This window comes from Bacteroides sp., assembly GCA_036351255.1.
Taxonomy (GTDB): Bacteria; Bacteroidota; Bacteroidia; order Bacteroidales; family UBA7960; genus UBA7960.
Genome location: JAZBOS010000048.1, coordinates 1 through 57,671, shown reverse-complemented (window position 1 = coordinate 57,671; position 57,671 = coordinate 1). Strand labels below are relative to the sequence as shown.

Annotated in this window: 42 protein-coding genes and 1 other RNA gene (1 of these 43 running past the window's edge); 13 read left to right on the top strand and 30 right to left on the bottom strand. The window is 46.4% G+C overall.

The window, feature by feature from the left end; all coding sequences use genetic code 11:
- Both V2I46_04275 and mnmA read left to right on the top strand, forming a co-directional pair.
- Positions 1–1,640: the 3' portion of a TonB-dependent receptor gene (locus V2I46_04275; GenBank protein MEE4176705.1), read on the top strand. Its footprint begins 298 nt before the window's first position; the window shows 1,640 of its 1,938 coding nt (coding positions 299–1,938); its start codon lies off the left edge, out of view; its stop codon occupies positions 1,638–1,640.
- Positions 1,641–1,721: 81 nt separating this feature from the next.
- Positions 1,722–3,017 (top strand): tRNA 2-thiouridine(34) synthase MnmA, encoded by a 1,296-nt coding sequence (gene mnmA, locus V2I46_04270; GenBank protein ID MEE4176704.1) that lies wholly within the window; start codon positions 1,722–1,724, stop codon positions 3,015–3,017.
- A 17-nt stretch (positions 3,018–3,034) separates the two neighbouring features.
- On the opposite strand, the gene V2I46_04265 is transcribed toward mnmA, so the two are convergent.
- The 3 genes from V2I46_04265 to V2I46_04255 form a co-directional block, all read right to left on the bottom strand.
- Positions 3,035–3,457 (bottom strand): DUF6146 family protein, encoded by a 423-nt coding sequence (locus V2I46_04265; protein MEE4176703.1) that lies wholly within the window; start codon positions 3,455–3,457, stop codon positions 3,035–3,037.
- 155 nt (positions 3,458–3,612) lie between these two features.
- Positions 3,613–4,776 (bottom strand): M28 family metallopeptidase, encoded by a 1,164-nt coding sequence (locus V2I46_04260; GenBank protein MEE4176702.1) that lies wholly within the window; start codon positions 4,774–4,776, stop codon positions 3,613–3,615.
- Between the two features lie 107 nt (positions 4,777–4,883).
- Positions 4,884–7,073, bottom strand: coding sequence for a sodium-translocating pyrophosphatase (locus V2I46_04255; protein MEE4176701.1), 2,190 nt, complete (start codon positions 7,071–7,073; stop codon positions 4,884–4,886).
- Positions 7,074–7,298: 225 nt separating this feature from the next.
- Between V2I46_04255 and V2I46_04250 the strand changes: the two genes are divergently transcribed.
- Together V2I46_04250 and V2I46_04245 are read left to right on the top strand one after the other, a co-directional pair.
- Positions 7,299–8,423 (top strand): DNA replication/repair protein RecF, encoded by a 1,125-nt coding sequence (locus tag V2I46_04250; protein ID MEE4176700.1) that lies wholly within the window; start codon positions 7,299–7,301, stop codon positions 8,421–8,423.
- Between the two features lie 3 nt (positions 8,424–8,426).
- Positions 8,427–8,717, top strand: coding sequence for a DUF721 domain-containing protein (locus V2I46_04245; GenBank protein ID MEE4176699.1), 291 nt, complete (start codon positions 8,427–8,429; stop codon positions 8,715–8,717).
- Positions 8,718–8,723: 6 nt separating this feature from the next.
- Here V2I46_04245 and V2I46_04240 read toward each other — a convergent pair whose 3' ends face one another.
- The 16 genes from V2I46_04240 to V2I46_04165 all read right to left on the bottom strand — a co-directional run bounded on the left by V2I46_04240 (position 8,724) and on the right by V2I46_04165 (position 35,280).
- Positions 8,724–11,144: a hypothetical protein gene (locus V2I46_04240; GenBank protein ID MEE4176698.1), complete on the bottom strand. Its 2,421-nt coding sequence runs from the start codon at positions 11,142–11,144 to the stop codon at positions 8,724–8,726.
- Positions 11,141–12,889: a glycoside hydrolase family 38 C-terminal domain-containing protein gene (locus V2I46_04235; protein MEE4176697.1), complete on the bottom strand. Its 1,749-nt coding sequence runs from the start codon at positions 12,887–12,889 to the stop codon at positions 11,141–11,143. The genes V2I46_04240 and V2I46_04235 overlap by 4 nt, the downstream gene beginning before the upstream one ends.
- 1,076 nt (positions 12,890–13,965) lie before the next feature.
- Positions 13,966–15,291 carry a hypothetical protein gene (locus V2I46_04230; GenBank protein ID MEE4176696.1) on the bottom strand — a complete coding sequence of 442 codons (1,326 nt, stop codon included), beginning with the start codon at positions 15,289–15,291 and terminating at the stop codon, positions 13,966–13,968.
- A 26-nt stretch (positions 15,292–15,317) separates the two neighbouring features.
- Positions 15,318–16,733, bottom strand: a complete 1,416-nt coding sequence (locus tag V2I46_04225; GenBank protein MEE4176695.1) for a phosphoglucomutase — start codon at positions 16,731–16,733, stop codon at positions 15,318–15,320.
- Positions 16,733–18,040 carry an FAD-dependent oxidoreductase gene (locus V2I46_04220; GenBank protein ID MEE4176694.1) on the bottom strand — a complete coding sequence of 436 codons (1,308 nt, stop codon included), beginning with the start codon at positions 18,038–18,040 and terminating at the stop codon, positions 16,733–16,735. Before V2I46_04220 ends, V2I46_04225 begins: the two co-directional genes overlap by 1 nt.
- Positions 18,024–18,725 (bottom strand): N-acetylmannosamine-6-phosphate 2-epimerase, encoded by a 702-nt coding sequence (locus tag V2I46_04215; GenBank protein ID MEE4176693.1) that lies wholly within the window; start codon positions 18,723–18,725, stop codon positions 18,024–18,026. The genes V2I46_04220 and V2I46_04215 overlap by 17 nt, the downstream gene beginning before the upstream one ends.
- Complete coding sequence (locus V2I46_04210) at positions 18,715–19,443, bottom strand: FAD-dependent oxidoreductase (GenBank protein MEE4176692.1); 729 nt, start codon at positions 19,441–19,443, stop codon at positions 18,715–18,717. The genes V2I46_04215 and V2I46_04210 overlap by 11 nt, the downstream gene beginning before the upstream one ends.
- Before the next feature lies 1 nt (position 19,444).
- Positions 19,445–21,589, bottom strand: a complete 2,145-nt coding sequence (locus tag V2I46_04205; protein ID MEE4176691.1) for a hydantoinase/oxoprolinase family protein — start codon at positions 21,587–21,589, stop codon at positions 19,445–19,447.
- 18 nt (positions 21,590–21,607) lie between these two features.
- The gene (locus V2I46_04200; GenBank protein ID MEE4176690.1) at positions 21,608–23,101 is read right to left on the bottom strand and encodes a hypothetical protein; all 1,494 of its coding nucleotides are present in this window, start codon (positions 23,099–23,101) and stop codon (positions 21,608–21,610) included.
- Positions 23,102–23,112: 11 nt separating this feature from the next.
- Positions 23,113–24,162 carry a family 10 glycosylhydrolase gene (locus tag V2I46_04195; protein MEE4176689.1) on the bottom strand — a complete coding sequence of 350 codons (1,050 nt, stop codon included), beginning with the start codon at positions 24,160–24,162 and terminating at the stop codon, positions 23,113–23,115.
- Positions 24,163–24,283: 121 nt separating this feature from the next.
- Complete coding sequence (locus V2I46_04190; protein MEE4176688.1) at positions 24,284–25,738, bottom strand: DUF5009 domain-containing protein; 1,455 nt, start codon at positions 25,736–25,738, stop codon at positions 24,284–24,286.
- Positions 25,739–25,762: 24 nt separating this feature from the next.
- A complete protein-coding gene (locus V2I46_04185) occupies positions 25,763–27,505 on the bottom strand; it encodes a family 10 glycosylhydrolase (protein ID MEE4176687.1) in 1,743 nt (580 codons plus the stop codon).
- Positions 27,506–27,573: 68 nt separating this feature from the next.
- On the bottom strand, positions 27,574–29,247 hold the full coding sequence (locus V2I46_04180; GenBank protein MEE4176686.1) for a DUF4623 domain-containing protein: 1,674 nt from the start codon (positions 29,245–29,247) through the stop codon (positions 27,574–27,576).
- 36 nt (positions 29,248–29,283) lie between these two features.
- Positions 29,284–30,765 carry a SusD/RagB family nutrient-binding outer membrane lipoprotein gene (locus V2I46_04175; GenBank protein ID MEE4176685.1) on the bottom strand — a complete coding sequence of 494 codons (1,482 nt, stop codon included), beginning with the start codon at positions 30,763–30,765 and terminating at the stop codon, positions 29,284–29,286.
- A 19-nt stretch (positions 30,766–30,784) separates the two neighbouring features.
- A complete protein-coding gene (locus V2I46_04170) occupies positions 30,785–34,000 on the bottom strand; it encodes a SusC/RagA family TonB-linked outer membrane protein (protein MEE4176684.1) in 3,216 nt (1,071 codons plus the stop codon).
- Between the two features lie 53 nt (positions 34,001–34,053).
- Positions 34,054–35,280 (bottom strand): ROK family transcriptional regulator, encoded by a 1,227-nt coding sequence (locus V2I46_04165; GenBank protein ID MEE4176683.1) that lies wholly within the window; start codon positions 35,278–35,280, stop codon positions 34,054–34,056.
- A gap of 265 nt (positions 35,281–35,545) precedes the next feature.
- Here V2I46_04165 and V2I46_04160 point away from each other — a divergent pair, with 265 nt between their 5' ends.
- On the top strand, positions 35,546–36,490 hold the full coding sequence (locus V2I46_04160) for an ROK family protein (protein MEE4176682.1): 945 nt from the start codon (positions 35,546–35,548) through the stop codon (positions 36,488–36,490).
- Here the strand turns inward: V2I46_04160 and V2I46_04155 are convergent.
- The 5 genes from V2I46_04155 to V2I46_04135 all read right to left on the bottom strand — a co-directional run bounded on the left by V2I46_04155 (position 36,487) and on the right by V2I46_04135 (position 41,643).
- On the bottom strand, positions 36,487–37,437 hold the full coding sequence (locus V2I46_04155) for a hypothetical protein (protein MEE4176681.1): 951 nt from the start codon (positions 37,435–37,437) through the stop codon (positions 36,487–36,489). The genes V2I46_04160 and V2I46_04155 overlap by 4 nt on opposite strands.
- Entirely contained in the window at positions 37,438–38,058 is a 621-nt protein-coding gene (gene pncA, locus V2I46_04150; protein MEE4176680.1) for a bifunctional nicotinamidase/pyrazinamidase, read from the bottom strand. It abuts the gene before it with no gap.
- A 39-nt stretch (positions 38,059–38,097) separates the two neighbouring features.
- Entirely contained in the window at positions 38,098–39,513 is a 1,416-nt protein-coding gene (locus tag V2I46_04145) for a nicotinate phosphoribosyltransferase (GenBank protein MEE4176679.1), read from the bottom strand.
- A 12-nt stretch (positions 39,514–39,525) separates the two neighbouring features.
- Complete coding sequence (locus V2I46_04140; GenBank protein ID MEE4176678.1) at positions 39,526–40,059, bottom strand: macro domain-containing protein; 534 nt, start codon at positions 40,057–40,059, stop codon at positions 39,526–39,528.
- Positions 40,060–40,257: 198 nt separating this feature from the next.
- Positions 40,258–41,643: an NfeD family protein gene (locus V2I46_04135; protein MEE4176677.1), complete on the bottom strand. Its 1,386-nt coding sequence runs from the start codon at positions 41,641–41,643 to the stop codon at positions 40,258–40,260.
- 250 nt (positions 41,644–41,893) lie between these two features.
- Here V2I46_04135 and V2I46_04130 point away from each other — a divergent pair, with 250 nt between their 5' ends.
- A complete protein-coding gene (locus V2I46_04130) occupies positions 41,894–42,949 on the top strand; it encodes a GNAT family N-acetyltransferase (GenBank protein MEE4176676.1) in 1,056 nt (351 codons plus the stop codon).
- A 142-nt stretch (positions 42,950–43,091) separates the two neighbouring features.
- On the opposite strand, the gene fsa is transcribed toward V2I46_04130, so the two are convergent.
- Both fsa and ffs read right to left on the bottom strand, forming a co-directional pair.
- Complete coding sequence (gene fsa / locus V2I46_04125) at positions 43,092–43,745, bottom strand: fructose-6-phosphate aldolase (protein MEE4176675.1); 654 nt, start codon at positions 43,743–43,745, stop codon at positions 43,092–43,094.
- 50 nt (positions 43,746–43,795) lie between these two features.
- Positions 43,796–43,893: signal recognition particle sRNA small type (gene ffs, locus V2I46_04120), an RNA gene on the bottom strand.
- A gap of 193 nt (positions 43,894–44,086) precedes the next feature.
- On the opposite strand from ffs, the gene V2I46_04115 reads away from it, so the two are divergent.
- The 6 genes from V2I46_04115 (at position 44,087) to V2I46_04090 (ending at position 52,939) form a co-directional block, all read left to right on the top strand.
- Entirely contained in the window at positions 44,087–44,629 is a 543-nt protein-coding gene (locus tag V2I46_04115; protein ID MEE4176674.1) for a DUF4199 domain-containing protein, read from the top strand.
- Positions 44,630–45,135: 506 nt separating this feature from the next.
- On the top strand, positions 45,136–46,941 hold the full coding sequence (gene typA / locus V2I46_04110) for a translational GTPase TypA (protein ID MEE4176673.1): 1,806 nt from the start codon (positions 45,136–45,138) through the stop codon (positions 46,939–46,941).
- 11 nt (positions 46,942–46,952) lie between these two features.
- Positions 46,953–48,173 carry a glycosyltransferase gene (locus V2I46_04105; protein MEE4176672.1) on the top strand — a complete coding sequence of 407 codons (1,221 nt, stop codon included), beginning with the start codon at positions 46,953–46,955 and terminating at the stop codon, positions 48,171–48,173.
- 2 nt (positions 48,174–48,175) lie between these two features.
- Positions 48,176–49,111 (top strand): tRNA (adenosine(37)-N6)-dimethylallyltransferase MiaA, encoded by a 936-nt coding sequence (gene miaA / locus V2I46_04100; GenBank protein ID MEE4176671.1) that lies wholly within the window; start codon positions 48,176–48,178, stop codon positions 49,109–49,111.
- Between the two features lie 37 nt (positions 49,112–49,148).
- Positions 49,149–50,642 carry a M14 family zinc carboxypeptidase gene (locus tag V2I46_04095; protein ID MEE4176670.1) on the top strand — a complete coding sequence of 498 codons (1,494 nt, stop codon included), beginning with the start codon at positions 49,149–49,151 and terminating at the stop codon, positions 50,640–50,642.
- 110 nt (positions 50,643–50,752) lie between these two features.
- The gene (locus V2I46_04090) at positions 50,753–52,939 is read left to right on the top strand and encodes a glutamine synthetase III (GenBank protein ID MEE4176669.1); all 2,187 of its coding nucleotides are present in this window, start codon (positions 50,753–50,755) and stop codon (positions 52,937–52,939) included.
- A gap of 223 nt (positions 52,940–53,162) precedes the next feature.
- On the opposite strand, the gene V2I46_04085 is transcribed toward V2I46_04090, so the two are convergent.
- Complete coding sequence (locus tag V2I46_04085) at positions 53,163–54,077, bottom strand: DUF3078 domain-containing protein (protein ID MEE4176668.1); 915 nt, start codon at positions 54,075–54,077, stop codon at positions 53,163–53,165.
- 138 nt (positions 54,078–54,215) lie between these two features.
- Here V2I46_04085 and V2I46_04080 point away from each other — a divergent pair, with 138 nt between their 5' ends.
- Positions 54,216–54,998, top strand: a complete 783-nt coding sequence (locus V2I46_04080; GenBank protein ID MEE4176667.1) for an SDR family oxidoreductase — start codon at positions 54,216–54,218, stop codon at positions 54,996–54,998.
- 479 nt (positions 54,999–55,477) lie between these two features.
- On the opposite strand, the gene V2I46_04075 is transcribed toward V2I46_04080, so the two are convergent.
- The 3 genes from V2I46_04075 to V2I46_04065 form a co-directional block, all read right to left on the bottom strand.
- Positions 55,478–55,645 carry a hypothetical protein gene (locus tag V2I46_04075; protein MEE4176666.1) on the bottom strand — a complete coding sequence of 56 codons (168 nt, stop codon included), beginning with the start codon at positions 55,643–55,645 and terminating at the stop codon, positions 55,478–55,480.
- Between the two features lie 170 nt (positions 55,646–55,815).
- Entirely contained in the window at positions 55,816–56,205 is a 390-nt protein-coding gene (locus tag V2I46_04070; protein ID MEE4176665.1) for a response regulator, read from the bottom strand.
- Between the two features lie 3 nt (positions 56,206–56,208).
- Positions 56,209–57,671 (bottom strand): ATP-binding protein (locus tag V2I46_04065; GenBank protein ID MEE4176664.1); only part of this gene is annotated, 1,463 nt, incomplete at its 5' end.

Genomic DNA, 57,671 nt, shown 5'->3' with positions numbered 1-57,671 from the left:
AAATTGAGGTTATTAAAGGGGCATCTTCCGTCCTTTACGGATCCTCCGCGCTGAACGGGATCATCAATTTCAGGACGGCGGAAGCTACAGTGGCAGGCAGTACCAGCTTCTTTGCCGAAGCAGGATTGTATGGCCAGCCCAGACAACAAAATTGGGTCTGGTGGGATGAGCCAAGGGTCTTCAGCAACCTCTCGTTTTCACACTTGAAAAAATACGGGCATACCGACCTGGGCATCGGAACCTTTTGGCAGAACGACCCGGGCTACCGCAAGCGCAATGATGAGGCCATGGGCAGGATGAGCCTTCAACTGAAACATCATAACCAGAAAATTCAGGGCCTGAGTTACGGAATAAATTCGAGCTTGCTGCTAAACAACAAGACAGATTTCGTGTTATGGGAAAATGCGGCCACAGGGGCGTTGGTGCAGGACAGCAGCACCGCCAACCGGCTAAACGCCAGGATATTGATCCTGGACCCCTTTGTTAGCCTGAAACGCGAAGGGCGCTTTTCGCATGACCTGCGCCTCCGTTACCAGTTCCTGGAAAATGAATTCCCCCAGGGCACTCAAACCAACAGCCAGGCACAGTCGCTTTATTCAGAATATCTTTTGTGGTATCCCATCAACCGCTGGATGAATGTAAACGCGGGACTGGTGCAGCAAAGCAACCAGATCCGGTCGAATTTTTACGGCGATCACGAATATCAGAACTTGGCGGCATACGGGCAGGCCGACATCAGCCCTAGCCCCCGTCTGAAGCTGGTGGGAGGCTTCAGGATGGAGTTCAACCGGCTGAACGGCACCAATGGCGAGTTGGTGCCCTTATTCCGAACAGGGATTAATTACCGCCTGACGGATTATGCCTTCTTAAGGGGTTCCTTCGGGCAGGGATACCGCTACCCCTCCATTGCCGAGAAATTTGCTGCCACCACCTTGGGGGCAGTGAAGATTTACCCAAGTCCCGGGCTAAAAGCCGAATCGGGCTGGAACGCAGAACTGGGAATCAAACAAGGCATCCTCACAGAGCATTGGGACGGCCTTGTGGATGTTGCCCTGTTTTACACCCAGAACAAGGACCTGATCGAATTCCTGTTCGGGGTATATCCCGATCCCGTCACGGGGGAATACGGCTTTGGTTTCCAGGCGAACAACACAGAATATTCAAGGGTGTATGGCAGCGAACTGGAATTTATGTTCAATACCCGGCTAAGAAGGGTCGATTACAGCATTCAGGGGGGCTATGTTTTTATGTTTCCCACGGAATTCAATCCCTATACCCTCGAGGATTCAGGTGTTTATCTGAAATACCGCCGCAAGCATTCGGCCAAATTAGGCCTGTCGGCCAGCTATCTGCGTTACGAGTTTGGCTTTAATTTACAGGTTCGGTCAAAGATGCTGAACATTGATGACGTTTTTGTCAATGAACTGACGCGCGAATCCATTCTTCCGGGCTTTTACGATTACTGGCTCGAAAACAATACCGGCCATTTCCTTGCCGACCTGAACCTGGGCTTCAGGGTCACCGATCGCTATACCCTCTCGATGGTGATAAAAAACCTGACCAACACCGAATATATGGGGCGGCCCGGCGACATACAGCCCCAGCGGAGTTTCAGCCTGCGCTTCAGCGGAAAGTTATAGTGGTTTACTTGGAAGTGCTTTATGATCCCCCTCAGCGTCCCTTATGAATGTATCCGTTGACCTTCAGGGGCTCAGGTAGAAATTTATGCTTATCTTTGCAGACCTTTTCCGGCCTTAATTCAGGCATGGAAAAAGGTTTGCGTACAGCTTAAAATGGAAAATCAGGAAAACAAAAATATCAGGGTAGTCGTCGGGCTGTCGGGAGGTGTTGACAGCTCGGTAGCGGCTTATTTGCTTAAAGAGCAGGGTTATGACGTGATCGGGGTGTTCATGCGCAACTGGCACGACGAATCGGTGCTGATCAGCAAGGAATGCCCCTGGGTGGAAGACAGCACCGATGCGCTGATGGTGGCCGAGAAACTGGGCATTCCCTTTTACACCCTTGATTTCAGTGAGGAATACCGTAAGCGGATCGTGGACTATATGTTTGCCGAATACCAGGCCGGGCGCACACCCAATCCCGACGTGCTGTGCAACCGTGAGGTGAAGTTTGACTTGTTCCTGAAAGCCGCCGAGAAACTTGGCGGAGATATGGTGGCTACGGGACATTATTGCCAGATAGACCAGTTTGAAGAAAATGGCAAGACCATTTACCGCTTGCTGGCAGGCGCCGACAAAAACAAAGACCAGAGCTATTTCCTCTGCCAGCTGAAACAGGAACAGCTGGCCAAGGCTGTGTTTCCTATCGGGCATTTGCAAAAACAGCAGGCCAGGGAAATTGCCCGTGAGCAGGAATTGGTCACCGCCGGAAAAAAGGACAGCCAGGGACTTTGTTTTATTGGAAAGGTTCGCCTTCCTGAGTTTCTTCAGCAACAGCTGAAACCCAAAAAAGGCGATATTTTCCTTATCGCTGAAGACTTCCGGAAGCTTGAGAATCCCCCATTACCTGAAGGTGAAAGCTGGGATACGGTGGATGAAGCCTTCCTGGAAGCCATTGTGGCTCCGCCTCCATTAAACGCTGCCATAGGCAAAAAGATCGGGGAACACAATGGGGCGCATTATTACACCATTGGCCAGCGCAAGGGCCTGAACGTGGGTGGGATGGAAAAGCCGATGTTCGTGATCGGAACCGACACTGTTGAAAATACAATTTACACCGGCTTGGGGGAAAACCATCCTGGGCTGCTGAGATACGGCTTATTTGTTCCCGCGACAGACATTCACTGGATCAGGGAAGACCTGAGGCTGCATCCTGGGCAGAGTGGGCGTTTTGCCTCACGGATCCGTTACCGCCAGGCCTTAAAAATGGCCACCCTGGTTTTCCGCAAAAATGGCCTGTATGTCATTTTTGACGAACCCCAGCGGGCCGTGGCCCCAGGTCAGTTCTTTGCTTGGTACCAAGATGAAGAAAGCATCGGCAGCGGGGTGATTGCCTGAAAAGCCAGAAAAAGGCATTACCAGTCCCGGGGAAATGGGCTAAAGATCCGGCAGCGCTGCTGCACGTAGCTGAAATAATAAAAGAGTTGATGGTTGAGGGTAAGCCCGTATGAGGCATCGGGGTCGTATTCGATGTAATTCGTGGGCATACATTCGGGCCTGCCCTGACGCCCCAGCATCGAGTTCCACTGCATCACCAGCTGACGGTTCCAGTTTTCAAGGTACTCAAGGCTGTAATAGTTTTCAGGGCGACGGTTTCTCAGGAACCAGGTCTCGAAGGCGGGGTCCATGATCAACAGTTCATATTCCACAGTATCAGCATCTGCCAGGGCAGCATCGGTTCCTGAGGTTGCCGGCTCAGTAAGCTGTTTTTTAGAAGAGCAGGCCAGGGTGAAACCAGCCATCATGATGACCAGAATCCAAAGTGAGTATTTTTTCATTATGCGTCCCTCCTGTTTTTGACCGTTCAACCACTCATTCCAGAAAAGCTATCATTACTATAGATTCAGATTAACTTTCTGGATGGTAGTACTTAAGGTTTAAAGATACGAAAAAACAGGCTGAATTGCAAGTGTCAAGGTAATGAAGAAAGGGCTCAGTGCCTTAAGCTTCTGACAATTGAGGCTACAAATTCAGCCGCTTCCATAATTATGCTCATGTCAAGATTTTCAGGGGTATCCAGTGGTGTGTGTGTCAGTGACAGGACATCATCCCAAAGGTTGGAAGAGGTTAGGGCGATACAGGGCACGCCCTGAAAAGCGAACATGCTGTGATCCCCGGCATACCACGCTGGTCCTTTGGTGACCCCTGGAAAGGCGCTGAGGACCTCTTCGAAGGGTTTCTCATCATCGATGTTGTAATATGAGACGGCTACCTTGGCATTTTTATGCCCAAGGCCATCCAGATTAACCATCAAGGCTATTTGATCGTAGGAGACTTCCTGTTGATCGAGATAAGCAAGCTCACCACTTGCCCCATAATACTCCTCGCCGTTAAAAGGCACAAACTCGAGACTGAATTTCCCCTGGTAGTCACTCAGCAGCCGCATGATCACAATGAGGGCCTTCACCCCTGCCCCATTGTCGATGGCCCCGGGTGTGCCGTATTTGGTATCCATATGGGCACCGATCACCACCTTTTTTTTGCCCTGTCCTTCCTTTTTGGCTATCAGTTGCTGGCTGCTGGCATTTCGCACCCCTGAATTGAGCAGTAAGTTTACAGGGCCTTTGAGGGAGAGCAGGGCAAGGGCAGATTTTTCATCCATAAAGGCATTGGGAATATAAAAATTCCCGTCCTCGAACAATGGGAATGGATCCAGTCCGCAGGCAGGATGCTGGCCAGTCGCGGCAAGAATGAAGGATGGTTGCTGTTTCTCAAGCAAATTGTAAATGACCTTATGTTCTTCCGGGAAGTAGAAAGGGAAATCTTTGGGCATCAGAGGCTCTTTACTGATCTCACCATACAGCAAGGCCATTTTCTCTTTGATATCAACTGCTTTCAGGTCATCCACCGAAGCAAGGGGTACCAATTGTGGGATCACACCCTCAAAACCCGGGGAAAATGGTCCGGGGAAAATATCAAAGGACACCCTTCCCCTTTCTAGGGATGAAGGCCCGAATTCCCAGACTTTGCATTTCATGGGAATCGCTTCAACCTTGAAGGATAATTGGGCCATCTCTTCATAAAGCAGGCTATTCAGCGCCCGGTTGTTGCGGGAACCGATGGGACGTTCTGTGGACAATAATTCAGAAAGATTCATATTGGGTTGCAAGGAAGGTTCTGTTGCAAATATATTATAAAAGCGTAAAAAAAATGAGGCCGTCTCAAAAGACTGAGACCGCCTCATTATATGATTCAATAATTTAATTAAAATATGGTAGCAGCCAATACCAGCGCCACGATGGACACCAGTTTAAGCAAGATATTGAGAGAAGGCCCGGAAGTATCCTTCAGGGGATCACCAACGGTATCTCCCACTACAGCAGCTATATGGGCTTCAGAGCCTTTCTTATAGGTTTGTCCATTGTGTGTAAAACCGCTTTCAATCAGTTTCTTGGCATTGTCCCAGGACCCGCCGGCATTGGACTGAAAAATGGCTAGCAGCACGCCGGAAACGGTAACGCCTACAAGCAATCCGCCCAATGCCTCAGGTCCAAGCCAAAGACCTGTAATCACAGGGAAACTCACAGCAATGACACCCGGAAGGATCATTTCGCGGAGCGCAGCCTTGGTGGAGATGGTTACGCAACGGGCATAATCAGGAGTGCCTTCAGCATCATTGAAGACCTTCACATCTTCGGCAGACCATTGCGACATGGGCTTATGATCGTTCTTCTTCAATACTGCCAGGGCTTTTTTCAGGGGTTCAATGGTATTGAACTGACGACGGACTTCTTCAATCATTGCCATTGCAGCATCACTAACCGCACGAATGGTAAGACCAGAAAAGACGTAGGGCAAAAGCGCACCAACAAAAAGCGTGGAAACCACTACGGCCTGAGACACATCGATGGATGTAATATTGGCGGCAGTCATATAGGCGCCGAAAAGGGCCAGGGCGGTAAGAGCAGCCGAACCAATGGCAAAACCTTTACCAATGGCTGCAGTGGTATTGCCTACGGCATCAAGTTTATCGGTTTTTTCACGAACATCAGGAGGCAATTCTGACATCTCAGCAATACCGCCTGCGTTATCAGAGATGGGGCCGTAAGCATCCACTGAAAGCTGAATACCAAGATTGGAGAGCATCCCGACAGCAGCGATGGCAATGCCATACAATCCGCTCAGGTTGAAAACAATCATGATTGTAATGGCGATGGTCAAAATGGGGATGATGGTTGAGAACATCCCAATACCCAAGCCTGAAATGATGTTGGTGGCACTTCCGGTAGTGGATTGACGGGCAATGATACGAACAGGAAGGTAATTCAATCCGGTGAAATATTCCGTAGAATAGCCGATGATCAATCCGGCTACCAAGCCAATCATCGAGGAAAGGAAGACATTGAAGGAGGTGATGGACCGTTCTATTCCACCATACAACAGGTCTTTGAAAATAATTTCATCTGGGAGGATACTGGTAATGAGGAAATAAGATAAAACAATCATCATTACTGCAGAAATTAATTGACCGCCATTTAAAGCTGATTGGGGGTTACCGCCTTCTTTTACACGAACAAAAAATGTACCCACGATAGATGAGAGAATCCCGGCAGCGGCAAGAAACATAGGCAGCACAACCGGTGAAAGGCCACTGAAACTATCATTATAGGTAGCGGTTAGCAGGGAGACCCCTAGCACCATCGCGGCAATGATGGAACTGACATAAGACTCAAAAAGGTCAGCCCCCATACCTGCAACATCGCCAACGTTGTCGCCAACGTTGTCGGCCACTGTAGCGGGATTCATCGGATGATCTTCAGGGATTCCAGATTCTACTTTTCCAACAAGGTCGGCACCAACATCAGCGGCTTTGGTAAAGATTCCTCCGCCAACCCTAGAAAAAAGGGCAATGGTGGAGGCACCAAATGAAAAACCAGTGATGATGGAAAGAATGCGGCTTACAGTAATGGGGGTTTCAAAACCAAAAATATTGGTATAGAGGATGAAAAGAAAACCCAGTCCAAGCATTCCCAGGCCGACAACACTCAACCCCATTACGCTGCCACCAGTAAAGGCGACCTTCAGGGCACTGTTGAGGCTTTTTCGGGCAGCATTGGCTGTGCGGACATTGGCCTTGGTGGCTATACGCATCCCAATAAAGCCAGCCAGTGCAGAGCTGGAGGCCCCCAGGATAAAAGAAAAGGCCACCAGCGGAGAAGACGTTTCCGGGTCAGCCACAAAAATTAACACCAGGGTTATCAATGCAATAAAAATCGCAAGGATTTTATACTCTGCTTTGATAAAAGCCATGGCTCCATCGGAAATGAAGGTCGATATTTTTTTCATTTTCTCATTCCCGACGTCCTGCTTATTGATCCAGGATGTCCGGAAAAAGGTGAAAATCAAGGCGACCACTCCGATCAGGGGTACAAGGTAAATCAAAAAGTTGTCCATAAGTGATTCATTAAATTGACATAGTTAGTTTCATTCATTGATTGGGTTGTTATTGGCTAAAAAACAACCGGATAAAAGAAAGGTTCAAAGAATCCTCATAATTTTATGCATTTGTTTAAGGGCTGGTTTGTTTGGCAATAACAAATTGTAAGAATTGACCTCCAAAATCCCAATCGAGCCAGGCTTTTACTTATTAATTTTTACCTTTGCTTAAAGCCCAAATATATGTATCTGCAGAAACTTACCCTGATCAATTTCCGTAATTATGCTGAAATCGCCCTGAAATTTTCATCAAAGTTCAATTGTTTTGCAGGGAATAACGGAACAGGAAAGACCAATCTGCTGGAAGCAATTTACTATCTTTCCTTTTGTAAAAGTTTTTCAAACCCCATTGATACTCAAAACATACTGTTTGAGCAGGATTTCTTCATGATGCAGGGGCATTACCAAATGGATGGCACAGAGGATGAACTTTATTGTGGGGTTAAACGTCAACAGCGCAAGGTTTTCAAGCGCAATAAAAAGGAATACGATCGCCTTTCTGATCATATCGGCCTGTATCCCCTGGTCCTTATCAGTCCCGGAGATGCGCAGCTGATTCTGGGTGGTAGTGAGGAACGGAGGAAATTTGTGGATGGGGTTATCTCGCAATATCAGCATGAATATCTGCATCACTTGATTAGTTACAACAAAGCCCTGTCCCAACGAAACGCCTTACTGAAAATGTTTGCGGAGCGGAGGACGTTCGACCCCGCATCCCTTGAGATCTGGGATGAACAGCTTGTTTTACATGGAGAAATGATTTTTGAGGAACGTAAAAAGTTTTTTGATGCTTTTCTTCCGGTATTCAATCAATATTATTCAGCCCTTTCAGGAGGGAATGAGTCGGTTAACATCGATTATCAAAGTACCCTTCTGGAAGGAGATTTTCAAGGGCAATTGATCAAGGCCCGGGAGAAGGACCGGGTCATCCAATATACTTCCGTTGGCATTCACAAGGATGAACTGTTATTTTTCATTCACGATGTGCCTGTCAAGCGTTATGGCAGCCAGGGCCAGCAGAAATCGTTCCTGATTGCCCTGAAGCTTGCCCAGTTTTCCTTTACCAGGGAGGTCAAGGGTTTTAGTCCAATCCTACTTTTTGACGACATCTTTGATAAGCTTGATGAAGAAAGGGTAGAGCAATTAATGAGATTGGTGAGCGATGACAGCTTTGGGCAGGTTTTTGTTACTGACACACATCTGGAGCGCCTGGAAAGCTTGTTCAGGAAAATTGGGGGGGAAAGCAGGATCTTTTTCATTGAATCAGGAAATATTACAAAAGTATCCCACCCAAACCACAAACAATAGGCTATGAGACATTCGAATCAGCAAACCCTCGGGGAGGTGATCAGGGAATTCCTGAAAAATTTTGGCTTGGAAGAAAAAGTGACTGAGACACGTATTGCAGAAGCCTGGGAAAAGGTAATGGGGCAAGGGATTTCAAGATATACCCAGCGCCTCAGCCTGAAGAACAAAACCCTCACTATTCAACTCAGTTCTCCTGCCTTACGACAAGAGCTCTCCTATGGGAAAACCAAGATCATCAAAATGATCAATGAGGCTTTGGAAAAAGAAGCCATAGATGACATTGAGATCAGGTAAAAAAAATCAGTGTTTACTAAGGAGGACAACAACATTCAAAACTTCTTCCTTGAATTTCCTTACGTCCAGCCAGTCGCTCCTCAAAAGTTCTCCGTTGATTTTCACATCTTTCACGCCGGCATTAACTTTTTCCGGATTGAGAATGGTAACCTTCAGCGTTTTTCCCTGATATTTCCTAACCACCTTCACTTTGTCCCAGTTAGAGGGTATTTTCGGGTCAAACCACATCCCCTTTAATCCTGTTTTTAGTCCAAGGATCCAATCGATTCCTATCCGTAACATCCAGACTGAGGTTCCGGTAAGCCAGGAATGGGAGGCCTGGCCTTCTGTTTCATGTTCGCGGCTGGTTACGTATTCTGAGAACACATAGGGCTCGGTATCATAACGGTCTATGCCAAAGGCTTCAGAAGAATTCCAAGGGAGCATTTTACTGTAGACCCGCCAGGCCTCCTCTACTTTGCCATTTATCAAAGCAGCAAGAACAAACCAGGCGCTGGCATGATTAAATACGGCGCCATTTTCCTTTTTCCCTGGCACACAGCGTGAAATTAACCCAATGGAGTCATCCACCTCTCTGAAGGCTGGCCAAACCAACTGCATCCCAGTATCGTTTTCCAGATATTGAAGACAACTATCAAGGGCAGCATTTGCCCTCTGGAAAGGAGCAACGCCAGAGATGACAGCCCAGGATTGGGCATTGAGAAATAACTTTCCCTGTTTCCCGGAATCTGATCCCACCGCTTCTCCATTGTCACGGAAGGCCCTGACATACCATTTCCCATCCCAGGCAACGTCATTAACAACCTGGCTAATCCTCATATAGGCTTTTTCCCAACGTTGTTTTACTCTTTGATCTCCTTTGTATTCCAGCAATTCCATGGATTTTTTCAGACTATAACAAAGGAAGAAAGCACCCCAAACCGTCTCCCCCTGCCCTTTTGGTCCGATATGATCAAGGGTATCGTTCCAATCACCTTTACGGATGCGCGGCAAGCCCCGTTCTGTTGTATCCCGGATAGCAAAATCAAGGGCTTTCACCAAATGATTGTAAACGGTATCCTCCCCCTCGTCATAAAAGGGGACTACTTCTTCAATAATAGAGAAATCAAGTGTTTCATTAAGGTATTCGATTAAGCCGAAAGGAATCCAGAGTGGCGTATCACTGTGATGGGTTCGTTCGCCATGATCGGTCAGTTTAAAAAAGTTATGTAAGGTTGAACCATCTGCAAATTGAAACCTCAGTGCATTCAGGATGCGAGACCTGACACGCCCCGGATCAACCATCACCATGCCAAGAATATCCTGAAATTGGTCACGGATCCCGGTACCGAAAAGCAAACCCCCATGATAATAGCCGGCATTGCGGGCCATGTCGAATGTCACTGCTGACTGATAAGGATTCCAGACATTCATCATGGCATTGAATTTCTCATCCGGGCTCGTAACATTCACATGAGAAAGGTAATGATCCCAATACTGTTTTACTTCAAAAAACTTGTTTTCAATAAAGGCATTGTTTTGATAATCTTTGAAATGGATGGCATCATAGGGATTTTTTTTCTGCTTATCAGCGACGGCAAGGACAATGCTGAAATCTTTTGTATCCGACTGTTTTATTTCAATTTCCGACTGGATTGCTACCACGGGGTCTCCTGCTGTAATCTCCGAATTATTCATCTTTCCAGATTCAACAGAGATTGGATTAGCTTCAGAGCGCCATTTACCAATAAATTTATCAAGACTTCCATCGAAACCGGTCAAGGGAAGGTTCATTGAAAAATACAGCTTATAATCCCAGGCAATATTAGGTTGCTCAACTGATGCGGATTTCTTGTTAAGGACCCAATAACGGCGGGTGGCTTCAAGTGCATGATGTTGATCATTAAACTTTATCTCGGTAAAGTGTTTATCGTTTGGTTGATTGATTATGTCGTTCAGGGCATTACCCATCATGAGCTCCTGAAAAGCAAAAACCTGAAGGTTTCGGGATTTATTGCTTTTGTTCTCTACCCTTACTTTCCAAATTTCACAATGATGGTCGCGAGGAACAAAATAGGTCAATTCAGACCTGACTTGCCTGAATTCGGTTACAATGGTCGTGTATCCCTGCCCAATCCGGGCTTCGTAGTGGTCATATTTTCGGTCAATGGTTGGCGCCCAGCTTAAAGACCAAAACTCCCCTGTCTCAGTATCCCTAAGCATCACATAGCGGCCAGGGCGATCCCACGGGAGACAGTTGTAACGCATTCGCGAAATGCGATTGTCACGAGGCGTATCCAAAAAAGAGAAGCCCCCTCCCCCATGAGAAACCATTCCTGCATAACGATCGTTCCAGATATAGTTGAACCAAGGCCTGGGAGTTTCCGGATCTGTTATTATAAATTCCCTTCCATCTTCGGAAAGGTAACCATATTTGTTTTTTATCATGATAAAATAAATAAGGTCAGTTTATAAGTTTTGATTTTGCGGGGATGAACAAGAACCTCAAAAGAATTATTATCAAGCAATTGAATTTCTTTTTGAATTATTTCTTCGAGGGTAACCTCTTCAACGGTTTTTAGCCGGGAATGCGCTCTTATTCTGCCGGAGACCGCCTCGCTGGTTGGATTGTAAATCCTAAGGACAAATTCCCGGCTATTTGATTCTGCCTTTTTAAGACATGAGAAGATTAATGACTCTGGTTCAATTTTCAGAAAACTCATTGAAGAACCTTGTTCTCCATTCAATTGACCCGTTTGAACCAGCCTCAGATCATAATTGAAGAGAAAAGCCTCCCTGTATACATTGCCATCGATCCAACTACCCCGGTGCGGGAAAAGGGCGAGCCTAAACTCATTACGCCCAAGCATCTGGGAACCTTTCTCAAAAGAATAATCCTGGGGTGCAGCCGGATTAATCTTGTACTCAAACGTTCGGAAAAGGGTTATTGCAATGGTTTTAAATTCATCGTTCAACACTTCGTATTCTTTAAGGCCATCCACTAATATGGCAAGCCCTTTAATGCCGTCATTAACATCAACAAAATGGTGCACGGGATAATCCATCATTGGCTGTTCGATCCAGCCTTTTGTATCTAAACGCTCCAAAGAACGGGCAGGAACATCAAACTGCCCCTCTCCATAGGAATATGATGCGTTAATCCCCGAAGGGAACATCAAGCGAAGACGATGGCTTTCAGATTGATTATCTACAATTACCCTGATGTCCAAATGCCTGCTTCCCCGGGAAAGGCCAACAACAAAAATCACTTTATTTCTCCGCAAAACACCAGAATCGTTATTTCTGGAGGCTAGATCTGCAGGCAACAATAGCTCATGAATAATCTCATATTCATTGTAGAGTATTCCATTGATCGTCTTATGTATTTTAGCATTCTCGTTCAACGTTGTCGTGAACGGTGCAACAGGTTTGTTAACCCATGCATGGCCGGACTCCCCTTCATCATAGAGGTATGCTTGATTTTTATATTCCACCAGAAGTTCCTTGTCAAAAACATTCAGGCTTCCATCCGGATTGATATGAACCTTCAGGTATTCATTTTCTAAGGCAAAATCAGATTCTGATTCAAATTCTTCCACTGTTTTTTCTGATGGTAAAACAAGCATACTTTTGAGCCCAAAAGAAGGTATGTCAGGTGTCTGAATGTAGGCACAATACCTGATCATATCGAAGTACATGGGCCGGTTAATCATTTGCTCCAAAATTGGCTGAGTGGCCTGCCGATCAACTAACTGAACATTACACTCATTTCCTGATCCGTCCAAAATTCTTAAGAACCCTTTATCGTATTTAGCAGGAATATCAATCCACACCTTAACAATCTCACAGCGGGTAAAATTAGTTGTGTTGACAGCAGTAATAAAAACAGCGTTTTCCCCGGCATTAAAGACGGAAGTATTCAATTTTTGGAGGAGGAATTTTAATGAACGGTCCAGAATTCCTTTAGAAATCTCAACTGAATGCTTAAACCGAATCATCATATCTTCGTGAATGCGGTCCAGAGAGCATCCTCCGATGGAGTCATGGGCGGAATTCTGAACGATAAACTCCCAGGCAGTCTCAGGATACTGGTCCAGGATATCGCGCCCCAGCCAGGCTGAAAAGACGTTAAAGGGCTCAGCAAAATACTGAATCCAGCGTTCTGCATCAAAATTGGCCTGCTTCAGATACATACGGGCAGAGGTCGTATAACCGAACAGGTTGCCGCAACGGTTATTGTTCTGGGTGCTTCTGCGTTCGCCCCTTACAACCTTCAGTGATTCAGTGTCAACATCCTTTGCCAGGGCATCTGCATATTCTTCCAGGGTAGAATGAATAACATTAAGGTGGGGCATCTTCTCCCTTATGTCACGGATAATTCTTATGGTTTGGGCGTTTGGCCCTGAAGAGTCATGACCCTCCATCCATATTTTATGCCGAGTAGTGAAATCATCAGCCTGGTCAGCAATAATCTTTTTTACCTGAGGCTCAATACGCTCCGTGTAATAATCAGCATGTGGTGAGATAATGAAATAATCCTCGTCTTTTTGTTTGGAATCGGCAAAATGAAAGGGAGTCCCTTTGCTTCCCCAAGGATATTGAAGGTCTTCAAAAACTTCGTTATGAATCACCGGCCGATAGATATAAAAATAAAAATTATACCTAGGCATGGTCGAAAAGCGGGAGCTGACCATTCTGGTACCATCAGCTCCCTCCCAAAGGAATTCTGCTTTGGGGCTGTCAATTGAATTTACACCCCTGTAAAACATTATCAAGTCAACACCAAACTGCTGATATATTTGGGGAAGCTGTGAGATCTGCCCCCAACTAAAAGGAGAATAACCTATTTTTGAAACTCCCCCTAAATCCCTGCTAATTTTGTGCCCAAGCAGCAAGTTCCGGATAAGGTTTTCGCCTCCCACCTGGAATTCCTCAGGTAAGATATACCAGGGACCGTGCAGCAAACGGTTTTCTTTTGTTAGTTGAATGATCCGATCGCGGTTTTGGGGTTTGATTTCAAGATAATCCCTTAAAACAATGGATTGACTGTCGAGATGGAAAGCCCGGTATTCTGGTTCTTTCTCAAGGATTTCAATCACAGCATCGATCATGTCAACCAGCATTTGCCGATTTCTCTGGTAAGGGAATCGCCACTCCCGGTCCCAATGCGTGTTAGATATTATGTAAAAAACTGATTCAGAAGCCATTTAGTTAATCTGGTTAGGTTTGTAGTTTTTTAAAAACCTATTAATTGAAACTGCTTACAGGTCTAATCCTTTAAAAACAAATTATACTCAATAAGGGCCTGTGGAATACCACCAGGAAGAATGTGGACTGCTGCTTCAAGGTCATGTTCAGAGGTTTCTGCAAATGGAACAGCAACACAACACCCAATGCCTGCCGCCCTTATGGCGATCGTCCCGCTTTGGCTATCTTCAAAACCAATGACCTTGCCAAAATCCTCCGGAAGAATGTTGGCCTGATGGAGTGCAATACTGTAAAGATCCCTGTGGGGTTTGAGACGAATTTCACTGGAATTCGATGCAGTAATAAATGCATCATAAACATTATTAGGGTCTTGAAGTTTTTGAACAATCGCTTTCTTACGAGTATCAGAAAGAAGGCTTTGCTCTATAAAATCACGGATTATCCCAAATACTTCATGAATAACGATGTCAGCTTCATAACGAATGGAAGAGGTTACCAATCCAAGCTTTGAGGGCTTGTTTTCAAATTTTTCTCCCAAGATTCTTAAGGAGTTCTCTATTTCAGAAATGTCCTTTTTTTTGCTTTTTCTTCCGATTTTAAGTTCCAGTTCCTTTTTCAGGTATTCAGCAAAAACAACTGCTTCTTCACCCAACCACCCCTTAAGCAATGGAATCAAAACATGTATTCCGGGCATGGGCGATATGACTTGTCCATATTCTCCGGAATCACCAAAGATTTCTTTTTTTACCTTTACCCCCTCCCCATTATTCAAGCGTGAAAGAATTCTATGGTATATCTCATAATAAATATCAATCCCTATATTAACCCTATTCATAAAACCGCTTGTATTCAATTTCCCGGCAAATTTTCGAATAACCTCATCAGGTTCCTTTGCCGAGGTCAAATCTTCAACGGCTCTTTCTAAACCCGTTTTTCTAAGATTCTGAATAACCTCCAATTTGCGATTAGGGTCATTTCCATATTTCAAAGTCCACAGGGCGGCTTCTAAAAAAGCAATTTCAATTTGCTTATCATCGAGCAAGCTTTCATACTTGTTAATAAGATATTCAATATGACGTGTGGTACTGTTTCCAATAATATGTGGAAAATCAGCGCTGGGATTGAGTCCAATCCAATCTTCTCTTTTGATTTTGCCACTCATCCTTCTTACCATTTGCTCAAGGGAATGGATACAAAGCACCTCAGTTGTGGTAGTAGTCCCATCCATATCCATAAGTACGGCATTAATGTCCTTTACTTTTTTAAGAGGAGAAGCCAATAGATAATACTCTTCTGCAGGAAAGACATAGCCGGGATTTTTCACCACGGCGAAGGTTCCTCTCATGGAATTGACCTTCTCAACAATGTATTTAGCGTTCTTTAACATCCGAAAAGATAATTGATAATAAAAAGTTATATAAAAAGTTGCTTGCCAGCAAAAAGCAAACTGTTTACCTCCTCCATACTTTCACCCTCTGCATAAACCCTTGCCATTGGCTCAGTTTCTGAAATCCTGATCAACAACCACCTGGGGTTGCCTTCAAGTCTAAATTTAAGGCCATTGGTAATGCCCCGGCTGTTTTTAAAGGTTTTTATTTCCAAAACCCGGAATCTAAAAACTTTTAATGGAGGCATTCTTTCAATAAATGGCAAGATTAAATGCCTTTCAGTATTGGTTGTTTTCACATCGATCCGGGAATAACAAACCTCACCAAATTCCTTACGTTTCCTTTTCAAAAAATCTGAAAGCTTGTTTTCACCAGAATCGGTAAGCATTTGAAGGAACATAAATGCAGAGAAAATACCATCACGATCAGGAAGATGATTAAAGAATCCAAACCCTCCTGATTCTTCTGCTCCGAAAACGGCGCCATTTTTTACCATGGCTTCAGAAACGTATTTGAAACCAACCTGGACATCATGCACTTTCACTGGCAAGTCATCTGCTTGAAGCGATGACACTTTTTCCGTCACGGAAGAAGTTTTTACAAGGCCTCCCAATTGTCCAAATTTTTCCACCATGTATTCAGAAAAAAACAAGATCACCTCCTGAATATTGACCCAATTCCCGTTTTCATCCATAATTCCAAGCCGGTCTGCATCACCATCTGTGGCAAAACCAATGGAGAAATTTCCTTTTTTAAGTTCATCAGAAAGAGGTTGAAGATTCTTTTCAATTGGTTCAGGAATGCGTTTGTAAAAGTCGGTAGCGGGTTTACAAAAGATGGACTTACAATTCACACCGTTCTTTAGGCAAATATCTTTAATCAGGCGCATGCCAGCCCCGCCCATCGAATCAGTTAGCAAGGACAAACCCGATGATGCGATGCGTTTTAAATCAATGTTCTTTTCAATGTGATTAATATAGAGTTCAGAGAAATCAATCTCTAAAGGATGACAATCCTTTACGGAAGGTTGCTCAGAATCGATTAAACCTTCCACGAGAGCGGTTTCTTCCAAACTAAACGGAGCACCAGCAGAAGTTTTAAATTTGAGTCCATTATACTCTGGCGGATTGTGTGAGGCTGTGATCATAACTCCTGCGTTACAATCATTTTGGTGGGTATAAAAGGAAAGGACTGGCGTAGGGATTATTCTATTTGAAAGAATTGCAACAATTCCATTAGCAATTAACACTTTGGAGAATTCCAGTGCAAACAAATCAGAATTACGCCTCCCGTCAAAACCAACGGCAACCTTGGGTTTGTTTGTTTTTCGAAGCAGATATAAGGAAAATGCCTGGGCCACTCTCCGGATGTTCTCCAGATTTAGTTCCTCGTCAAGCAGTCCACGCCAGCCATCCGTTCCAAAGACAATTTTATGTGCCATTAATTTTCGATGTTATGGATTAAGCTTTTTCGGATCTCCTGGTATTGGACTTCACGGATGGAACTACACTTTTTTATGGAAAGGGCTGCCACAGCCCCACATGCTTCTCCGGTAGCTGCAGAAGTAGGCATAATGCGTAATGCAGCATGTCCTTCGCGCGTGGCACCGATACAACGGCCAGCGGCCATCAGGTTCTCAACATCCTTAACCATTAGTGACCTAAGCGGGATTTCATACCACTGGCCTTCTCCCAGTTCATCCATGCGGCTTGTTTCACCCGATTGTCCGTGAATATCTATCCCATAACAACCACGGGCAATTGAATCCTCAAATCTGGCCCCGGAAAGGATATCCTCTCCAGTCACCATATAGTCCGCCAATGCCCTTCTTGTTTCACGGACACCTACCTGAGGCGCTGTATCAATTAAAAAAGCATTCTCAAATCCAGGAATTTTTCTCTGAAGAAAATCAACCACCATTGCAACCTGCTTGTGCCCTGTTCTTTCCGCAAATGTCAGTTGCTCTGAACTTGAGGCATCTATGTTCAGAATATTAGTTGTATTAAATGAAGCTTCACCAGTGGAAGCCATGGTAGTAAAAAAAATGTATTCAATTTCCTTTGGCATCTCATGATTAGCCTGAGCTTCTTTTATTAAACCTTTAAACCCTGCAATTGAAATGATTTGTTCAAAATTGAATTCGAAATCCATCCATGGCAAAAAATCATTGGGGTTATTCTTACAGTATTCCGCTGTGCGCCTAACATCAATTCCACCCATGCGGAAAAACAAAGTCATGGCCTGTAACTTCCCGGTTTTCTCATCTCCCTTAAGCCAGGGAAATCCACCAAGAACAATCAGTTGTGCATCACCTGTTGTGTCAATGAATTGTTTGGCAAAAACAGTACTTAACCCAAATCTGTTTGCAATGGTTATACTTTCAATGGTTTTGCCTTCAACATTAACCTTGACCACATCGCTGCTAAAAGCAATGTCAACACGGACTTTTCGAAGCAGATCAAACGCAGTAGCCCTGAATGCCCAGGCATAAAAACCATTATCGATCATGCCACCCAAATTACTCATTCCGGCTTCCAGCTCCCAAAAAATCCCCTTTACCAAATCAATGTTCCCTGCTTTTGACTTCATAAAAGGAGATACCATTCCTGCAGAGGACATTCCACCAAGGAATGGATAATGTTCAATGAGCAGGACAGATGCCCCCATTGAGGCTGCCTTTACAGATGCTGCAATACCTGCAATTCCGGCTCCAGCAACAACGATGTCATATTTATCTTTTGATTGCATCAACAAACCACCTTGTAATTAAATGCGGACGAGTAATGGCGCTTCCTACGACAACAGCCCATGCTCCAGCCTTAAGTGCACTGAAAGCCAATTCAGGTGTGTTAATTCGCCCTTCAGCGAACACCGGATAATCCTCTCCAAGGTTTTTCACCAATTGTTTTATCAAATCAATATTAGGTTCATCCAATGCCTGATTTTTTGTCTCAGGCGTATACCCATTTAATGTTGTGGATACACAATCCGCACCTGCTTTTTTGCATTCAAGGGCTTCATCAAAAGTGGCTATATCCGCAATAATCAGGCATTTTCTTGTTTTTTTTACCTCACGGATGAATTCCGGTCCATTAGCGCCTTCCTTGATTCGGGCAGTACCATCAATGGCCACCATGTCGCAACCAGCTTCAATAAGTTGATCAACTTCACGATAGGTCCTTGTAATACAAACACTCCCATCCTCAAAAATTGATTTTACAAGACCAATCACAGGCAGTCCAACCTCACGAACAATCATTCTTGCCTTTTCAACTCCTTCGGTACGAATGGCAGCTGTCCCGCCCATTTTTGCAGCTATTGCAAATGCGGTTACGCCTTCAGGCGAATTAAAAGGCGAATCACCCTCAGCCTGACAACTGACTATCAATTGGTGTTTGACAATTTCAAAGAATTTCTTACTATTATTCTTCATCCAGGGGAATAATTTCAGGTTGGACTGGAATCATCAGCAATCTTGCTCCATAATTTTTCCAGATAAATTGGGCAAAGCGATCTAATTCTAAATTAAATGACATGTCAGTTTTTGATAAGGGTATTTTTTCCAAATGAAAACTGCAAAAAAGTCCAATAGGCGTTTCAACCTTACGATATATTTTAAAGCTGGGCATATCTTCCGGAATTTTGTCCGTGATAAAACAATGCACCAGCACATCGGCTTGGAAATCCTTCGCTGAAAAAAGAATTTTAAGTTGTTGTTCATCTGATAGATCATGGATTTCCTTTCCAGTAACGAAAAAATGCCCTTGACGTCCAAAGAGTTGAATTTGATTAAAATTACGCCTTTCAAATCCAATGGGTATTACATGAAAAAGAAAATCTATATTAATCCGATCAATTTCTTCCCAAAGTGCCCGCTTAAAAGCTTCGGGATGGAGCAACAGCTCTTGTTCATTTTCAAAAAGAACACCAAACCTTTGGCTGCGAATGGAATCAAGAAGACCTAAATCCAGATCATCATTTAAACGCTCATCCTTCGTAAAAAGACATGACAGGCTTTCCGTGACTTTCCCTCCCGGAAAACCAAATTTGTTTAACAACAGCACTGTTTGACCCTGTTGAATTAGTTTTGAAGCCAGGGCAATTCCTTTTGCATTGGCACCCCAAATGATATGATCAAAATTGCTCCTCATATCAACGTTTTTTCACAGCCAGAACAATCGCATTATCAGTTGGGGTCAGGTCTTTCAGGTCGAATTCTATCAGTGATAATATCTGAGAAATCTCAATAAGCCCGGATAAATCAATAATTTTCCCTGAGACAACGACGAACACATCAGGCATTAATTCCCCTCCATCGCCATAGGATCTAAGTTCTTCGATCAATTGGCTAATTACCGTTTTAACCCCAGATACATTACTTTTTCTCCAAACCACATCATCAAACCGGCGTTTTACTATCCCATCACGGGTCAAAACCACTGCAGGATTGAGTTTTTCCTTCAATATTCCAAAGAAGTGAGACTTAACGGTTTCATAACCAGCCAATCTAAGCAGATTCGTTTTCCCTTGAATCTGAACCATCTTTGGTTCCACTTTTAACGCTTCTGAAGCAACTAACTTAAGCTCACCGTCATCCAATTGCTCGCTGGTTTCCCTTGAAGCCAAATCGCTAGAACCTGTTGCAATTGCTACTACTTTTTTGTTTGCGTTATCTATTTCCACTTGAACTTCAACAGTTCCTGGTTTTGCCCCCATAGCAATGACAGATTCTGATGCTGCCTGACGAATGGCAATAATTTCCTGCTCGCTTGGGTTAATGATTGACTTTTCAACCGTGTCCCTGATCATGCCCATTGCTGCACCAATAGCTGAAATCACTTCAGAATCAGGAGCAATTTCATGCTTAATTTTAAGGTACTGAGCAGCATGAGGTACCAAAGCGCTGGCTCCGCCACCTCCTCCATAAAGCGTCAAAAAGTTCTTGTCCAGTTTATATTCCCTTGCCAAAGATCTTATGACCTTTTCAATTTTCTTACTACAATTCAACAGAATGTCCTCAGCAAACTGATCTGGGTCAGCATTCAAAATCTTGGCAACACTTGAAACCGCATTTTTGACAGCATCAAGGTTTGCTTTTCCATGTCCGAAATCTTTTACCAAACCTTTGAAATATGAAGCAGCACTGGGTGTAATCGTAAAATTACCATCTGGCCGAACTACCTTTAGGTAATCTTCCGGATCCCCCTCCTTGGGGCATATGGTTTCAACCTTTATTTCAGAAAAATCGGGATTATCGGCATAAGCTGAATAGGAAAGATTGGCAATGTGGGCACTGCGGGGACCAACATCCACAATTTTGCTTCCAGATATACGGGGTATTGATCCTCCACCAATTCCAATAGTACGAACATCTATGGTTTTTATGCTTAACCTGTTCTTTCCAATTTGTGCAGCTTTAACCTGGGGCATTCCATTTTTTATTACTGAAATATCCGTTGAAGTTCCACCAACCTCAAGAAAAATGCCGTCAGAGATCCTGGCATACATTAAGGCTGCGGCTACGCCTGCTGCAGGTCCTGAAAGCATAGTAAGTATTGGACGTTTTCGCATCTCCTTAATATCCATGATACCCCCGTCAGAACGCATGACCATCAGGGGGGCCTTGACACCACTTTCCTTAACAGCTTGCTCCGTCAAGTTTGCTGTTTCAATCATCTTAGGCATCATGCTGGCATTGACCACCGCTGTGCGAGTCCTCACCCTAATACCATAAAGTTGTGACAAGTCACACGCGGCAGTCGCATTTAAGCCAATACTTTCCGCAACCTTTACAACCAGTTTTTCATGCTGATTGTCATCAGGTCCAAAAACCTCAGTAGCTACAAATACTTGAGCCCCTTCATTTACCAGGGCAGAAATAGCTTTCTCGATTTTTTCTTCCGTTAGGATATCCGTTGTATTAATAAATCGAAAAAAAACAGGAAGTTTTTTACCCGGAGCAAGAAAAACATCATCCAGAAAGGCCTGCCTTTTGGCAAGCCGACCTTCAAGGCCTCTTCCCATTGCAATAATCCCAACCGGCGCAACATCTCCCTCAAGCAAAGCATTTGTGGCTTGTGTAGTTGAATGAGCGATAAGCAGAATTTGTCCAGGGTTTATTTTGTTTTCCTGTATCAGTTTTTGCATAGAGGCAATGACCCCTTCGGCAACCCCCTGTTTTGAGTTATGGGTAGTCGGCACGCTGGCCTTCCCCAAAATACTAAATTTTTCAACATCCACTGCCACTGCATGGGTGAATGTGCCTCCTACGTCAATACCTACCTTAATCTTGCTCATACTTCTAAAGGGTTAAGGTCAAAAATAAATAATAGCTGCCGCAAGGAGACCCAAGAGTGCAAAAGCCCATGAATAGGGTAAGGTATTATAGAGAATTTTCTGAACATCTATTTTCATTTCATTTGCAATCCAAACGTTTTGAAGGTTTGTGGGGTCAGAAATACCCTGCAATTGCCCCACCGACCATAACATACCAAGAATAGCTCCGGAAGGCATTCCTGCAGCCATAAGCACGGAAGCAATCCCAAAACCCATGCCCCATACATTTAATGGCCCTCGGTATAATGCTAGCGGGGCAAGAATCGTAAATATCAGCACATACTGCCAACCTGAATTGGGTACGATTTGTTTCACAAAAGGGACCATAAGCTCCCTCACCGGCCAAATCTCAGTACTATAATGGGTCATCAGAATCTCAGGTGTAATTGTACTTGGTCCCCTAACAGAAACCAGAATCCACCCAATGCCGAACATCAGGATCACTGCAGGAAGGACCACTGATGAACCTTCTATAAGTGATTTCAATAAAATATTGATATTATTCTGCTTGTAGGTGATCAGATACCCATATAAAATGGCAAGAATAAAGGCAGCTAAAAAATTCACTTTGAAAACAAGGATAAGGATCAAAGGGATAACTGGTGTAAAAATGGAAGCCCAGTGTAATGGATTCTGACTGCTGTTACGAAATCTCCAGGCCCTGAAAACCGCATTCAGGAATAAGATCATTATGACAGCAAGCACCAAATAAAAAACGACCTTCCCAAATATTTTTAATGTCTCCCGAAGTTCAGGAGATAAATCGGCGGAAACAGCCCAACGGGTTATAATCACAAAACCTAGTCCCACAAAAACCAGAATCAGAAAATTTTTGAGAATATTCCAAAATGCAAGTGAAAATCCATCACGATAAAGTTGTATAACAATGTATATTAAAGATCCTGTAAAGGCAATACCGAAAATGATAAAAATAAATCTTAAAACTTCCTGCTGGTTTAAATTAAGCGAAGTCATGTAAAGTGCCCAGTTACCCACGTTAAACATTCCACCCAAGCTTACACCCATGAGCATAATTACTGAAGCAGTAAGGCGACTGATTCCAACTGAAGTCAAAATGGGCAAAACAATGGCTCCAACCATGATCATCGCTCCCAAACCACCTAGGGTTGTAAATAACAAAATAATAAATATGAACATCACCAAGGCAATAACTAAGGGGTTATCGCCCGAAAGTTCAGCCCCTTTTTTGATAAATCCTTCTGCAATACCCGTTTTTTGCATTAAAATACTCAGCACCCCTCCAAACATTGAGATAACAATTGGTTCAGCAAGCATAAGGGAACCTTCTCCCATAACATACTTGAAAATATCGTTGGGGCGAATCCCTGCAATCAGTGAAACAGCAACGGCCAAAACCGGCATGGCCAGCAATGCCGGCCAAATGCGTTTTGACATCATGGCTGTGATTACAATAAAAACAATTAATAGGGCCAAGCCCTGCAGCGTTTGCATAAGATGCCTTGTTAAGGTTCGTAAATCCTCATAAATATTTCCTCATACTCCCTCAACCCTTCGAAAAAGAAAAACACTTCTCCGCCTATTCCATGTCTCCTGTTTTCATCAATCATAAAACCCAGAAGTTGCCGGGAGGGTTGTATAGAATCTACCCGGATCAATATTCCCGGGTAAACTAGATGTCTCTTCTCAGGCAGAACATATTCAATATTTGATGCTAGGGTACGCTCATAGGATAAACTATCCTTTCTGTATACCTGAGGAACAACCATATCCACGTATCCAAAATTAATCCAGGTCGGCCAATCTTGAAGGTACTCTTCCTTTGACCAGGGGAATATGCTGGGTGCCATAGAAACAATACAATTTGGATCGCTGGCTTTAACTTCCCCATAAAGGCGCTTCATAAATGCATTAAGTCTTTCTGAACGCCACTGGATCCAATTATAATCCTTATGATAGTCCGGGGGTGCGGCCCCAAAATGATCCAGTTTATAAGCTTCAATTATTTCGGCATTATACCCACCTTCTGATGGCATGGCTGGCAATCGGTCATCCCCTTGAATCCCATCAACGTCGTAATTGTTGACTACTTCGAGAATTAATGAAAGCAAAAAGTCCTGTACCTCTTTGTCAAGAGCGTTCATCCATTCAAATCCATTCTTAGAGGTCAACTCCCCCTCAGCATTCAGGGAAGCCCACTGTGGCTTATATTGGAGCAATACACCTCCATTCTCCTGAAAAGAGGAAGAGAATCCAAATTCAAACCATGCAAAGACTTTTATGCCATATTTTTTTGCTTCCTCGATCACTTCCTGCAGAGGGTCCCGGCCGGTTTGATCCGGGTCTAAATCCGGATCAATTTCAATTCCTGTCAACTGCTTCATAACCTGGCTGCGATAGGTAGTCATGGCTTTATTCCAGGTGACAACAAAAATGGTATTAAGGCCAATCTTATGGCAGTAAGCCACTGCATCCTCAATTTTTCCCTTTGAAAAAAGGGCATCGGAAGCCACATTGGTAAGCCAGACCCCCCTGACTGGTTCTTGGTAGCCCATTACATACTTCTCTTCAACGGGATTTTCGTCCGGTTGGCGATTAACCCGAACACAGGAAGTCACAATTAACACTATTGATATCACAAAGACAAAAGGTCTCATCATTCTTAGATTTAGATCATCAGGTTTTCCAGAAAAGTTTCTTTCTCACAAAAAAAACTGTAACAAAAATCATGATCGTCGTTAAAAGCAATCCCCTGAATACTCCGGCCCACTTCCATATTTCATGCATATGGTCCAGTGGATTTTGCAACTGAAGCGCCCCTAAAACAGGAAGGATTAAATAAGCAACCAGAACGTAAGCCAGCATAGGATTTTTTCCAATGGACAAAACAGGCCGCCACCAGGAAACGCTCCGAGACTTATTATGAAGCAAATGGAAAGACAGGTAAACAAAAATTGAGAATCCAGTCGTAAGGAAAAAGTAGCTGTATGTGGCAGGATCTTTCTTGATCCCTCCTTGCCATGCCTCAAAAACCAAGCCAAGAAGCACCCAGAAAATGGCAAATAAAACCAATTTCTTATACAGATTTATATACCCTAACTCCTTGACAATGAAGCTAATAAATATTAAAGTCAAAAGAAAAAGGTTCACGAAAAGATTCAATAGTAGAAATCTGTAATAAAGTCCAAAAAGGTTTCCAACAATCAATAAAATCATTGCAGCACCTAACAGTAAAGACTTATTAAAGGGAACAATAGGCTCTGATCTATTGTGTTTAATAACAAGATCACCAACAATGGTTCCCGGGAGAAAAATCATCAGATATTTTAAATAGTCAGGATGGTAAAATATTGTTTTGCCATTCTCAATGCCGATGCTTTGCAAAAGATTCCCAAAGGCTGGGATTTGGTCAGCAAGCCACCAGAGTGGCAAAAAATTCCATAAATCATTATTCCAGGAGCCTTCAATATCCCGGGAAAGCCAAATGCCAAAATAAAGGGCAAGAATTCCAAGTCTGACAAGCATATTGTTCCGGGTAATAAGCCAAATTAATCCACCCCAGAATGCCATATTGGCCAAAACCAGAATAATTATGTCATAATTTTGCAATGAAAATGGCAGATCAAACAACCGTGCCCTTATCAGGCACAATAAAATCAACAGCAAATATCCAGCTGTATTCCACCATTTTCCGCTTAAGGAAAGCTTACTAAAATCAAGGAAAGCGAGAAAAAATCCCCCAAAAGCCAGGACAGCAAGCAAATTTGCCCAATAACCTGCAATAGCTGGATAATGAAACAATGAAAGATGCCCTAGCATTATGGCAAAAAACCACAATTTCAAGGCACGAAAGAAAATTTTCCTGCCAATGGTTCCCATCTGACTTCCCTTATCGATGTTTTTTTGCAAAGAGAAGGGAACGGACATTCCCATGGCAAATATGAACAAGGGGAAAACCAGATCAACCCATGTAATTCCAGGAAAAGACGGATTAAATACAAAGTCAGGAGGGCTGATTTGGGCATGAAACAGCCAGCCTGGCAATTCATCATTACGAGATATGGTACCCGAGAGTACCATACCCAAAATTGCCAAACCCCGCAAAAAATCCAATCCTGAGTCCCTGCTCATAAAAGCAATTAACTGGTATATTCTTTATTGAAAATCAGGAAAAATTGCTGGCCCCGGATAAAAAGCCCTGATCACTTTTTTTATTCTTTCATCTCCCAAAGGGGCATCATAAAAGAAAGCTTCACCGGTAATTCCCTTACTTCGGTTAATCATAATTTTTTTGGCAATCAGTTCAGCATCTGTAAGCCCCGCAGAACTCTGGAGAATGATACCCGGAACCAGACGTTGAAGGTTTCCGTCACCATGACTGGTAAAATAGTTTAGAACTTCATTTATTGTTGAGAGATAAGCTGATTCCGTGTATCGATAACACTGAACAGAAAGAATTTCAACCACACCATCATCAAGCCATACCGGCCATTCCTGCATTAGATTATCAAAAGCCCAGGGGTAGGGATTGGGTGATGAGGCAACAAAAATATTGGGTTTTGCTTCTTTTACCGCGTCAAACAAGTCAATTGCAAACTGGTTAAGAATATCAGCTCGCCACCTTACCCAGGCACTGTTGTTGAAGTTAGCCGGCGGATCAGTTCCTCCATGTTCCGTCCGGTAACGGTTAACCGTATATTCATCATATCCTGAATTTCTGGGCATTGCAGGCATGCGATCATCTCCCTGGATTCCATCAATGTCATAGTTCTCAACCGCTTCTAAAACCAGGTCAATCATAAATTGCTGCACGGCAACATTGTAAGCATTATAATAATAGTCAGAATTATTATAATTTGATTGGGATCCAAAACTATTGATGCCAACCCAGTCGGGATGCACTGAAAGGATGGGGTCATTCTCAGGAGTCGGTGGCGTGCCCCACTTCGCCATAAATCCATATTCGTACCAAAGGATTACCTTCAAGCCTTCAGCATGGGCTTCCTCAATGAGGTCAGCAAGCGGATCACCGCTTCCACCTGTATATGAGCTAAAAAGGGTTTGTTCAATACTAGTGTATGATGAATGATCGAGTAATACCTGGCTTGGATACAAGGTTTTTGTCTGGGCCCAGGCACCAACGTAAAGCGTATTGAAATTTAATTCCTTGGCAAGGGCAACTCCATTTTTTATGTGTTGATAACTGGTCAAAAATGTTGAGTGCCATGGAGGTGCAATCCAAAATGCACGAATCCCGGTTTCCTGTGGCAAAACGGTCGTCGTCAGTGTAAAAACATTCTGCTGGCCCGCTTCAGATTTTACAGTAATGGTCAATGGCTCACCTAAATTCACCCGGCTACCCGATTCTGGCTCAACCGTTGCAAAAGGAGAAATTGAAAACTCAACCAAAATTTCTGACAAGTCCGTTCCAAAAGGAACTTCCAGAGAGATGCTTTGACCAGAAACACTACCCGTCCGGAAAAGCTCAGGAAAGGAAACAGAGATTAATTCATTCTCAGTACTGGCTTCATATCCAACATGCACAATGTAAGTGACCTGTTTATTATCTTTCTTTACAGTGAAGCCTAAGGGTTGCGAAAAGTCATAGGGGTAGCCCGAAGGAGGATTCAAAGTGGCTCCCTCCGTGAAGGTAACTGTTGGCTTGAGGTTGTTTAAACTTCCTGAACGGGGAATTTGAGCCGAAATTTCTTTCGCCGTATGGTCAATTTGCCCGACTATAACAGGATTGAAATCTTCAAAATTAAAACTAAGAATTCTTAATTGCACCGTATCTTCCCCATTGGGATCAGGGTCCGGATCTGGATCCTTTTCGCAGGAAAAGAAAGCAGGAATAAAAAGAATCGCCAAAGCGGCTGCCAAAAACCAGTACCTTCTCATTTTAAAAATATATTTCAAAAAAAGGCTGCCAGTAGGATTCAATACATACCGGCAGCACTTATAAAATTCTAATTGGAAAATTCAAGAACAATAAAACCATTCAAAACTGTAAAGCCCATCACCCTCGGTTTTCCTTCAGTAGAAAAAGCTACTTCATTACCAGCACTGATCCAAACATCAGCAATGTTTCCAAATACCTTGGTATAAACAATTTTTGAAGTAATATTTTCATCCGTCAGGGCTTGTAAAGCTTCAACAATATCAGCACCATCCGTTATGTTCACTACCTGCATATAAGCACCATCTGCCAGCCATTCCTTATTAATGGTATAAGTCAGGTAGCGGCCGTCATTGTATAAGAAAACGTTTGGATCATAAGCCCGGAATGGAATTATCGCATCAGGAATTTCATAAAGAACCTCTCCTTGCAGATTTATTACAGCAATGCCCATTTCTGCACCTGAGACCAGGAATAAATCACTTTCTCCAGGAATTTGATTTATACGCCCATATTGCCCAATACGGGCTCCTTCAAGAGGGTTTACCGTCCAGATGGCGGGTTCAGCTGAAGGCACTCCATCCGTAAACCCCCAAACGTAAAACTGGTTCTGCGGGTTGCTAAAAGGGAAGTTGGATGCAATGATGTATCCATTGGTGGCAGGGTCACCCACAATGGAAAGAGCATCTCCCAGGCGAATCGATACAGCTGGGGAAACAGGCTCTCCAACAACCCATTCAAGGATCACTTCAGGAGTTTCATCGGCAACATTGTCCCACTTATAAACCTTAAACAACTGATCCTGAGTGTTAACCATGTTGCAACCATAAACAGCATCTCCAACAAATTTGGCATCACTGATTACCCAAAGACCCCCTGAAACACCGTCCATACTCATGGAAGACTGGTCGCCACCAGCTTCCACATCCCAGTAATACATATTGTTCCCTTCCTTCCGGGTGGGAACGACAACATATTGCCCGTTGAAAGTGGCTCCCCTTGATTCGTTGCTGTTAATCACAGAAGGCAGGAACCCTGAAGCGCTCGATTTATCAATCAACACACTGGTATTCTCTGGATTAAAACCTGCCTGCGTCACGTTGGCAACAAATTCATATTCACTGTTACTCCCGGCAAAAGAAAGTGTCATGACAGGACTGGCATCGAGGTCAATGGTATCTGTTCCTGCTACTACCGGTGATACCTCCCAGGTGGTCCCGGCAGGAAGTACCTGTACATTTGAAATCTTGATAATTTTTGACTGAAGATTATTCAATGTAATGGTAATTGTTTTCGCAATGATGTCAATATCAACTTCATAATCCTCACCTGTGGAGGCTGATTCCGCAGAAAGGCCCGTTAACACCGGATTGGTGGGTTCAGCTCTTTCAACAGTTACCTGGTAGGTGTTACTAAGATCCCCATTGGTGACCACAAAATTTCTGGGATTCGTGAAGTCAAGCGTGGATCCTGATGTTGGAACTACGTTGGCCCCTTCTGATACAGTAACCTCAACGGTAAGGATAGTCAAATCAGTCTCATAGGGAACGGCTACCAAAATATTGGTGCCATCAATAGCCCCATCAACAACAGCGTTTCCTTCAGCACCTGCATTGGTTATTTTAAAGGCTGTGATTAAAGCCTCCTTGGGTTCTGGATCATCTTCAGGCTTACAAGCATTGAAAATAAATGCAGAAGTAAGAAGCAATGAAATTCCAAATAAAGCTCTCAGAGTCGTTTTCATAATCATTGGGTTTTTGATTGAGTTAGGTTTTTCTGATTAGTTTCCACCATCCCACCACACGCGGGTATATTGGCTGTCACCCCCCATACGAGCAACGGCAGCATCATAATTTTCAGTGTTATAACGGCGCTCATTCACTGGGTAAGGCTTCCTTCTGGGCATTTCCACATTACCCGGATAATAAAACACCAGGGGCTGTATAGCAGGCACACCCGTCTGCCTTACAAGTGCCCAGGCCTCAGCACCGTTTGGATAAAGAGCAATCCACCGCTGGGCGTAAATTTGCTCAAGGGCACTGGAAGAATTAAAAGCAGCAGGACCTTCCAGGTAATCCTGGATGACGCTTTCTTCTGTAATTCCCAAAAGATTCATGGAAGCACGTATGCCATCCTCATAAAATTGCTCGGCGCTCCCCACAATGAATCCTTTTTGGGCAGCTTCAGCTTTCAGGAAACAGGCCTCAGCATATGTCATCATAAACAATGGGTTATTATCCTGGATGAAGAAATTTCCTATATTGCAAAATTGCGGCCGATAATAGGAGTTGTACCTCAGGCTGAGGCTATCAGGGTTCTGACCATTCTCCAAACCCACATAAAGGCCATCCTCATTGGGATTAAACATGATTTGCATACGTGGATCATTCAAGCCGGTGAGAATATCATACATGGTCTGGCTCATCCTCACTTCATTCCAGCCAAAAACAAACGATAAGGGGTTTTTAACATGATAAGTGGCCCCATTCGGATCTGGCAGCATACGGGCCATATCCCCGTTTTGTTGCATGGTCTCCGAAAGATCCAGAGCCTGCAGGTATGGCTGAGTCAATTCAGCCGATGCTACGTTTGAAACCCTTAAGGCAAGCCTTAAGATAAGCGTATTTCCAAAACGGATCCACTTGTCAAGATCACCATTATAAAGCACATCGGCTTCCCCGTAACCTTCATACCCGGCATCCTGAAAATCCTTGATCTGCTGAACGGATTCCTGGAGTTCTTTCAGCATATCTGAATAAATAAATTCCTGCGAATCAAAAGCCGGCCGGATAGACTCAAAGGCCTCCGTGTAAGGAAGATCGCCATAGGTGTCGGTTAAAAACTGGAACATGTAAACATTCCATATCCTGGCCACCGCTTCTTTTATCGGATTGTTAAGTTCGCGCGAAAGTTTGATTACCTGGTAATTCAGAAACAAAGGCGCAAAATGCTCACGGGCATAATACCAGTCCCATTTTGTGTTTCCGGGCGTAGGTTCATAATTGTCCCAGCGGAAGTTAGGCTGAATATTAGCAAAATGCTGTGCCCAGGAAGAACCGCTGATTTGATGAATATATTGCCAAACCCCAACGCTGATGCCACTTCCTGTCACCAATGAACGCGTAAAGAGATATTTGGGGTCTATCTGGTCAGCCGTGGTGGTCGGCTCCGCATACTCTTCAAAATCCTTGGTGCATGCTGAAATTACAAGCAAAAATGAAAGGATCAAAAAAACAGGATATTTAATTTTCAGGTTTTTCATAGCATTTCCTGTTATAACCTTAAAATGATACTTTGATACTGGCACCCAAAGTCCTTAACTCAGGGTAGGAATACATTTCAATCCCAATGGCATTGCCGGTACTGAAAGAAGACTCAGGCGAAATGTTTTCCGTTTTCTTATACAGGTAGGCCAGGTTATTGGCGTACACAGAAATACTAAGTTCCCGTGCCCCAAAAGATGACAGGAGGTCCGGATTCACGCTGTAAGAAAGACTTACACTCCTTAACCGGATATAGGAAGCATCATAAACAAATGCCTCATCAATCCTCGTCAACCGGTCCCAGTAGCTCTGCGGATCAACCGGGAATTCCCCTTCCACGCCATCTTTAACCCCTGAAACCATAAAACCGTCTGTGGGTGGAACACCCGTTATTTCTGAAATCTCCAGGGCCCGTTGCCATTCATCCCTGCCTTCCACTGTAAAGGCGAAAGTGCCGTATTCCGCACCCCGTAAGTTAGTCAGGGAATATAAGTCATGCCCCAGTTTACTGTCTAATTGAACCCCTAGGCTAATGCTTTTATAATTCAAACTGGTGCTAAACCCCAAAAGCAAATCAGGGTATGCATTGCCAATCAGGTTTTCTGTGTCAATGGCTCCTTCGGGAGTCGTTTTGATTCTGGGGAGATTGAGGGCATCCAGGATGATCCGACCCTCCTCATCCCGGTCAAAGGCCGTGCCCATGATCTGACCGACGGGCTGACCGTAACGGGCGGCAATATAAACCCCCTGCTGAATACCCCCAAGGTTCAGAAAGTTCACCTCTTCCGAAAGTTCGGTCACTTCATTCCATTGCCGGGTGACATTCCCGCTGATATTCCAGGTCAGGCCATTGTTAAACTTAAACTGATATCCCGTCTGCATCTCGATCCCCGAATTTTTGATATACCCGGAGTTAATAATTCCCGAATTATATCCAGACGAAGGGGCCAGGGGACTCTGGAAAATCTGATCGCGTGTACCCAGCTCATACCAGGAGATGTCAAAATTGAACCTGGAACCTAACATCACCGTTTGCAAACCTACTTCTTTAGAAACAGTGTATTCAGGAAGCAATTCATAATTTGGCCTGACACTGTTCAGAAAACCGTAAGGGAGCCCCAGGTATTGGTTGGGGTTAGTCCCAAACTGGAAATACCTCGGACTGGAGAAATTTCCTCCATTACCTACCCCAGCCCAGGAAGCCCTCAGCTTGAGAAGATCAATCCAACGGGGGAGGTCAAAGGTTTCTTCCAGCAACCAGCTTGCACTGACAGAGGGGAAGAAATAAGACCAGTTGTCAGGCGCAAGTACACTGGTCCAGTCATTCCTGAAGGTTAGGTCAAGAAAAACCATGCGTTTCCAGTCGGTGCTGACCAGGCCATATACCGATTGAATCTCCCGGCGGCCATATCCTTGTGAGCTCCCGACAGTAAGGAAGTTTTGGATTACATAAGGACCATCCGGGTTAATTAAGCCAGCTTCTGAATTGGAACTGATGGAACGACTGGTAAAATGCATCAGGTTGGCGCCTGCAGAAGCAAGGGCAGAAAAATCCCCCCATTTTTTTCCAAAGCTTATCAGCATCTCATAATTCCGCTCCAGCCCCTCCGACCGGCTAAAAGTTCCCGTAGCACGGCCTTCAGCCTTATAATACGTATTATGGGCTGTGATACGTTGACGGTCATCATTGTAAAAATCCATTCCAGCCCGAAGCTTAAAGTCGAGGTCAAAATTCAGGCCAAGCCATTCCTGGAAGTCAACCCTCATCTCGCTGAACCCAATGAACCGGTGCCGCAAGTCACGGTTAGTGTTCAACTCAACGGCCCAAAAAGGATTCTGTAATAATGGGGAAGAGGCAAAGGGCGGTTTTCCCTCATCCCAGGCCACCGTTCCATCAGGATTCATCCGGTACTTACTGTTCCACACCACCGGGTATCCATCCACGGTTTGGTAGGGCTCCAGTTGTTCAAGCATAACGGAACGGGGCATAGACACCAGGAGGTAAACGGGGTTATCAGGTGAGCCGGCCAGATTAGGCCTGTTGTGCACCTCCTGATTGATGTAATTAACCCGCGCATCAAAACTGATGAACTTGCTTAGATTGGATTCATACCTGAGATTAAACGATTTGCGGTCAAAATCATTAGTGGGGATAATCCCATTATTTTGATTCCAGGAGGCAGAGAAAAAAATGGCATTAGTTTCTCCCCTCTTGTCAATAGAAATCGTCTGGTCAAAATTACTGGCCTGGCGAAAAAAAGAATAGGGACTCTGGTTATTTATAGCCAGCGTTTGCGGTTGTTTGAGGAAGTTGGTTACGTCCTGCCCCTCCATCTTTGGTCCCCAGCTTCGGGTTCCCAGGCGCTCAAAGGTCCGCGAAGAACCCTGGCTGTATGCATTCTGAAAATCAGGCGCGATCAGGGGATTATCCACAGAAAATGAGGACATATAACTGATACCGATTCCCTCTTGTCTCTGTCCGCTTTTGGTGGTGATCATGATTACACCGTTTTGCCCACGTGAGCCATAAAGGGCCGACGCAGCACCCCCCTTTAAAACGGATATGTTTTCAATGTCATCTAAACTGATATTGTTGATGGCACTCCCATAATCAAAGCCTCCAAACTGCGTACCTCCTGCCCCACCACCGCTGCTCACGGGCACACCATCCACCACGATAAGCGGATCATTGCTGCCGGTTAGCGAACTCACACCCCTGATGAGTATCTTAGTGCTTCCCCCAGCACCGCTGCCGCTGGAACTGATCTGCAACCCCGGCGCAAGGCCTGCCAACGAATTGATCGGATTGACCCTCGACATGTTCTGAATGTCTTCGCTGTTAACACTGGTGACCGCATAACCCAGGGCTTTCTCTTCCCTTTTGATTCCCAGGGCGGTCACCACAAATTCCTCCAGGACATCCACCGCCGGAACAAGGATGACCTCAATATAATCGAGGCCTTCAACATTGATTGTCTGGCTGCGGTAACCAGTAAAGGAAACGGTGATCTGGTTGCGGCCGGCAGGTAATGTTATGGAAAAGTCCCCGTCAAGATTTGCAGTGGCCCCAATGAGCCCGGTATCCTGCGTTCCTTCAACAATTACGGTTGCCCCAATCATTGGGAGACCGCTTTCATCCAGGATACGACCGCTTACAGTGCGCTCTTGCCCATATCCCTGAAGGCTTAAAAAGATACCAGCCAAAAAGATAAGGACTGTCAGTTTACCTTTCATAGGTCAAGGTTTAATGTAAAAAAAATGATCCAAAACCAAACCCCGGGGCCTGATTATTTAATAAACTCAAAATGTTCCAATACCAGGGCCCCTGCACCCTTCATCCCGGCCAGGTCACCCATTTCTGAAAAATCTATTTCGCAATATTTTAGTGGACTTACCAGGGCCGAACTGGCCATACCCGTCTTTACCGGATCAACCAGAATATCCCGTGCCTTGGCAAATTTTCCTCCAATAATAATCAATTCAGGATTCAACAAATTGATAATATTCCCCAGGGCTCTTCCCAATCGCAATCCCATCTGCTGAAGCAATTCAATAGAAAGAGCATCACCTTTATTGGCTGCATTTAAAATATCATCGTAACGAATCTCATCTGCTGATACCTGATCCAGGACAAGAGACTTTTCCCCTTTACTGATCCTTTCCTTAAATTGCTCTTCTAAAGTATAGCCGGAAACTTCATTACCCAGACATCCCCTTTTACCACAAATACAGACCTTGTCATTTAACCCCCATTGCATATGCCCCAGTTCACCCGCAAAACCAGCCCCGCCTTCAACTGCGGCGTTATTTATGATCAAACTCGTACCTAACCCGCGACTAAGATTAATGATTATGGCATTGGAAACATTCCGGGCCTTGCCAATAATTTTCTCCGCCATCCCAAAACAACGGGTATCATTATTCAAAAAAACGGGCAAATGAAAAACTTCTGAAAAATAATGGGCCAGCGGTTTACCCATAAAATTAAAATAGGTTAAGGATTCCCCATCCGACTTTTTAACCCTTCCCGTAATACCAACACCCATCCCAATGATCTCACGCGATTGAATATTGGTTTCCTTCATGCAATCTTTAATAAACCTCAATACAATATCAAGGCTTTCCTTTGTGTTTTGAAGGGCGAAATTGGTTTTATGTTTTACAAAAATGGGATTCAAGTGATTGTCCAAAATAGAGAAAGAAACGCGCTTCATAAGAATCTCAACTCCAATGACCTGAAAATTTGAACCATCAAGGGCATAAAGACTGGGCTTTCTCCCTGAGCGAGTTTGCTTTTTTCCAATTTCATTTATTATTCCCGCCGCCACCAATTGGTTAACAAGTTTAATGCATGTTGGGGCTGTAATCTTAAGCTCTGCACTTAGCTCAGGAATCGTCAAAGCCTCACGCCTTTGGCTGATGGCCTGAATGATTCGCATTTTCTGATCATTCAGCCTGCTTCCATTATCACTGCTTTTAACCGGTTTCAGGTAATTGTCAATCAATTTCTTCATCACTTGTCCTTTCTAAATGCGTTTTCAATTTTATAAAAATTTTTAGATACTTCAAAACAATTTTTAAATTATTTTTTAAAGTATATTGAAGACAAAATAGAAATCCCTTGAACTACAGGGGAAAAAAGAAGAACAAAATTAAAAAAACATTTTTTTTATGCCTTTTATCCGATATAATTTTCGATTTTACAATTCCACCTAAAAGAATGATTTTTGGGAGGTCCTCATTAGTCAGAATTTACCTTTATATGATTACTTTTGAAACATGAAAAAGGTCATAGCGGGTGTCGATATTGGGGGAACAAGTATTAAGGCCGGTCTCTTTTCCGAAAAGATGGAGTTCTTAAAACGATTCTGCACGCCCGTAAGGCGTGAAGACCATCCCGAAATTTCCTTGCAAAAATTAATCTCCTGGATTATCAAAAGCAGTCAGGAGGACGCATACCGTTTAGCGGCTGCTGCAGCCGGCATCCCAGGGATTTTTGACCAGGAAAGGGGAATGCTTAGCCTGGCAGCTAATCTTCCCCTTTGGGTTGAGTTCCCGGTGAGGGATTACCTGAAGGAAAAACTTCATGTTCCTGTTTCTGTGGGCAACGACGGTAATATGGCTGCCCTGGGTGAATACCATGCCGGAAGTGGAAAAAACCTGCGAAGTATGGTAATGCTTACCCTTGGAACCGGGGTTGGTGGCGCCATCATTGACAAGGGAAAAATCCTGGAATTTAACCACTTTTCAGGCGAGATCGGTCATATGATCATTGATATGCACGGGGCAAAATGCCATTGCGGGAGAAGAGGGTGCCTTGAAACGATGGCTGCCAAATCAGGACTGATGAGGATGCTTGATGAAGAACTGAAACAGACCACTCAAAAAAAAGACGCTTACCTTTCCCAAACAAAAATGACCCCGCTTAAACTTTCTGAACTGGCCGCAGCAGGTGATCCCATTGCAATGAAAGTTTACCAAAAATCGGGGGAAGCCGTTGGTATTGGACTAGCCAATGTGCTAAACATCCTTCGCCTTGACGGAGTGGTCATCGGGGGTGGTATTGCAGGCGCCTGGGACGGATTCTTCCAGGTCATTGAGGAAACCATAGCAAAAACAGCTTTTGATTACCAGCCGGAAAAAATCAAAATCAAAAAAGCAAGTCTGGGCGAGAACGCTGGCATATTTGGATCTGCAGTAACAGCCTGGGAATCCATCTCCTAAACACCCTCAAGAATATCCACTTCTACCCTGCTCTTTCTGATCCTGTTTACCCGGCAAAGAAGCTTTTGAAAGGGCACCCATCGCATTGCACCTTCCTCTGCCACTTGCTTTTTTATTTCTTCCCCAAAAACATCCCTCAACACAACTACTTTTTGCCGGGTGTCATTCGAAAAAACATATTCTTCCAGACGTGCCACATCAAAAACATATTCCTTGCCGGTTTCATAAACCGGGTGAAGTGGTTCAAGGAAAAGCAAGCCGTCTTCATAAACGCCATCCACCCTGCAAATGACTTGCTGCCCTGGTTTTAAACCGTAGTGATAATAATGCTTCTTCCGAAGTAAATGCCTGGAGCCCCTTTCATCCTGCAGGATAAAATAACTGAAGCCATCTCCTGAATCATTTTTCTGATCAACAATTTTAAAGGAATAAGTTTCACCCTGCTTTAAATAGCTTTCCTGGTCTGAAAAGGCGGGTAACCTCAGGAACAACTGACCTTTTTTAATTCGAACCACAAGGCATTGAATTTTCTCAGGCCATCCACTGGTTTCTTCTTCAGGTGGATTCCTTTTTACGATCCATTCCAGGCCAAAGATATCCCTGACCCTGTAACACCACTCCTTCGACCCGATCAGGTTATTCCTGCATCCCAGGCTTATAACCTCAAAATCATAGTACTTTCCTTCTTCATAATGCGGATGCTGTGGCTCAAGATACATCTTACCTGAACAACTGATCTTATCAATCTTACAAACAACCTTTTGCCCTTCCTTCAGGCCATAATCTGCGTAAAAACCTGCAGGCACCAGCATTTTATAACCAAAGGGGTCAAGCATTACCAGGAAGGGTTCGCCTCTGCCCAGTTCCAGTTTGCCAAGCAAGCGAAAGACATAACTCTTCCCTTCCGTTAACAGGGAGTTTTGAATCTTAACAGGTCGATATTCCATTTATTGATTGGCCTGAAGGATGGCTGCTGAATGAATGACTTTGCCCCCTTTCTCCGTGATGGCTTTTTTCATTTTCTCAAAACCTGCGGGGTCAATGGGCCTGGTGGCGTCCTCAATCAGGTAGGTCCTTAAACCCAGGTCAATGGCATCAAGCAAAGAATAAGCCACGCAAAAATCCCCGGCCAGACCTGAAACGAACAACTGGGAAACGCCTCTTCCTTTCAGGTATGCACCCAGTCCGGTATCCTTTAGTTTTCTATTGTCGAAAAAGCCGCTATAACTGTCTATTGCGGGATCCATTCCTTTACGGAAGATGGCTTCTATGGCATGCTGGGATAGGGATTCTGAGAAGGCGGCTCCCGAAGTCCCCTGTACGCAATGGTCTGGCCAAAGCACCTGTTCAAGCCCACCCAGGGTGCCCGTTTCAAAGGGCTTTTTACCTTCGTGAGCCGATGCAAAACTGCCGTGGTTTGCAGGATGCCAGTCCTGGGTGGCGACCACCAGGTCAAAATGGGGCTGCAAGGCATTGATCACCCCGATGACTTCGTCCCCAGCCGGAACAGCCAGGGCACCACCGGGAAGAAAGTCATTTTGTATGTCAGTGATAAGAAGTGCCTTCATTGGAATTCATTTTTGCAAATCTAAAAAACAATCGGTTCTTTACAAAAGGCCCTGGTGTTGCTGGATGATTTGCGAGCGAAGTTCTGAGAGCCTTTCCGAGATACCAACCTTGTAAATATGGGGAAAGTCGAAACGCTGGTGTTCGGCCGGAAGTCTCTCCAATCGCATATAAACCCTTTCACGCAATTCAAAAACGCTATGTGATTGATGAACTGCTTTCCCATCCTGCATCAACGGAAAAAACACTTCTTCAAAATCATGCCCTTCCAGCACAAGCGATTTTTCCTTTTCAAAGGGATGTATCATTCTTCCCGGCTGTTCTTCTTCCACCAAAGCTACGCAGTCGGCGTAAAATTTTCCTTCCGGGTCCAGGTAACGCAGCACCTTCTTTCTGCCCGGCAATGTGGTTTTTTGCACATTATCTGAGATTTTAAGGCGGGCTTTTCCCCCAGAGGCCGCAAGTTTATAAACCCCGTCAATGGCCCCGTCAGGACTGCCAATCACCATATTGGTACCCACCCCGAAGATGTCAATGGGCGCCTCCTGATCAAGCAAGCTTTTAATCACGTGCTCATCAAGCTGATTCGACACCACAATTTTCACATAATCCAGCCCGCTTTCATCCAGCATCTTTCTTGATTTCCTGGCAAAATAGGCCAGGTCACCGCTGTCCAGACGAATGGCACTCAAGCGCTTCCCCCGGGCTTCCATTTCGTGAGCCACCCGGATGGCATTGGGCAACCCGCTTTTCAGGGTATTGTAAGTATCCACAAGCAGGACGCATTGATCGGGAAAAGCTTCAGCATAATGCCGGAACGCTTCAATCTCACTGTCAAAAGTTTCAATAAACGAATGAGCCATCGTCCCCGAAGGAGGAATCCCGTATCTTTCAGCGGCAAGCACATTGGAGGTGCTGTCGAAACCACCAACTATGGAGGCCTTGCTGGCGTGCAAGGCCCCAAAGGATTGTGCCCGCCTGAGCCCAAAATCGCTCAGCAGACGGTTTCCTGCCGAGTGCCTGATCCTGCTTGCCTTGGTGGCAATCAGCGACTGGAAGTTCAGGATATTGAGCAACAGGGTCTCCACCAGTTGGGCCTCGAGCAAGCCCCCTTCTACCCGCAGAATGGGTTCAAAGGGAAAAACAATTTCCCCTTCGCGCATTCCCGTGATATTTCCTTTAAACTGAAATGCAGCCAGGTAATCCAGAAAATCATCTTTAAAACCCTGTTTCTTTAAATAGGCGAGGTCAATTTTCTGAAACCGCAGCCCTTCAATCATTTCAAGCAATTCCTCCAGGCCGGCAAACACCACATAACCTCCTTTATAGGGGACCTTCCTGAAAAAATAGTCAAAACAGGCCGTCACCTCGTGCTTGTCATTGCTGAAATAGGCCTGCCCCATTGTAAGCTGGTACAAATCAGTATAAAGCGGGGAGATTTTAGAAGACTCAAACATAATATTGGTTTTTCAGATGAGTTTTTCCAGGGCATTGCCAAAGACCTCGTGGGCAAATTTACTGAATAGCACCATTCGTATGGTATGAAGGCTTTTCAGCGAGGGCATGGTATCCATGATGGCTTTTAGGGCCACAGGGGCAGCTTCCTCCACCGGATATCCAAAAACCCCTGTCGAAATGGCAGGGAAAGCAATGCTTTGAATACCCCGCTCTTCACAAATCCGCATAGCATTTTTATAACAGTTTGCCAGCAAAAGATCGTGAGGAATATCCCGGTCATAAACCGGTCCAAGGCAATGAATGACATATTTATTGGGCAAATGATGCCCGCTGGTAATCACTGCCTCCCCGGGCTTCAGGGGCCCCAGCGGATGGGCTTCCTTCTCAAGACCGGGTCCTGCCGCCCGGTGAATGGCCCCATCAACACCACCACCAACCCTGAGCATGGCATTGGCAGCATTGGCAATGGCTTCCATAACAGGCTGCTTCGTAATGTCCCCTTCAATCAATTCAAGCGTAACGTCTCCAAAAACATATCGGTCCATAAGAAAACGGTTTCTGGTTTAAGGTTTAAGGTTTAAGGTTTAAGGTTTCAGGTGTCAGGTTTTAGGTTTTAGGTTTTAGGTTTTAGGTTTAATAAAAAAATTTACTTATAGTGTTAAGACTTTGAACTTTGAATCCGCTGGTTAGCGGACAAGCTTTTGATCTTGGAACCTGGAACTCCAAACTCCAAACTCCTAACTTCAAACTTTAACCACAAATACCTGCGATGTCTCATATTTCACCACCTTAATGGCTTCTCCTTTTTCAATATAACCCGTCAGGGCGGTGGCATCGTAGATGTCATCCTCCACCTCGACCTTTCCGCTGGGACGCAGAACGGTAAATGCCGTTCCGGTTTTGCCAAGCAAGCTTTTCATCTGGGCGCTGGCCGAGGTATAGCCTGACTCGGTTTCCTGTATCGTATTCAGTGCAAAGCCCTTGAAGCGCTTGCCGGGAGTAAATAACTTCTGCCCAAGATAAAAGGAGGCTGTCAGAGAAAAGAATAGCGCAATGATGACGATCAAAAATGCCACCAGTACTTCCCTTGCAGGTACACCGGTAAAATCCCATCCGTCATTACCCACCATGGCCATGGCCAGGCCGGTCAGCACAAGAATCAACCCAAGCACACCGGTCACTCCGAAACCAGGTATCGCAAACAACTCAACCGCAATCAGGACGACGCCAATAATGAAGAAAGCAATCTCCCAATGCGAGGCAAGGCCTTCAATGTATAAAGGTGCAAAATACAATAAGGCAGCAACCGCTGCCGCCAGGATGGGAAATCCAATTCCGGGCGTTTGCAATTCAAAATAAATACCGCCAATGATCAGCATGATCAGCAGGCCGCTGACCACCGGACTGATCAAAAAACCGATCAATTTTTCAATCCAGGTAAACTGCTGTTCAATGAATTCATAGTTTTCAATTCCAGCCACCTGCATCACTTCATCCACGTTTTCGGCAATGCCTTCGCAATAACCCCATTCAATGGCTTCCGAAGCGGTAAAGGTCAGCACCTTCCCTTCATCCACCAGCCCGGGGATCTCAAAGCTGGGATCTACCATCGCCTGTGCAATCTCAGGATCGCGTCCTTTTGCTTCTGCCGTGGAGCGCATGGTAGAACGCATATACGACTGGAACTTATCCGGCACCACCTGTCCTGTGGCATCTACCACCGTGGCTGCACCCATATTGGCGCCCGTGCGCATGTAAATCTGGTCGCAGGCTATGGATATCAAGGCCCCCGCAGAAGCAGCATTGTTGTCGATGAAAACAATTACCGGGATTTTCGACTGCAGAATACGGGTGCGGATGGAATCCGCGGCATCCACTGCACCTCCATAAGTATTCATATGAATCAGCACCAGGTCAGCGCCAAGGCTGTCAGCTTCCTCAAAGGCCTTTTGCGTCTTGTAAACAGCCGGACGGGCAATGTCCTCCTTGACGTCGTATTTATATATTTTAAAAGTCTTCCCAGGATCATTCGCGAGCATTTCACCCACCCGGTCCACGCGTTGCGCCGCAACCTGGAAGCCAATCAAAACCAGCAATATGCCGGCAAAAACAATACGGAATGTTTTCATAGGTTCTGTAAAATCAGGGAAAACAAAGAAAAATTACAATACGAAGTTAAACAAAATACCATACATTGGCCTTCCCCCCGTTTATAAAAAACGCCCGCTGCATTTCAGCCCACTCCCCTAAAACTTAAAATACTTGTCATGCTGAGCGGAGCGAAGCATCCCATCAGATTGCTGGCCTAATTAAACAATTCACTACTTTTGGATGGATTTACCCTGCCCATCATCCTTAAAAAAATACATCCCCTCGCTGATGAAAAAATTGCTTTATTCCGAAGAAGAATATGCCGTTTACCGCGAACCCGGCGTCACCCCTGAAGCTGTTGAACTCCTCCGCCAAACCGAGATCGGTAGCCAGGGCGCCGTGTATGCCCATCTCGACACCGAAGAACACATCAGGTATTTATCCAACCCCACCCTGTTCTCCCTCCAGAAAGACCAGAAACTACTGGGAATGGCCGTGTTTTGCAATGCAACCGTCCTGCTCAGGCAAATACCCATTAACTGCTATTATATCCGTTATTTCAGCGCTTCAAGTGAGATCCGTGGGAAAGGCCTGATGAAGAAATTCGGCGAAAGGGCCATGAGTCTCGTCCGCGAACAGGAGACAGGAAAGACCATTTTCTATGCCTCTATCGAGAAAAAAAACCTTAGCTCATTTAAGGTGGTGAGTAATGCCGGCTACCGCACCATCCGTGAAGTCGACACCATAGGATTCAGCCGATTTTTCCTAAAAAAAGAACCCCGCATCAAGAAAGCAGACACCCCTGAAATCCAGGCAAAAGTCCTCACCCTGTTGAAAACTAATTACAAAAATCATTCCCTGGTGCAGTTCGAAAAGATCTTTTTCAACAACGACTATTATTATCTTGAAGAGAAAGGTGAGATCCTGGCAGGCTGCCAGATCCACCGGATCCACTGGCGGGTCAATCGCATGCCCGGGCTGTCAGGAAAGATCATCCTAAAGGGGGTGCCTCACCTTCCCCTGATCCGCAGGGTGTTCAACCCCAAAAAGTTCGATTTCCTGGCACTGGAAGGCATTTATTTCACACCCGGGGGCGAGAAGCACTTCCACGCGCTCCTGAAGGGGCTACTTTACCAGGAAGGCTTAAACACAGCCCTATTCTGGCTCGATACCCAGTGCCCCATTTTCCGACAGCTTAAAAAATACGGCCATTGGGGCTTTATCCATTCCTTCACCAAAAATGCCGGCACCCATCTGATGGCTTCATGGAAAAACCTTAGCCCCGAAGAAATAAAAATACTGGAAGAAAGCCCGGTATATGTGAGCGCGTTTGATTTTACGTGAAAAAACAGAAAAAAATAAGCTGAGAAATGAGAAATGAGAGGTGAGCGGTGAGTTGTGAGTCCAGAAATAGTTTCCAAAAAAGAAGCCCCGGCACAAACCAGGGCTTTTTACTTTTTACTTTCTACTTCTTACAACTTACTGCCTACTGCCACTTCTTCGCATCTTCAAGGAACTTCGCCAGTCCCACGTCGGTAAGAGGGTGGTTGAGCAGGCTGAGGATGGGTGCTAGGGGACAGGTGACCACGTCGGCGCCGGCTTCTGCACAGGCCACGATATGCATGGCATGGCGGATGCTGGCGGCCAGCACTTGGGTCTCAAAGCCGTGGATGCTGTAAATGTTCACGATCTGGTGGATCAGTGTCAGGCTGTCGGTTGAGATGTCGTCGAGGCGGCCCAGGAATGGAGAGACATAGGTGGCGCCGGCTTTGGCTGCCAGGATGGCCTGCCCGGGCGAGAACACCAGGGTACAGTTGGTTTTGATGCCTTTATTGGAGAAATACTTAATTGCCTTGATGCCTTCCTTGATCATCGGCACCTTCACCACGATCTGGGGATGCAGGGCGGCCAGGGCTTCCCCTTCGCGCACGATCCCTTCGAAGTCGGTGGCCAGCACCTCAGCGCTGACATCACCTTCCACAATATTGCAGATATCCAAATAATGTTTCAGGATGTTCTCCTGCCCCTTGATGCCTTCTTTGGCCATCAGCGAAGGGTTGGTGGTCACGCCATCGAGGATGCCCAGATCGTTGGCCTCACGAATCTGGTCCAGATTTGCGGTGTCAATAAAGAATTTCATTTGAAAGGATTTTAGGTTGGTAATGAATGGATAGCCCGGGGGAAATAAAAAATGGGCAAGTATGATATCGCACCGCTACGACCGCCTACCCTTGCTACCTTCCGATCCTGGGGGAGTTCAGCGGGAGCTGGTCGTACCAAACTTACCCGGGGCAAAAGTACTAAAAATATTGCTGCCTGCAAAAAAAATCCTTCCCCGTTTTCAGGAAAAGAAATTTTTCCCATTTATGGCAGTTCTATTCACTGGGGTCAAGAAAATAAAAAATAAGTAGGCTTGCTATATCATATGGAATATTTTAAAAATAAGCGTAAGTTTGCTTTCACAAACCTTAACACGATTGTATGATGGAAAATAATGAACCAATTGCCCGTCAGGGGATGACGAAAACCGCCCTCACCTATGGACTGCTGGTTGGCGTGCTGATGCTTGTCATCCACCTGGTTTTCTATTTTGCCGGCTCCATTGCCAGCACATATATGGCCTATATTTATTATGCAGTGATGCTTGGGGGCATCATCCTGGCCACCAAGGCCTGGCGCGATGAGGTGATGGGAGGTTTTATCAGCTATGGGCAAGCCCTGGGATTTGGCACCCTGACCATCTTTTTCGCCTCAGTGCTGGTGGGCGCTTACTTCTTCATCTTTTATAAATTCGTCGATCCGGGTGCCTTAAACGACCTTTTGGTTGCCGCTGAACAAAAGATGATCGAGAAAAACCCCGCCATTACTGACGACGAACTCGACCTGGCCCTGGGCATTTCTCAACGATTTATGAAGCCAGGCTTTATGGCCATCTCCTCCATCCTGAACTACACCTTCCTGGGCTTCATCATGTCGCTAATCACCTCCATATTCATGAAGAGAAATAACCCCGAAGAGCTTTAAGCCATTCAAAAAACTTAAAAAAGCCGGTTTGCATTTTGCAGCTGGCTTTTTTGTTTTTGTGATTACACAGATTTGAGCGGATTATGCGGATAAGAGCGTGGTGCATGGGGCATGGGATAAAAGCCGCGTAGCGGTGACCGTTGGGAAGCCCTATTATTGGTCGGCGGCCCCACAAAGAAGCGGGGCGATATGAGCCTTAACTTATTCCTTTCCCAGATGCTGCGCGACCAGGGGGTTTATTGGCTGGCCCGCTTTGCGGGCAAGTTTTCATTTGACTCTGAGCATGTCACCACACCACCGATCCCTGATAAATCTTTTTCTGTCGCCGCTACTCGGCTTCTTCCCCAGGCTCCAAGCCCCAAGCGCTTTGCCCCATGCTCCATGCTCCATGCACCTTGCTCAATCCGCGAAATTCGTCAAAATCCGTGTAATCCCTTTTTCCTTTAAACCTTGAACCTCAAACCCCAAACTTTTTCGTACCTTTGCACGCTTATTAAAAATCATCAATGACCGAAATCCGCAACATTGCCATCATCGCCCATGTCGACCACGGGAAGACCACCCTCGTCGACCGTATCCTGCACCAGGTAAAGCTTTTCCGCGACAACCAGGAAACGGGCGACCTCATTCTCGACAGCAACGACCTGGAGCGTGAGCGTGGCATCACCATCCTGGCCAAGAACTGCTCCGTCCGCTTTAAGGACACCAAGATCAACATCATCGACACCCCTGGTCACGCCGACTTTGGCGGCGAGGTGGAACGCGTGCTCAATATGGCTGACGGCGTGTTGCTCATCGTGGATGCCTTTGAAGGCCCGATGCCACAGACCCGCTTCGTGCTCGAGAAGGCCATCCTGCTGGAGAAAAAGCCTATCGTGGTCATAAATAAGGTCGACAAGCCCAACTGCGATCCCGGTTTGGTGCAGGAGAAGGTGTTCGACCTGATGTTCAGCCTCAATGCCACCGAGGACCAGCTGAACTTCCCCACAGTTTACGGTTCTGCCAAAGGCGGGTGGATGTCGGATGACTGGAAAAACCCAACCACCGATATCTTATACCTGCTCGACGTGATCCTAGAGCACATCCCCCCGGCCCTGCGCGCCGAAGGCACCCCCCAGATGCAGATCACCTCGCTCGATTACAGCTCTTACGTGGGGCGCATTGCAGTGGGCAAACTGACCCGCGGAACCCTCGAGCAAAACCAGCAGGTGTCGCTGGTAAAACGCGATGGCAGCATCCAGAAGTCACGCATCAAGGAATTGTATGTCTTTGAAGGCCTGGGCAAGGAAAGAATCAAGGTCCCGATCCACGCGGGCGAGATCTGCGCCGTGCTAGGCGTGGAGGACTTCGAGATCGGCGACACCATTGCCGATTACGAGAACCCCGAAGCCATCAAAGCCATTGCTATCGACGAGCCTACGATGAGCATGCTGTTTACCATCAACACCTCCCCCTTCTATGGTCGCGACGGCAAGTTCGTCACCAGCCGCCATCTGCGCGACCGCCTGTTTAAAGAAACCGAGAAAAACCTGGCCCTGCGCGTCGAGGAGTCGGGCAGCCCCGACGCTTATGTCGTTTACGGGCGCGGCATCCTTCACCTCTCCATCCTGATCGAGACGATGCGCCGCGAAGGCTACGAGCTGCAGGTAGGCCAGCCCCAGGTGATCATCAAGGAGATCGATGGGAAAAAGCATGAGCCCATTGAATATCTCACCGTCCACGTGCCCGATGCCTTTACCGGCAAGGTCATCGAACTGGTTTCGCAGCGCAAGGGTGGGTTGGTCAATATGGAACAGAAAAACGACCGCACCGAGCTGGAGTTTGAGATCCCCTCGCGCGGGCTGATCGGCTTGCGCAACAATATGCTCACCCTGACCGAGGGTGAAGCCATCATGGCACACCGCCTCAAGGGCTACGAGCCTTATAAAGGTGAGTTTGGCGTAAAGCACAATGGGGCCCTCATCGCCATGGAGACCGGACAGGCCATCGCCTATTCCATCGACAAGCTACAGGACCGCGGAAAGTTTTTTATTGACCCGGGCGATGAGATCTATGCCGGTCAGATTGTGGGCGAAAACTCCCGTCAGGACGACCTGGTGATTAACCTCATCAAGACCAAAAAGCTAACCAACGTCAGGGCCTCGGGTTCGGACGACAAGGCCAGCATCACCCCTGCCACCAAGTTCTCGATGGAAGAAGCCCTCGAGTACATCCGCGAAGACGAATACGTGGAGTTCACCCCCAAGCACATCAGGATGCGCAAGATCATCCTGGACGAACACGAACGCAAGCGCCAGAAGAAAAGCTCGTAAACCCCGTCACCATGCCTGCCGTCCGCACCTTGCACGTCGCCATCCCGGCCATGAACGAGGGGGCCTTCCTGCCACATACCATGGAATGCCTGGCTAAGCAGGATTATGTGCATTTTCAGGTCTGGGTCTGCGTCAACCAGCCCGATGCCTGGTGGAATGACCCGGCAAAACATCCCCTTTGTGAAAACAACCGGCAAAGCCTCGATTACCTCCGTAAGCTTGGCTGGGAAAACCTGCATCTGATCGATCACAGCAGCCCCGGGCTGGGCTGGAAAGGCAAGGCGCACGGCGTGGGACAAGCCCGAAAGGTCTTGATGGATACCATCAGCCAGGCCGCCTGGGACGAAGACATCATTGTAAGCCTGGATGCCGACACCCTTTTCGAGGATCATTACCTTTCCTCGGTAGCGGATGTATTCAAGCGTTTTCCTCAGGCAGTGGCGCTTTCCAATCCCTATTACCACAGGCTCACCGGGGAAGACACCCTCGACCGTGCCATGCTGCGCTATGAGATCTATATGCGGCACTTCGCCCTGAACCTATGGCGCATTGGCTCTCCCTATTCATTCACCGCCCTGGGCTCAGCCATTGCATTGCCGGTGAAGGCCTATCGCAAGATCGGGGGGATGACTGCCAAAAAAAGCGGCGAGGATTTTTACCTCCTGCAAAAACTGCGCAAGACCGGGTGGATCGCCAACCACAATACCAGCCCTGTTTACCCCGCCACGCGCTATTCCGACCGGGTGTTCTTCGGCACCGGCCCCGCCCTTATCAAGGGCAGCCAGGGCTTGTGGGACAGTTACCCCATCTACGACTACCGCCTCTTCGACCAGGTGGCCGAGACCTATGCCCGCTTCCCTGAGCTCCTGCACCGTGACATGGAAACCCCGATGAGCCCTTTCCTGAATCAGCAATTTGGGGAAACCGACATTTTTGCCCCCTTGCGGGAAAACAATAAAACCGTGGCACACTTCGTGAATGCCTGCCATCATAAGGTAGACGGCCTCAGGGTGTTGCAGTTCCTGAAATACCACCAGACCCTGAAGGCATACAGTGATGAAGCCAACCTGATTAACTTCTTGGGCAAATTTTTTTCTGAATTTTTCGTTCAATTTAAGAAAGAGGATTTGGAAGTCCTGGATTTTCAAACCTCCCCCATTCCACTGCTGGATGACATCCGTAATTTCCTGATGGAACGAGAGCGGATGTACCAGGAAAACGACCGCCCGTGAACCTGCCTGACCCCCATACGCTGATCGTCATTACCGGCCCCACCGCCACCGGCAAGACCCGCCTGGCAGCCTGTGTGGCAGCACAGTGTGAAGGCGAGGTGATCAGCGCCGACTCCCGCCAGGTATATCGCGGAATGGACCTGGGCACCGGCAAGGATCTGCACGACTTTATGGTGGGCGACCTGCTGGTTCCCTATCACCTGGTCGACATTGCCGAGCCCGGCTACGAATACAATGTGTTTGAGTTTCAGCAAGATTTCATCAAAGCCCTCAGCCACATCCAGAAGCGCAACAGGCAGGGCATCCTATGCGGGGGCACCGGCTTGTATATTGAAGCCGCCCTGAAAGGCTATCCCCTTCAAAAGGTGGAACCCAACCCCGAGCTGCGCGAAAACCTGCAACTGCTCACCAATGAAGAGCTGGGCAAGATCCTGGCCTCCTACCGGCCCCTTCACAACACCTCCGACCTCAGCGACAGGGAAAGACTGATCAGAGCCGTGGAAATTGAAACCTTCCAGAAAAATAATCCGCCCGATAAAAGCAATTACCCCAGTTTCAAACCGGTCCTCTTTGCCATCCATTTCGACAGGGAGGATATTAGGCAACGCATCACCGAAAGGCTGCAAAGACGCCTTGAAACCGGGATGCTCGACGAGATCCACCACCTCCTCAGTGAAGGCCTGAAACCGGAACAACTCAAATTCTACGGACTGGAATACCGCATCTTAACCCAATACGTCACCGGCGAAATCTCCTACGACGCGATGTTTCGCACCCTCAACACTGCCATTCACCAGTTTGCCAAGCGGCAGATGACCTGGTTCCGCCGGATGGAGCGACAAGGAACCCCCATTCACTGGATCGATGGCCAGCTAACCATCGAAGAAAAAGTAGAGCAGGTGCTTGAAAAGGCTGCAGCATTTTCAAAACAATCGTAAATTTGGCGTGCATTCCTTTTGGGAGAATCCGCCAATTATGAACCGCTGCAGAACAATTTTGATTCCTTTCCTGGCAGTCACCCTTTTTGCTGCCTGCAAAGCCGAACGGCAGACCCCTGCCCAGCACCGCAATTTCACATCGCCCACCACCCACGCCGAGCTGGGCGAATTCCTGGAACAATCAACCGAAGCATGCGACCTGTTAAAGCTTGAGGTATTTGGTCAGTCTGCCGGTGGGCTCGACCTTTTTGTGGTGAAGGCAGGCAAGGATGAACCTTCTCCTTCAGGAGAAAAACTCAGGGTGTTGGTATTGGCCCAGCAACACGGCAACGAGCATAGCGGCAAGGAAGCCGCCCTGCTTTTGATCGACGGTATGCTTTGCGGAAGGCACAAACGCTGGTTCGATACCATGGAAATTTGGATCATTCCCCAAATGAACCCCGATGGTTCGGAAGTAAACGAGCGCCGTAACAGCGAAGGCATCGATTTTAACCGCGACCACGTGGTGATGCAGTCGGCCGAAGTCCGTGCACTCCATGACCTGTCTCACGACTTTATGCCCCACGTCACCCTCGACATCCACGAATACCACCCATACAGCGATGCATGGGAAGCTTTTGGGGCCTTTAAGCAATTCGATGTGCAGACCGGCATCATCACCAATCCAAACCTTTCGCAAGACATCAGGAAATACAGCGAAGAGGTGGTGCTTCCCGGATTGGAGAATAAACTCAAGGCCGGTGGTTATACGTTTCATAACTATCTTGTAGGCCCTGCACCTCCCGAAGGACCTACGAGGCATTCTACCGTTGACATCGACGACGGCAGGCAAAGTTTCGGCGTTCTGGGCAGTATGTCCTTTATCTTCGAAGGTCTGAACGGGCGCGACCGCTACGCCGACAGCCTGCAGCGCCGCGCTCAAAGCCAGGCCATGGCGGTAAGATCGCTGATGGATATCATCCGGCACGACAGGGAAAAGATCATCCAAATGGTAGATGACTCCCGCCGGGTTTTAGTTTCAGGCGGCAACGATACGGTTGCCATCAGGATGGATCATTTCCCCGGTGAAAAACCCCTGCAACTGCTGCTCAAATCTTCCCAAACCGGAAAAGATACCCTTGTAAAAATCCACAACTACCATCCTCTGGTCAAGCCCACCTTCAGCATTGAAAGGGCCAGGGGCTATTTGATCCCCCGGTCCGACAGCCTGCTGATGGCGCTCATCAGCAATCACCACATCGAATACCAGGAAACTTTTGAAGACCCGCAGCAAGTGTTTGCCTACCGTTTTGCTGCACTTTCCAGGAGCTTCGACGAGGGCCTCAAAAACTATTTTCCGGAAGTGGAAAAAGAGGTCCTGGACGCCGAAAACTATCAAAGGGATTATATTTTCGTTCCCGTAACCCAGTTGCACAGCCATTTCCTGGCCCTTACCCTTGAGCCCCAATCGCAGATCGGCCTGATACAGTATCCCTTATTTCAATACTTGCTCAGGGAAAATGAACACTTCCCTGTACTCAGAGTTGAATAATTTTCGGAACACCCCCCTTTTTTTTCAACAAATTGTTGAAAAAGTTTACTATTTTTATTACACCACCATCAAAATAATAGGGTACCTTTGAAAAACCAAAACTTTTTCAAATGAACCCTCGTTTTTCCGCTCTCCAGTCGGCCATTTCCCGTCCTTACCCTGAATCACAGGAAATCATGCCCAAGGTATCTGAATATTTTGGCTCGCAGGTCTTTTCGCGCCTGGTGATGCGAGAATATCTGCCTGACGATGTTTTCCGCCAGCTTATTGAAGCCATCGACAAGAACGGGCAAATCGACCGCCGCATCGCAGACCAGGTGGCTTCGGCCATGAAAGCCTGGGCCATCAGCAAGGGGGCCAGCCATTACACTCACTGGTTCCTGCCCCTGAACGGCGCCACGGCCGAGAAGCACGACGCCTTTTTCAGCCCGGTGGAGCCCAACGTGAGCATCGAGCAATTCGATGGCTCGCAACTGGTGCAGCAGGAACCCGATGCCAGCAGCTTCCCCAGCGGGGGTCTGCGCAACACCTTCGAGGCCCGTGGCTATTCCGCCTGGGACCCCTCCTCCCCGGCATTCATTATGGATGGCACCCTATGCATCCCCACCATCTTCATCGCCTATACCGGCGAAGCCCTCGACTTCAAGACGCCGCTGCTTAGGGCCCTGGCCCTCATCGACCAAGTGGCTGTCGAAGTCTGCCAGTTATTCGACCGCAATATCACCAAGGTCTATCCCACCCTCGGCTGGGAGCAGGAATATTTCCTGGTGGACGAAGCCCTGTATTATGCCCGGCCCGACCTTGTGATGACCGGCCGGACCCTAACAGGCCACATCCCCGCCCGCGGCCAGCAACTCGAAGACCATTATTTCGGCGCCATTCCTCACCGGGTAGCGGCTTTTATGAAAGCCTTTGAGATGGAGGCCTGGAAGCTGGGCATCCCTGTAAAAACCCGACACAACGAGGTGGCGCCCAACCAGTTTGAACTGGCGCCTGTGTATGAAGAAGCCAACATTGCCATCGACCACAACCAGCTCATCATGGTGGTGATGGACAAAGTGGCGCGCAAACACCGCTTCCGGGTACTTTTCCACGAGAAGCCCTTTGAAGGGGTAAACGGCAGCGGCAAGCACAACAACTGGTCGCTGGCCACCAACACTGGCAAAAACCTGCTGAGCCCCGGGCATACCCCCAAGACCAACTTGCTCTTCCTGACGTTTTTCATCAACATCATCAAGGCTGTCCACGAGCACGCAGCCCTGCTGCGGGGCGCCATTGCCTCGGCTGGCAATGACCACCGCCTGGGCGCCAATGAGGCACCCCCGGCCATCATCTCCATGTTCATTGGCAGCCAGCTTACCGGAGTGCTCGAAGAACTGGAAAAAAAGGTGAAGGACCGCAAAATGACCCCGGATGAAAAAACAGACCTGAAGCTGAACATTGGCAAGATCCCGCGTATCATCATTGACAACACCGACCGCAACCGCACCTCGCCCCTTGCTTTTACCGGCAACAAGTTTGAGTTCAGGGCAGTGGGCTCCTCGGCCAACTGCGGCCCCGCCATGATCGTGCTCAACACCATCCTGGCCAACCAGCTGATGCATTTTAAGGCGGAGGTGGATAAAAGCATCAATAAAGGCATTGAAAAGGATGAAGCCATCTTTCGAGTCCTGCGCAAATACATCCGCGAGTCGAAAGCCATCCTGTTTGAAGGCAACGGCTACAGCCAGGAATGGGTAGAAGAAGCTGCCCGACGCGGGTTGCCCAACCTGAAAAATGCTCCCGAAGCCCTGGAATCCTATATTTCAAAAACTACCATCGATCTTTTTGGCAGCAATGGGATCTTCACCGACAAGGAGCTGCACGCCCGTTATGAGATCAGGCTCGAAAACTATGCCAAGGTGTTACAGATCGAGTCGCGCGTGCTGGCCGACCTCTCGGGCAATCACATCATCCCTTCCGCCATCCGCTATCAGAATGTGCTGGTGGAAAATGTCAGGGGCCTGAAAGAAGTGCTGCCGCCCGCCCTGTTTACCGACCACTCGGCCCTTCAGATCCATTCTATTTCGAAAATCTCCGAGCACGTCACCCATATCCGCTCCATGGTGCGGCAAATGATCAGCGAACGTAAGGAAGCCAATCATCTGGAAGACCCTGCAGCACGCGCCAAAGCCTATTGTTACAGGGTCAAACCCTTGATGGAAGATATCCGTTACCACATCGACAAGCTCGAGATCCTGGTAGATGACCAGATGTGGCCATTGCCCAAATACCGTGAGCTGATGTTTATCAAGTAGCGGCCGGAAGTACTTTTTCCTTTCTTAACCCATTTCACCCAAGCTCGGGGTTCCTACGGTGTTTAAACGTAGTTTATACGGTTTAAACCGTATAAACTACGACCATGGTATGGGGAAGGTACGACCTTAACATCCCCCTGGAGTTGATTTCTCAATTGAAAATTAGCCTGAAAAAAACAAAAGCCGCCCCTGGAAGGGAGCGGCTCCTGAAGGATGGGGAAATTTATTCCCGCTTGAAGTTGTATGACAGGCCGATGCCAAAAATTTGCTTGAACTGGGTACGGGGGCCGGTGCCAACCTGTACTTCTTCGCCCCCGACTGTGTCAAAGATCGGTACGGGGATGTCGTGGTCGTAGATAAGGTTAAAGCCCATGCTGGCGGTGATGAACTTGTTCACCTTCATATTCAGGTTGGTTTGCCAGTTCACGTCGGTGTTCTTGCGGTTTGGCTTATTGCTGTCGGTGTAGTTGTTGAAAAGGTCAAGCTTTGAAGCCAGGTTCACGTTCTCAAAGATATCCTTGGCGAAGGTAAAGGATGCCATGGCGCCAAATTCAGGGCGAAAGGTTTTGCCGGGCTCCACGCCGTAAGCACCAATGGCCGAGAGGGTTTCATCGTTGACGAAGGTAAATTTACCGGTGGCAGGCGAGAAAAAGATGGAAAGGTAATCAACGGGTTTGTAGTCGAAACCCAGGGAGGCCAGGAGGTAACCCGGGGCCAAAAAATTGGATACCACCTCCTCATCGTCGGGGTAATTATATCCTGCAGTAAACTGACTCCTGAAGTTCAGCAGTGCAGTAGCGGCAATTTTTGGGGATACCTTATGGCCGTACTTTGAAAGGAGATCAATTTTGTCTTCGTTTTTCCGGGTGGGGGTATCCTGGGTTTTTATCAAGCCATAGGCCAGGTCGAGTTTATTTTCCCAGGTAGTCTTTTCCTTGGAGTAATTGGCGGTCAGCACCGCAATGCTGGTGGAAGCAAAGCTGTTTTCACCACCTGCGGCCCAGTTGGTAAAGGAAACCTGGTTCAGCTGCTGGCTAAAGAAACCATTCAGGGCCCAGGGCCTTACAAGGGTAGTATCTTCCTGGGCCGAAAGGCTCAGCGCTGAAAGAAATAATATAGCAAAGAGGATCTTCTTCATAAAATCAAATTTTAATCGTTAATTTTAATTTAATTTTAGAGGTGCAAAGTTAGAAAACATTTCAATATGTTTCAATTCTAAAGATCAATTCAGCACCAACAAGTTGAACAGATTCGCTTAACCGTTAAAACCAGGAATATGAAACAGGTATTGATTACCGGGGGCAGTTCAGGCATTGGGCTTGCCACCGCCAGGAAACTCATGGAAAAAAAAAACTGGAAAGTCATCAGCCTGAGCCGCAGCCAGGCTAAGATAGAGCGAGCCCTGGAAACTCATCCTGAAATGGAGGGAGTGGTAGACTTTATCACGGGGGATGTAAGCCAGCCGGAGGACTGCCGGCGCGTGGCCGAATATATCGATGAGCATTACGGGCAGCTTCACGGCTTGGTGAATAATGCGGGGATGCTTACGGCCGGAGGTATACAGGACATTGACTTCGACCTGTGGAAGGCCAACATTGACATCAACCTTCACGCCCCCTATCTGCTGACGCAGACCTTGCTGCCGTTGCTAAAGGCTTCGGGCAACGCCTCCGTGGTGAACATCTCATCGGTGGCTTCGCGGATCCCGGGACGCAGCATTGCCTATTCGGTTTCGAAAGCGGGGCTGGACATGATCACCGAGTTTCTGGCCGGCGAGCTGGGTCCCTATAGCATTCGCGTCAATGCCGTGAATCCTGGCCTGGTGGAAACGCCCCTGCATCTCGACAGCAAGGTAGTGGCCAACGAAGCCATCTACAGGGAAATGCTGGTTAAATCAGCCGCAAAATACCCCATAGGTCGTATAGGGAAACCCGAAGATATCGCCAATATGGTGTTTTTCCTTTTGTCCGATCAGGCCTCATGGGTCACCGGATCAATTATACGGGTTGACGGAGGAAGCAGTGTTTTTAACGAAATTTTGCCTGGAAAGAAACATTAAGGAATCAAGATATTTTCAGTGTTTTAGTAAAAGGCAAAATGGAGTGTTTTTTTGGGGCGAAAAAACTGCAACTTCTTAACTTAGAATACTTAAGAGTTTTCTTTTGTCCTAAAACATGAAAAAACACTAGGGAAATTACTTAGACTAATTTTAGTAATTAAACGAATTGCCTTGTTCTTTCCTATGTTTTACCTTTGGTTAATGATCCCTGAAGGGATTTACGCTATTTGAAAAGGACACTAAATAAATAAGCGACCCGGGCAGAGGCTGAACGGCGGCATTCTTAGGATTCGCTGCTGTCAAAATTGACCCGGGGGTTATTAACATTCAACTTGTCGGACAAACTTTGAATTAGTAGTTTTTCCGGGCAGTTTTGATCTGAAAGGGGAGGTATCAGAGTTTGATAAGGCTCTCGCCTAGGGTCGCTTTCCATAAAAAAAAGATCGCCAGTTAGAGGCGATCTTTTTTTTATTTTTTTACTATCCTAAGTCTAATTGGGGTTTTAAGGATTGCTCATAACCCTGGATGAGCCATTCCAAGGGAGGGATCTGGAAGCTCGTGGCGGAAAGCAATACCCTGAACATCCCTGCTTCCTTCATCACCAGCTTCACCTGGTATTCACCGGGCAGTCCCGCACTGACGAGCATATGATATTTTTTTGCTGGGCTGATTTCCATCGTTTTTCCTGGAGTTCAAAATTAAGCAAGAATCTCCCTGGAAAAAACCTGTAAAATCACCCGGATTTTCTGCAGGATACACGCGGGGCATACACCCTGAATGGTCATTTATGAATGTTGGCGAAGGCGGGGCAATAGGTTCAGAACCCCTCATTTAAGACACTGGCGGACAGGGGCTTATTGAGAAATTTAATCACGAAAGGATTCTCGATGGCCTTGCGGTGGTCGTCAGCATCGATGGAAGAGGAAAGCATAGCAATTTTGCAGTGCTTGCGGATGGTTTCATCGAGTTTCGCAAAAGCATCGAGGAAACCGAAACCATCGATATCGGGCATGCGGATGTCGAGGAAAATCAGGTCGGGGAGTGCATCAGGATCTGAGCACAAAGTTTCGGTAAGGTAATCAAGCCCAGCCCTGGCACTTTTTTTTATGATGATCTTGGCAGCAAAAGCATTTTTTTCGATGATACGCTGGTTTACCAGGTTGTCGATTTCGCTGTCATCAATAAGGAGGAGGGAATTTACAGGCATTTTTTAAAGGGGTTGGTATTGGTTTGGCAGTTTCACAGTGAAGGCACTCCCCTTCCCTTCTTCCGATTTCACCTCGATGGTGCCATTCAATTTTTCGATGATTTCCCTGACGATATAAAGCCCGATGCCGCTTCCTGTGCTTTGTTCGTATCCCCTGAAGAACATTTCAAAGATCCGTGGGAGATGCGGGGCAGGAATGCCGCGTCCATTGTCATTCACCCTGATCAAAGCCTGACCCGGGGTGGTATGAATCTCTACCTCAACAAAAGGCTTTGATTCCTGAGGGTTGCAGAATTTCAGGCTGTTGGACAGCAGATTACTCAGGATGATCTCGACCCTACGCTTGTCGGACATAAACTGGCCTTCATCCCTTACCTTGATCCGGATATCAATCCTTTCAGATCCGGAAATATAGTTGAGGTTGTTGATGGTTTTTTCCAGCAGGAAATTAAAATCAATGGGCGAAAGCTTAACCTCGAACCGGGCATTGCGCGAATAGTCGATGATATCATGGATGATCAGGTCGAGTTTACCAATGCTTTCCTTCATCAATCCCAGGTACAAAGCCTGTTCAGTGGCATCAGCCTCAGCTTCAAGCAGGCTGATCAGCCCAAGGACAGACATCAGTGGGGCACGCAGCTCGTGGGAGGTGCTGTAAACAAAGTGGTCGAGCTCCGCATTGGTTTTGTGCAACTCCAGGTTCTTTTGGGTCAGGATCTTCTCCGTTTTTTTTGTTTCGGTGATATCCTGAATGTTCAGAAACAAAAAGTTTCGTTTTCCGAGCTCAATCTTCGAAGCGAAAAATACCAGTTCAACCGATTCATCTTTCCCACTGTCATACAGGCAATTAAAGTTTTTTTCGCCTATTTTCAAGGCTTCCCTGCATTTCTTATTGATCAGGTCTGATTGGCCCGGATGCAAATCCAAAAGAGATTTACCCAGAAGGGATTCTGAATTTTCCTGACCATAAAGGTCTGCTGCGGCGCGGTTGGCATCGAGAATTTGAAGGTTGCAGGGGTTCACTAGCAAGTGGACCACCGGGGCTTTGTGGAAAAGGATCTTATACCTTTGCATTTCGCTAAGTTCGGCAGCCTTTTCGTGATTCTGAATCACACTGGCCGCCAGTGTCCTGATCTGCGAAGCATCAACAGGAAGAAACACGGGGTAGCATTTCACACTAAACTTTTCTGCAGCGCAGCGGGTGGCTTGTTCGGGCGTTACCAGCACCAAGAAATAAGGGAGGTTGAAGGCGTCGTTTTCCGAATAAACTTCATTGACTTCATTCACAAAATAGTCAAAACCGGTAATGACCAGGTCAATCTCCGGCGTATCGGAAGGGGCATTCAGAGTCTTTAGCAGTTCCCCGGAGGAATCGCTGCTGATAAGGAACTCACCTTCGAGCTGTTTAAGGATGTCCAGCAAACGCGCGTCGCTGGAAATGAGGTAAAGGTGCTTTTTTCCGTTAT

Coding starts and splice junctions, on each gene's coding strand:
- V2I46_04210 (MEE4176692.1), bottom strand. CDS start 19,443: ATGAGGAGCAATTTTGATCATATCATTTGGGGTGCCAATGCAAAAGGA.
- V2I46_04130 (MEE4176676.1), top strand. CDS start 41,894: ATGAAAAAATTGCTTTATTCCGAAGAAGAATATGCCGTTTACCGCGAA.
- V2I46_04165 (MEE4176683.1), bottom strand. CDS start 35,280: ATGAAGAAATTGATTGACAATTACCTGAAACCGGTTAAAAGCAGTGAT.
- V2I46_04155 (MEE4176681.1), bottom strand. CDS start 37,437: ATGGAATATCGACCTGTTAAGATTCAAAACTCCCTGTTAACGGAAGGG.
- V2I46_04070 (MEE4176665.1), bottom strand. CDS start 56,205: ATGCCTGTAAATTCCCTCCTCCTTATTGATGACAGCGAAATCGACAAC.
- V2I46_04085 (MEE4176668.1), bottom strand. CDS start 54,077: ATGAAGAAGATCCTCTTTGCTATATTATTTCTTTCAGCGCTGAGCCTT.
- V2I46_04175 (MEE4176685.1), bottom strand. CDS start 30,765: ATGAAAAACCTGAAAATTAAATATCCTGTTTTTTTGATCCTTTCATTT.
- typA (MEE4176673.1), top strand. CDS start 45,136: ATGACCGAAATCCGCAACATTGCCATCATCGCCCATGTCGACCACGGG.
- V2I46_04250 (MEE4176700.1), top strand. CDS start 7,299: ATGTATCTGCAGAAACTTACCCTGATCAATTTCCGTAATTATGCTGAA.
- V2I46_04145 (MEE4176679.1), bottom strand. CDS start 39,513: ATGTTTGAGTCTTCTAAAATCTCCCCGCTTTATACTGATTTGTACCAG.
- V2I46_04255 (MEE4176701.1), bottom strand. CDS start 7,073: ATGGACAACTTTTTGATTTACCTTGTACCCCTGATCGGAGTGGTCGCC.
- V2I46_04220 (MEE4176694.1), bottom strand. CDS start 18,040: ATGCAATCAAAAGATAAATATGACATCGTTGTTGCTGGAGCCGGAATT.
- fsa (MEE4176675.1), bottom strand. CDS start 43,745: ATGAAATTCTTTATTGACACCGCAAATCTGGACCAGATTCGTGAGGCC.
- V2I46_04190 (MEE4176688.1), bottom strand. CDS start 25,738: ATGAGCAGGGACTCAGGATTGGATTTTTTGCGGGGTTTGGCAATTTTG.
- V2I46_04235 (MEE4176697.1), bottom strand. CDS start 12,889: ATGTATCTGAAGCAGGCCAATTTTGATGCAGAACGCTGGATTCAGTAT.
- V2I46_04205 (MEE4176691.1), bottom strand. CDS start 21,589: ATGAGCAAGATTAAGGTAGGTATTGACGTAGGAGGCACATTCACCCAT.
- V2I46_04115 (MEE4176674.1), top strand. CDS start 44,087: ATGATGGAAAATAATGAACCAATTGCCCGTCAGGGGATGACGAAAACC.
- V2I46_04105 (MEE4176672.1), top strand. CDS start 46,953: ATGCCTGCCGTCCGCACCTTGCACGTCGCCATCCCGGCCATGAACGAG.
- V2I46_04090 (MEE4176669.1), top strand. CDS start 50,753: ATGAACCCTCGTTTTTCCGCTCTCCAGTCGGCCATTTCCCGTCCTTAC.
- V2I46_04260 (MEE4176702.1), bottom strand. CDS start 4,776: ATGAATCTTTCTGAATTATTGTCCACAGAACGTCCCATCGGTTCCCGC.
- V2I46_04095 (MEE4176670.1), top strand. CDS start 49,149: ATGAACCGCTGCAGAACAATTTTGATTCCTTTCCTGGCAGTCACCCTT.
- V2I46_04230 (MEE4176696.1), bottom strand. CDS start 15,291: ATGTTAAAGAACGCTAAATACATTGTTGAGAAGGTCAATTCCATGAGA.
- V2I46_04185 (MEE4176687.1), bottom strand. CDS start 27,505: ATGAGAAGGTACTGGTTTTTGGCAGCCGCTTTGGCGATTCTTTTTATT.
- V2I46_04245 (MEE4176699.1), top strand. CDS start 8,427: ATGAGACATTCGAATCAGCAAACCCTCGGGGAGGTGATCAGGGAATTC.
- V2I46_04200 (MEE4176690.1), bottom strand. CDS start 23,101: ATGCAAACGCTGCAGGGCTTGGCCCTATTAATTGTTTTTATTGTAATC.
- V2I46_04225 (MEE4176695.1), bottom strand. CDS start 16,733: ATGGCACATAAAATTGTCTTTGGAACGGATGGCTGGCGTGGACTGCTT.
- V2I46_04135 (MEE4176677.1), bottom strand. CDS start 41,643: ATGAAAACATTCCGTATTGTTTTTGCCGGCATATTGCTGGTTTTGATT.
- V2I46_04265 (MEE4176703.1), bottom strand. CDS start 3,457: ATGAAAAAATACTCACTTTGGATTCTGGTCATCATGATGGCTGGTTTC.
- V2I46_04195 (MEE4176689.1), bottom strand. CDS start 24,162: ATGGGCTACCAAGAACCAGTCAGGGGGGTCTGGCTTACCAATGTGGCT.
- V2I46_04170 (MEE4176684.1), bottom strand. CDS start 34,000: ATGAAAGGTAAACTGACAGTCCTTATCTTTTTGGCTGGTATCTTTTTA.
- V2I46_04215 (MEE4176693.1), bottom strand. CDS start 18,725: ATGAAGAATAATAGTAAGAAATTCTTTGAAATTGTCAAACACCAATTG.
- V2I46_04075 (MEE4176666.1), bottom strand. CDS start 55,645: ATGCTCGTCAGTGCGGGACTGCCCGGTGAATACCAGGTGAAGCTGGTG.
- V2I46_04140 (MEE4176678.1), bottom strand. CDS start 40,059: ATGGACCGATATGTTTTTGGAGACGTTACGCTTGAATTGATTGAAGGG.
- V2I46_04160 (MEE4176682.1), top strand. CDS start 35,546: ATGAAAAAGGTCATAGCGGGTGTCGATATTGGGGGAACAAGTATTAAG.
- V2I46_04240 (MEE4176698.1), bottom strand. CDS start 11,144: ATGATAAAAAACAAATATGGTTACCTTTCCGAAGATGGAAGGGAATTT.
- V2I46_04180 (MEE4176686.1), bottom strand. CDS start 29,247: ATGAAAACGACTCTGAGAGCTTTATTTGGAATTTCATTGCTTCTTACT.
- V2I46_04080 (MEE4176667.1), top strand. CDS start 54,216: ATGAAACAGGTATTGATTACCGGGGGCAGTTCAGGCATTGGGCTTGCC.
- pncA (MEE4176680.1), bottom strand. CDS start 38,058: ATGAAGGCACTTCTTATCACTGACATACAAAATGACTTTCTTCCCGGT.